Genomic DNA, 56024 nt, shown 5'->3' with positions numbered 1-56024 from the left:
ACGACAGCGACGACCTCGACCAGTGGTGAGAAGGTGATGCCGATCGCGATCAGGAGGATACCGGCGACGATGACGACCGTCGCCGCGGCCGTCGCGCGTCCCGCGATCGTCGCCGGGAACGTTCCATCTGTACCCGTCAGGATTCGACCGGTCAGGCCGACGACGAGCGGCAATGCGAATCCGGCGTAGTGGAAGTGGACGCCCGTCAGGAGGACGATTATCGGTGCGAACCGGAGGCTGATCCCGGCCGCGTGCAGGCAGAGAAACGCGGCGGCGATCGGCACGTACAGCAGTCCGGCGTCGACGGCGAGTTCCGGCAGCGGACCGCCGCCGCGGGCCGCGAGCCGACCGACCCCACACAGCGCGATCGCACCGGTGACGCCGAGCCACGGGAGGACGAGCGCGACCGCGACCGGCGATCCCTGCGGCGCGGCGAGCGCGGCGACGAGCGCCAGCGCGGCCGGGGCCTGTCCGACGGCGGCGGCCCGATAAGCGACCGTCGCAGTCGTCGCGTCTCGAGGCGTCTCGACCGCGCCGAGACCGAGCGGCACGACGACGAGCGCGGCGAGTGCCACGTACAGCGCTACAGGGGCGAGCGGAACTGCCCCGCCGATCGTCCCGGCGGCGAGACCCAGCCAGAGAGTCCCGCCGGTCGCCGCGCTCAGATCGGTGACGCGTCGACCGGCGAATCGGGGGCAGGGGTGTGAAGCCGTCGGCGGACCCGACGCTCGAGCGGCGGTCATCTCGGGATCAGTCACGCATTTTCACCCGGCAGGTCGACGCCGCCGAGGGCCGACGGCGGCGCGGTATCGGTGTCAGCCTCGCGCGGTCGGAACTCGTTCTCGAACGTACCCTCGTACTCGAAGACAGTGCCGAGGAGGGGGTTGATGATCGCGGCCGAGACCCGAAACCGGCCGTCATCGTCGTCGTACCAGTCGCGAAGCCGTCCGTCGACCGAGAGCGGAGAGGGAAACTCGAGGTACCGACCGCCGACCCGGAGCCACTGCGCGCCGATCGAGAGTGCCAGCGCGCCGTCCTCGGCGTCGATATGGACGTCGGCGGCGACGTATCCGTGCCTGCCGAAGAGGTCGGTGAGACAGCCTCGATCGGGGTTCCACCGCAGCGTGTCCACGAACGTCCGCGGCGGCGAGGTCTTGAAGCGCCGGCGGAGGACGAGCGCCTCGTTTCCGTCGTCGTCGACGAACGGCTCCGTGATAATCGTGAACGGAACGTCGGTCCCACGCTCCGGAAAGAGGAAGTCGTCGAGCGTACCGAGCCGGAGCGTCGGCGCTGCGAGGGGGCTCCGATCGAGGGTCTGCATTCGGCCGACGCCGACCGCTTCGCGGTCCTCGGCCGACTCGAGCCCGTACCGGTCGCGGACGCGAGGGTGGAGCGTCTCCCACGCGTCGCCGACCTCGCGCTCGAACGGGCCGGTCACGGCGGACCCTCCGGTCGGTGGGCGAACGCTGCGACTCGCCGGGCTCCGGTACGTATCGGTCTCATGGTTCGATTAGTTCCGTGTGGCTATCCGCGGTCGTCGGCGAGGTACGCCGACAGCGTCCGGAGCGAGTCCGGCGACACCCCGAACGCCGTGACGTCGTTGTCCGCGATCGTATTGTCCAGTCCCAGCACGCGATACTGGTCGCGACCGAACGGAATCCAGGGGAGGGGATCGACGATCATCGCCGCGACCGCGGCGAGCCCCATCGGAATCGGCACGACGACGCCCCCGCCGCGAATCCGCCGGACCGTTTCGGCGAGGGTGAGTCGTTCGGGCCCGCCGATCTCGTAGCACCGGCCGACGTGACGGTCGTCCTCGACGCCGTCCGCGAGCAGCGGCGCGAGATCCTCGACCCAGATCGGCTGGAGCCGCGTTCGGTCGCCGCCCGGCAGCGGCGTGACCAGCGGCAGCGACAGTCGCTCGACGAACGGGAGAAACGCACAGCCGTCGCCGAAGACGACCGATGGGCGGTAGATCACCCACGCCAGCTCGGACTCGCGGACGACGCGTTCGGCCCGCCGCTTCGCCCGGAAGTAGGCCGTTTCGACGCCCGAGTCGACGCCCAGCCCGCTCAGTTGGACGAACCGGTCGACCCCGGCCCGCTCGCTCGCCGCCACGAGGTGACGGGTCCCGTCGAAGTGGACCGCCTCGTGGCTTCGTCCTCGCGGCTGAACGTGCGACGGGAGCGCGACGAGATTGACGACGGCATCGCGGCCGTCGACGACGTCGTCGAGCCCCGGGACGGTCACGTCGACGGCGACCGTGTCGACGGCCGCCGGTACTCCGGCCGCGTCGGGCGTCCGCGAGGCGACCGTCACCGCGTGCCCGCGGTCGAGCAGGACGCGACACAGGGACTGCCCGATGAATCCCGAGCCGCCCGCGATCAAGACGTCCATACCGGATTCTTCTATTACGTAATCTTAACTGTATTGTCCGTTGAACAGAGGCAATGACAAGTACGATAGAATGGAACCGATGGGTCGACGGGCTATTTGAACCTCGAATTCGAACGGGGAATCGATGAGCCGACCCGAACGGACTCAAGCGATCGCGAACCGAGACGCTCGCGGGGACACGCGGGCAGGGCCGGCCGACCGATGAGCGGGAGTCGGCGACGGTTTCTGGCAGCGGCGGGGACGGCAGTGCTCGGCGGCTGTACCGCGCCCGCGGCCGAGCCGACCGCGTTCGAGGACCACGTGCGCCACGAGACGACGATCGGCTTCGCCGGCGACGCCATGCTCGGCCGAAACGTCGACGGCCGCTACGGGCGCGCCGGCGCCGACCCCGCCGCCGTCTGGGGCGACCTCGGGACCCGACTGCAGTCGCTGGACGGCGTCTGCTGTAACCTCGAGTGTTGCCTGTCGACGCGGGGCGAGCGGTTCCCCGACCGGGCGTACTACTTCCGAGCCGATCCCGAGTGGGCCGTCCCCGCTCTCGAGGCCGGAAACATTCGGTTCGCGTCGCTGGCAAACAATCACATGCTGGATTACGGGCCGGCGGCGCTTCGCGATACCGTCGACGCCCTCGCGGACGGGGGCATCGGATATGCGGGTGCCGGCGAGAGCCCGGCGGCGGCCCGCGAACCCGCAACGGTCTCCGTCGGCGACGTCGACGTCGCGGTCGTCTCCTTTGCGGACCACTACGCGGAGTACGGCGCGACCGACGACCGACCCGGGACGGCCTACGTCGAGTTCGATTCGGAGTCGCCCGAGAGCCGCCGGATCGTCGGCGGGGCGATCGATCGCGCGAAAGCGAGCGAGCCCGATCTGCTCGTCGCCTCGGTCCACTGGGGACCGAACTGGGTCGAGTACCCCGACGAGGAGTACGTCGCGTTCGCTCACTGGCTCGTCGATCAGGGGATCGACCTCGTCCACGGCCACAGCGCCCACGTCGTCCAGGGCGTCGAACGCTACGGTGACGGTCTCATTCTCCACGACACCGGCGATATCGTCGACGACTACATCACCAAGGAAGAGCTGCGCAACGACCGGAGCTTCCTCTTCGAAGTCGGACTCGAGGGAGAGAGCCTCGAGGAGCTCCGGCTCGTTCCCGTCGCGATCGACGATCGAGCCGTCTCTCGGGCCGACGAGGACGCGGCGGCCTGGCTCCGGGAGACGATGCGCGACCGCTCGAGCCCGTTCGAGACGCCCTACGAGCGGGACGGCGACGATCTCGTTCTCTCGCTGTGAGCCACCGACACCGCTCGCACGGTCGGCCGGGACGATCCGCGGGTTTATGAGCGAAGCCGCCCCACAATCCCTCCATGGCAGGGCCGGTTCCCGAACTCGAGGATCGCGCGATAGCGTGTGCACAGCGGCTGTGCGAGGCCGATCGCGTACTGCTCGCGTCGCACATCGACGCCGACGGACTCACCAGCGCCGCGATCGCGGCGACTGCGCTCGAGCGGGCGGGAATTCCGTTCGAGACGGTCTTCGAGAAGCAACTCGACGAGGACGCGATAGCGGACATCGCGGCGACCGACTACGAGACCGTCCTCTTTACCGACTTCGGGAGCGGCCAACTCGATCGCATCGGCGACCGCGAGGACGCGGGCGATTTCACGCCGATCATCGCGGACCACCACCAGCCCGCGGACCGAGACACCGAGTACCACCTCAATCCCCTGCTGTTCGGGATCAACGGGGCCTCCGAACTCTCCGGTGCGGGCGCGAGTTACGTCCTCGCTCGGGCGCTGGCGGACGTCTCCGACAGCGACCCGGATCCGTCGGAACCGCGCTCCGACGGTGGTGAGCCGAGTCAAACGAGGCAAACCTCGTCAGAGCTCTGCTCTGATGGTGGCACCGTTACCGCATCGGGAGCCGCGAACGCTCGCGCCGACAACTGCGACCTCGCGGCTCTCGCCGTCGTCGGCGCGGTCGGCGACATGCAGGCCTCCGGCGGCGAACTCCACGGCGCGAACGAGGGCATCGTCGAAGAGGGCGTCGCGGCCGGCGTCCTCGAGACGGGCAAGGACCTCGCGCTGTACGGCAAACAGACCCGACCGCTCCCAAAGCTGCTCGAGTACGCCACGGACGTCCACATCCCCGGCATCTCGAACGACGAGAACGGCGCGCTCCGATTCCTCGACGGGCTCGACCTCGAGTTGAAACGCGACGGCGAGTGGCGGCGCTGGGCCGGCTTGACGAACGAGGAGAAACAGACGGTCGCCAGCGCGCTCGTCCGGCGGGCCGTCTCGAGCGGCGTCCCCGCGAAAAAGATCGACGGGCTCGTGAGCACGGCCTACGTCCTGAGCGATGAGCCCGTCGGAACCGAACTCAGGGACGTGAGCGAGTTCTCGACGCTCCTCAACGCCACTGCGCGCTACGAGCGGTCGGACGTCGGGCTGGGCGTCTGCCTCGGTGACCGGGACGGCGCGCTCGAGCGCGCACGACAGCTCCTACGGGAACACCGTCGAAACCTCTCGGAGGGCATCGATCTCGTCACGAGCGAGGGAGCGACCCAGGAGGACCACGTGCAGTGGTTCCACGCGAGCGACGAGATCCGCGAGACCATCGTCGGCATCGTCGCGGGAATGGCGATGGGGAACCAGGGAATCAGCCGCTCGAAGCCGATCATCGCCTTCGCTGAAAAGAACGAGGACGAAGTCAAGGTCTCTTCGCGGGGCACCCACTCGCTCGTCCGGAACGGACTGGATCTCTCGGTCGTAATGGGCGAGGCCTCCCGCGCTGTCGGCGGCGACGGCGGCGGTCACGACGTCGCGGCGGGGGCGACGGTTCCGAAGGGAGAAGAAGAGTCGTTTATCAAACGCGCAGACGAGATTGTCGGCGAACAGCTGTCCTAGAGTGGATGAGCGAGCGGTCCGAGGCGCGAACAGAGTGAGGGCCTCGGATGCTCATCTCCGTCTTCTCGTCGTCAGGTCGATCTGTCCATCGAGGCCGGCATCGTCGGGAGGAGCGGCGCGCGCGAAGTGAACATGTACGTCGCCTTCCGCACTGCGCCCTTCCCGTACTGGACGGCACTCTTGCGGATCGGCGTGCGCTTACCCCGGATCTGAGTCCGGCCCTCGAGGATGGCCTCGACGAGGTGCTCCCCGTCGATATCGGCCTTCGTCGGGTTCGCCGCGTCGGGCGTCACGACGACCTCAGTGTAGGCCTTGCCGACGTTCGGCAGGTAGTGGGCGTCGCTGGCACCGATCTGTGGATAGTCGCGACGCTCGGCGAACGTCCGGGCGCGGCGATTGCGGTAGCCCGTAAAGACCATCGAGTTGTAGGTCTCGATCGCGTCGGCGTCGTCGATGGTGCCTTTCCGGACGCCGTGACGGCTGCGCTGGAACGGATGGGGAACGATCGCCACGCCGCCGCGTTCGCGGACGGTCTCGACGGTGTCCATGAACGGCTGACCGGGATCGGGCCGCGTCTCGACGCCGATCGCCAGCAGATGGCCGTGTTGCGTCGAGACCTCGACGCCGGGAATGCCGATCAGCCCGTAGTCGGGCGCGAGATCGGCGGCGCGCCGCGATTCCTCGATCTCGTCGTGATCGGTGATGACCACGCCGTCGAGTCCGATATCGGCGGCGTGCTCGAGGATGAGTTCGATCGGTTCGTGCCCGTCGTAGGAGTCGTCGGAGTGGACGTGAAAGTCGATTGCGAACGGAATCTGAGTGGTCATGGGGTCCAAGAGCGGGTACAGCGGGGTCGCTACCACCAATAGCTCGTTATCGCGCATAAACACTGTGCTGCCGCCCGGCAGTGGTAGCTCGATCGACTTTCAATATATCATTATGTGATTTACACCGCGAATTGCCCGCTACGGAGAGTTGACACTCGAGGGCTCGAGCGGCGATCAGCGCGGCCGAAATCGAGCGAAAAGCCGGCCGGTGGGCTCCGACGGTCGAGAACGGTGGGAGCGACGCTCGATACCGACCCGATCGGTGGCCGAAACCGGATCGCGTCTGGACGGCCTCCATACTCGAGGTCGTCGACGAACGCAATTGCGTCGTCCCACGAGATGGCGCTCTCCCCCGTCTTCTCGACGACGAGTTCGCCCTCGGCAGTTCCGCACTCGCTCGTTTCGCTCCGGGTTCGATGACCGCGGGTGCGAGAACGGATCGCTCGAGAACATCGGCCTCGCAACTGAGTTCGAACGCGTCGGTGGCCCTGGGCAGGGACCGAGTTCGTTCGGGGAACTGGTCAGTCTCGATCAGTATCGTGCCCGACTCGACCGAGAGCGCGCTCGCACGCCGACGCGGAGCGGAGGATCGACGTCCCGAACGCTTCGAGGAGACCGGTGGCCGGGTCCGTGAGTACGTCGACGTCGTTGTCTTCGCCCCGTCGAGCGTCGACACGCGGCGTCGTGACCCGCGATGAGTATCGCTCCGTCTCTGAATCGGTCGCGCCGGTGACGGCCGCGAAATCGAGCCGATCGATACCGCCGATTGCTCGCGCTGCGTTGCGAGCTGCCGGTGGCGGCGCGGCCGTGCTCGATGGTTCTGTCGACGTGTAACCCCTGGTGAATGTCTGCTGTGATCCGTCATCCGCTCGCACCGGAGAAAAGAGCGTTCGGACGCGGATTCGGCGGACGTGGGGACTCGCGACCGATCACGGTACCTGATCGCGCGAACGGCAGCGGTTGTTCGAGAGCCGTCACCGTATCGAACGCTCCGCCGGCTCGAGGTGTACAGACGGGAGAGCGGATCGCAACCGACGACCACGTAAATAATAAAGTGCATATAGATATACTAAATCTCGTCGGCCGGCGAATCGGCGGTCGCGCCAGGCCGCAATTAGGCCGGCCTAAAATACGATGGACTTATCACGGTTTAGGTTGGCCTAAATGGTAAGAACGGTCCCCGGTAGTACCGAGGGGGACAGAACGGTGACGAACCTGCCGTAGCGCGGTTCGATCGTCCGCGCGAGCAGTCAGGGACGGCCACGACGCCGAATACGACTGGAGGAACACACATGGTCGGAACGACACTCCGAGAGATTCGCCAACACATCGAACGACTGGCCAGCGACGACGGGGAGTACTACGTCGTCTGTGCGCGCTCCGGCGAACGGCCCGTTCCGGTCGCCGGACAGCGATTCGCGACCCGAGCGGACGCGGCGGACGCCGCACAGGCGACCGAACAGTATCGCGCCGCGCTCAGGCGATACGATCCGCAATTGCCGTTTTACGATCCGGTCGCCTGCCAGGAGCGACCGGTGGACGCGGGCAGGACGGAGTCGGACGAGGATCAGTGTGGTGCCGCGCGAACGATCGCGGACGACGAGGATCGGCCGGCGGCCGACCCCGATCGGAACCCCTGGGACGACAGCCCGCTGATCAGTTTCTGTCACGACGTTTCAGGGGCTGTCTTCGAGTCGCTCTCGGCTCGCGACCACGCGGCCGCCGAGCGGGCGATCATGGAGACGTATCTGGCCGCAGCCGAAGCGACGACCGACCGGAACACGCTCTGTCTGGTGTTGCTCGAGACCATGGCGTCGGAACTCGAAGCCCACCTCGAGGCGGCCGAACGGATGCAGGTACTGCGGGCCGCGGCGGCGAACCTCTCGCCGGTCGAACCGGCGGACGATCCGGTCGAAGCGAGCCTCGCCTTCCTGGACTCGCTGTCGTTAGTCCGGGAGTACGGCGTGACGCGCGATGGAATCGACGAGACTGACGGGACCGGCAGCGACGTCTGGACCGTCTCCCTGCGGGGGTACGCCATCGAGTGTGGCGAGTCCCGATTTCCCACGCTGCCGATCGGAATCGACATTCTGCGCCGGTCGGCAACGTCGAGCGATCCGCTCGGCGTCACCGACGTCACCGCGCTCGGCGACGGCGACTGGCAGTTCGTCCTGCGAAGCGACGCCGCGGCGAGCGGACTCGTCTGTACGCGGGGTGAGAGCCGATGACCGGGACGGCCGTCCATCGGGCGCTCGAGTGTATCGACGAGGAACGAGAGGCCGTCACGAAGCGAGGGGAGGCGTTCGAGACGTTCGCGCAGCGCGTTCGCGACGTCCCAGTAGAGCGTCCCGCGGCGGGACGGACCCGACAAGCGACCGCAGCGACGCCGACGGCGATGGCGACGACGGTTCAGTCCCAGCGATCGGCCCCATCGACGACGGCGGATCGGTGTGTCACCGTTCGAGAAGCGTTCGCCGAAATCGTCCGTCCCCACAGCATCGCCGACCGCGAGGGGGACGAACCGCTCACCGAGACGATGGCGGCGGAGCTGAGCGAGGACATCGCGGTCGCGCTCGCGTCGGAAACCGGCTGGACGCCAGCGCTCAAGCGGGCCGTTCTCGAGGAGATCGAGACCAGACAGCGGGAAGTCGAGGTGGTCAAGGAAACCCTTCGGAACGAACGAGAAACCGTCGAGGACGCGATCGACGAGCTCGACGAGATCCTCGCGTGGCTCCAGCGGACGGCCGACGAGTCACTCCTGCAGTGTGACTTCGAGACGCTGCGGGAGAAACACGACCGACTCGCGACCTATCGGGATCGCCTCGAGACGCTCACGGCGGACCGACAGGCGCAGTTCACCCGCTCGACGAACCGCTACGGACCGGGCGGGACCCGGTATCGAACGCTGGTCGAGTCCGTTTACTCGGACTGTTCGGTCCGATATCCGCTCCTCTCGAGCGCAACGCGACTGTACGGGATCTGCGGTGACTGTCAGCGAACGGTTCGAGCGCACCTGTCGCGGCGCGTGTAGGCGGACCGGACGCCCGGCATCCGAGCGGGTTACTCCGAGGACGCGGGCAGGCCGTCGGGAACGAGATCGGAGAGCGAGACGCTATCGAGGACTTGACCGACCTCGAGCGCGTCGTCGGCCGCCGAGACGGTGTCGTGAATGCGATGCATACACTCGAGCAACCCGTCGACGGCGGCCCGCTGGGTCGAGACGCGGCCGATCGACTCGGTGATCGCCCGGTCGGCGAGGAAGAACCGGTAGCGAAGCTCCCAGCACCGACAGATACCTAGGCCGGGATGCGAGCGATCGGCGATCGTGGTCTCCGCGATCAGTTCGATTGGGGGGCGGCTGTGGCGGTAGATGAACCGATCATCGCGGAGTTCGGCGAGCCCCCATCTCGGGGGAAGCGCCTCCCGAGGGATGGGGTCCTGATCAGCAGCCATGTACATCGATATCACCGAGAACGGGGGTGTCCGTTCCGCTTGCGAGCGCGCGTTCCTATATAGGGAACCCCTACCACGTCACTGGATTGGTGTGTTTCCGGTCGACGTTCGATCATCGTCGGCAGTGTGAGCCGGTCCGGCCGATTCGGGTCGTCGCGGACTCGCGACGCGAGGTCGATCGTCCGACTTTTGTCTCCGCTAGCGCTGGGATAGAGTATGGCCGACTTCGATCCCGAGAAGTTCGAGGACAAGTACGCCAACTACTTCCCCGAACTCCAACAGGCGTACAAGAACGCGTTCAACCGGATGAACGACCGCTACGACTCCGAACTCGTCCACGCGATCGACCAGCAAGTCCTCAACGAGAGCGAGCCCTTCTACGAGGGAGACGGCGAGTTCCGTATCGAACTCCCCGACGATCCGCACGGCCGACTCTCGGGCGTGCTCGTCGAGGAAGAGCGATTCGAGGAAATTCTGGAGACGCACGTCGAGGAGATCGAGACCGAACTGCAGCGAGTCTTCGGATTCAAGTAGCGCGTCCACCCGTCGCCGACGCCGGCAGGCGAACATGGAGGACGGAAGGTTTAGGGGGGCTGATACCCAATGGATTTCTATGAGCACCGAGACCCAGAACGACGGGGACGACCTCGAAGACCGCGTCACGAACTTCCTGCGACGGAACTTCCCGCAGATTCAGATGCACGGCGGCAGCGCAGCGATTCAGGACATCGATCGCGAGAGCGGCGAAGTCAGCATCGCCCTCGGTGGCGCCTGCAGTGGCTGCGGGATCTCGCCGATGACGATCCAGGCGATCAAGAGCCGGATGGTCAAGGAGATTCCCGAGATCGAGAAAGTCAACGCCTCCACCGGCATGGACGGCGGCGAAGAGGAGATGGGCGGCATGAGTCCGTCCTTCCCCGGCGAGACCGTCGACGACGACGAGGGCGGCGAGGTCGACGAAGGCCCGGAAGCACCGTTCTAATCCGTCGGTCGTCCCACGCGGATCCGACTCGATGTTTTTGCTATTTTTGACCGCGTAGCGGCTTCGTTCTCGGTGAAATCAGGTTAGACGGACGAACGGATGAGACCGATCGAAATTGCGGTGGGACGCCCCGGCGCTCACCGCAGTTTCCGGCCGCATTCCCACGTTCTGATCAACGCGGTCAGCGTCCGGTTCGTCGGCACCTCGAGTCCCAATTCGGTCGCCTGATCGACGACGTAGCCGTTGATCGCGTCGATCTCGGTGCGGCGGTCGGCCAGCACGTCCTGGCGCATCGAGGACGTGTTCGCGGCCGTCGCCGAGGCGACGGCTTCCATCGCGGCCAGCGCCTCGCGGTTCGAGAGGGAGACGTCGCAGGCCCGAGCGACGCGAGCGGTCTCCCGAACGGCCGCCCGAGAGCGGTCGGTAGCGGGCTCCTCGAGCACGGCTCCGTTTTCGGTCGCGGTCAGCGCCGTCACCGGATTGATGCCGGCGTTGACCGCGAGTTTCTCCCACAGGCGTCGGGGCATGTCCTCGGCGATGGCGGTCTCGAGTCCGGCCGTCGCGAAGGCCTCGCCGACCCGATCCGCGAGCGGAGAGGGGCCACCGTCTCGAGCCCCAAGGACGACCTCGCCGATGCCGGTGCATTCGACGACGCCCGGCTCCTGCAAGATCGCTCCGTAGGTCGCTGTTCCGGCGAGAACCGGGACATCGAGTCGCGCCGCGAGCGTCGCTTCGTTGCCCATGCCGTTCTGGAGCGAGAGAACGCCGTCGATGGCGCCCGTCGCGAGCCGATCGGCCGCCGACGCGGTATCGAACGACTTGACCGTCACGACGGCCAGCTCGGCCTCGAGTCCGGTTCCGTCGTCCGTCGCCGCCGGAAACACGCGGGCGGGGGAGTCAAATATCGCCCCCTCGAGACGCAGTCCCGACTCGCGGACGGCACGGGCGTGGGCCTCGCGAGCGACGAGCGTGACGTCGTGCTCGCGGGCGAGCAGTCCGCCGATGAGACTACCGAGGCTGCCGGCACCGAAGACGACGATCTCCATGACTCGAGGTGAACCGAGCGGGGTGAAAACGGTTTTCGTCCGCCCGCGCTCACCCCGTCCGTCGGACGGTCGCGTTCAGTCTTCCGTCCAGTAGTACAGGTCTTCTCGGTCGGCACCGCAGGAGGGACAGGCGTCGGGGACGTCGCAATCGAGTCGTCCCAGCTCGCCGCACTCCCAGCAGCGCCACATGAGCTCGGCCTCACCGAACGTCTGGCCCGAGCGGACGTGTTCGACGCTCATCCCCTCGATTCCGTCCCGGAGCGTGATGTAGAGTCCGTTCTCGTCGATCCCCCGAATTCGGCCGATTTCCGTGCCGTCCTCGGTGTAGACCGTGGTTCCGAACCCCAGTCGCGGCTGTTCGCTATACATGTGAACCACTAGCATGATCCTACGCTGCGAACGGAAATAAATCCTAAAGCGCTATACGAAATCTGAACTCGTCGTCCGGTGTCGCCAGCGATCTCCCGGGCAGTATCGTCGTCAGTCCTCGGTCCAGTACATCAGATCCTCCCGTTCGGTGTTGCAGTTCGGACACTCGTCGGGAAGCCCGTCGTCGATTTCGCCCATCTCACCGCACTCCATGCAGCGCCACATGAGCTCGGCCTCGCCGAACTCGTGGCCCGAGCGGGCGTGTTCGACGCTCATCGCCTCGGCACCGTCGCGGGTCGTGACGAAGAACCCGCTCTGTTCGAAGCCCCGAATGCGACCGAGTTGGTTGCCGTCCTCGTCGTAGACCGTCTGCCCGAAATTGAGCTTCTCTACCTCCTCGACGGCCTCTTCCTCCCCTTCTTTCGCCGGTGTCTCGCCAGTTTCGACCATGGACGCGAGTACGCCCGCGATGGCGATAAAGACACAGCGCGCATTGTGCGAGCGGCCGATGGAGGGCGTGATACGCCCGAAACGGAGAGAACAGCGGCGACGGCTGCGGTCCGACTATCCATGCTAAAACATAACACGGTAATAGAAAACGATATACACCCCCAGGATAGAGACACGAGGTATGATAAGTCATCTCATGCTTGCTTCTTTTAACGAGACCTTTTCGGCCGGAACGCGCCCTCTCAAGTCACGCGGAACGGGAAGAGTATCGTTCGGCGTCCCGGGATCGGGAAACGGGTGGACGGTACCGGCGGACGGCGGCCCGTCGTCGCGTCCGATCGGTGCGGCCATCAGACGCAATCCGGTTGCTAATACGGCCTCGTCCCCTCACGTTCGCGATGTGATTCGATCATGAGCGGGACCGGTGTCGCCACGATCGGTGACTGCCGGATCGCCTACCGGCGCGCGGGGACGAGCGGCCCACCGGTCGTCCTCTGTCACGGCGCTGGGATCGACGACGCGACCGTGTCGTGGCGACACGCGATCGATGCCCTCGCGGACGACTACCGCGTCTACGCGCTCGACTGGCCCGAATACGGGAACAGCACGGGCGACGTCGAACACACCGTCGAGACCTACGTCGACGTCCTCGAGGGGTTCCTCGAGACGCTCCCCTTCGAGCGCGTCTCGCTGGCCGGGATCTCGATGGGCGGGGGCGTCGCGCTCGGTTACGCGCTCGAGAATCCCGACCGCGTCGAGCGACTGGCGCTCGTCGACAGCTACGGACTCGGTGACAAACTGCCGAACGCGCTCCAGTGGAAGGTCCTCTCACAGGTTCCCGGCGCGACCGAGTTCGGGAAGATCGCGGCCAGTGCCTCCACCAAGAGCGTCCGCATGGTCCTCGATAGCCTCGTCGCGGACGCCGGCGGATTGCCGGATCGCTTCGTCGACGATGTCAGGCGGAAACTGATGGAGCCGGGCTCGATACGGGCGTTCGAGGCGTTCCAGGACAACGAGCTCTCCTTCAACGGCCGCGTCGAAACGAACTTCGTCGACGACCTCGAGTCCCTGTCCGTCCCAACGCTCCTGATCCACGGGAGGGAAGACCCCCTCGTCCCCGTCGGGTGGTCGAAGCGGGCGGCGGAGCTGATTCCGGACGCCGAACTGGACCTAATCGACGACTGCGGCCACTGGACGCCTCGCGAGCGCCCCGACCGGTTCAACGAGAGCCTCCGGAACTGGCTGCCGGACCCCCGGTATTCGCCGACGCCGCAGTACACCAAGGAAGGGATGCCCGGCGTGACTCGCGTCAGCGGCGATTAATCGAGTCGTACGTGGCCGGGAACGCGCGTTCGCCGCACTCGCGGCGAACCGCGTGACCCGGGGGAGGGCAGGCAGTTCACCGAAATCCGCCGCGAGCGAACCCGAAGGGTGAGCGAGCGGGCCGACGACTGACGTGGAGCGAACGAGAGCACGGCGCTACGCGCCGCGTATAGACGAGCGGCGCAAGCCGCGAGTCGAGTGAGCGGAACGGAAGGAGGAGTGCTTTTGATGGAAACTGAGCGGAGCGAAGCTCCGCAAGGTCGTCGGCGCTTCGCGCCGACTGCAAGCGATTCCTTCGGAATCGCTCAGTCCAAAAGAACGCTACGCGCTCTTTTGAGGATTTTGCCGAGGGCGCGCCGCAGGCGCGCCCGCAGAGCAAAATTTCCTACATGAAGTCTTCGATCCCGCTCTGTTTGTTCTTGTCGTTCTCGAAGATGCTCTCGAGCGAGCGCTCGAGCACCTCTAACCGCTGTTTCGTGTAATTCCGGCAGTCGTACTCCTCGGCGACCTGGATCGCGGTCTGCATGTACTTGTTGACCGAGCCCTTGTGGACGGTGAGGTTGACGCGGCCGCCACACTCCCGACAGTCGCCGGTCAGGGGCATCCGCCGGAACTTCTCGCCGCAGTCGAGACACCGCGTTTCCTGCCGGGAGAACGCCCGCAGGTTCCCGATCAGGTCCGGCAGGAAGTGGTACTCGATGACCCGCTCGGCCACGTCCGTCTCGTCGACGGCCGCGAGTTTGCGCGAGAGCTCGAGCTGGGCGTCCATCTTGTCCATCATCGAGCCCAACGTTTTGTACGCGGAGAGGTCGGGCCCCATCGCGATGTCGGTGGTGTCGTGCGTGTGTTCGAAGCCGGTGTACTCCGTATCGGTGCCCAGCGTGTCCTCGGCGATCTCGACGTCGACCTCGCCGGGGTCGGCCTGCTCGCGGGTCGCGAGGTAGAAGTCGCGGGGGTACTGCGTGACGACGTCCATGTTGTGGGCCTCGTCGTCGATCTCGGAGGGGTCGATGCGGGAGGACATGACGAGGGGGGCGTCCATCTTCCCCCCGCGCTGGTCGGGCAGAAAAGACTTACTGAAGTTGAGGAGTCCGTCGAGAAGAAGCATCACGCAATCTTCGTCCCCGTCACAGTTGCGACGCTTCGCGGCGTGAAAGTACGGATGAGCGTATCCAACCGCCGCGCTCGTGAAACCGATCACTCTCCCGACAGTTGCGGCAGAGGTGTGGGGTGCCATCCCGAAGACGAGTTCGCCGACGAGGTCCTGCCGGTCGTCGAACTCGTAGAACCGCTCGAGGCCGTAGTACTGCTCCAGCAGGTCGTCGATGAAGTCGGCCGTCTGCAGCATGTGCTCGGCCGCGCCGTCCGAGAGGACGATGTCTTGGACCTTGAGCTCGACCAGTTGGTCCTCGTGAGTGAGCGGTTCGCCGTGAATGTCCTCCTCGTAGCCCAGCGCCTGGAGCTGGCCGACGTCGATATCGAGTTCGCTCGCGCGGACCGACGTCACGGGGAGGTCGGTCATGTCGTAGCGGACGGTGCCGTCCTTGAACGAGGAGACGTCGTGTTTCGCCCGGAGGATGCCCTTCTCGATCGGTTCGGGGATCTTGTTCTGCGAGGAGAGTCCCTTGACGCCCTTCAGGATCTCGAAGGCGTTCTCGCGTTCGCCGACGGACTCGAGGGCGTCCCGGAACTCCTCGTTGACGTCGATCTCGCGGGGCTCGACGCAGGTGCCCTCGCGTTCGCAGTGATCGCACTCGACGCGACCGGCCTCGTCTGGCTCGAGGCGTTCGTCGCAGTCGGGACAGCGGTAGTCCGGCGTCGTTCGAGCGTTACAGTCTGGACAGCGGTTCTTGAACGTCTCCGTGCCACAGGACTCACAGCGCTGGCGGCCGACCTGCAGTTCGACGATGCCGGGCGTGTCCGACATCGTCTCGGCGTGTTTGGCGGCGTCGGCGACGTTGCGCTGTGCGCCGCCGGCCTCGCCGATCGGGAACAGCGTGTGAACGGGTGGGCTGAGGTCGCGGCTCTCCGACTTTTCGGGGCGGCCCATTCGGTTGCCGATCCGGGTCGGCGCTCGCTCGCGCACCCGAAACGGCGCGACCTCGTTGACCGCCTCGATGGCGTTATCGCCGTCCTCGTCGCGCCCCCACGTCCGAGCGCGTTCGGAGAGGTCGTCGTCCGTCCACGTTCGCTCGAGTTCGACGGTCGTCGCCCGGTCTCCGTCTTCCATCTCGGGCTCGAGGGCGGCACCGTCGGCGGCGGTGCGCCGGGGCTCGCAGCCGAGCGTCCGGACGAACGGCCGCCAGTCGTCGATCTCGATGCGGTCCGCGTCGGGGCGCTGGCGGTGTTCGATGACGATCGTCTCGAGCGCTTCGCGGACGGTATCGTCGTACGGGAGGACGAGGATGCTATCGTCCCCGTTTCCGTTCACGCTGCCGTCGCCGTCTCGCTCGATTCGACCGTCTGCGACGGTCGCCGCGAGATCGCTGAACGTCTCGACCGAGATGTCGTGCCAGAGGTAGGTGTACTCGGGATGGAGCGGCGCGTCGTACTCCAGCGCCCACTCGAGGGCGTCCTCGGGGTCGGGGAACTCGAGGTCGATACGGGGGTCGTCCTCGAGCGCCTGGGTGTCGACGCCCGCGGCCGCGAGGTCCTGGACCCACCACTCGTAGGTGTAGGAGGCCGGCGCGAGCGGGTGGTTGTTCTCGACGAACTCGCCGTAGTTGACGAGGTACTCACCGAGATCGAGGATGGCCTCGACGCCGTTTCTGATCTCGAGGGCGTCCTCGGGGTCGTCGATCCGGCGGATATCGCCGTTCGCGAGTTTGACGGTCGGCCCCTCGAGGGAGTCGACGGGGACGACGCCGGCGGCCTTCCCGGGGCGTTCGGTCTTGATCTGGGTGCCCGTCGCGAGGAAGTCGTCGACGAGGTGCATCGCGGCGGGGTGGACGCCGGCGGTCGCGAAGCCGTGGTTACGCGCGCGGCCGTAGCGCAGTCGAAAGCCCCCCTTCGCACAGGGGTGAGAGAAGACGGGGCGGCCGGCGATCAGGTCTCGGAGGTACTTCTCGGAGGTCTCGACGCGGGGCGGGCCCGCCTCGTCGTCGGATTCGTCCTCCGTCGCCGCCTCGTCGCCATCGTCCTCGGTCGTCGCTTCGTCGTCGGCCTCGCCGTCGGAGTCGTCATCGTCGGCCGCGTCTCCGTCGTCGTAGTAGTTGCCGTCGATGAGGTCCTGCAGCCACGGCCAGTCGACCTCGTCCAAGTTGCGGGTGTAGCGCTGGATCTTCGGGGCCTTCAGCGCGATCCCCTCACCGAGGACGAGACACATCCCGCCCCGGGCGCTGTTGGTGTCGACCCGCTCGAGGTCTCGGAATCCCGAGACTTCCTCGTCGCCGGTGGCCTCCCCGTCCAACATGATCGGGAGGTGTTTGGCGATGAATTTCGCCTCCTTGGCCTTCGGGGTGTACTGGAGGCCGGTCTCCTTGTCGTAGAGGGCGATCTCCTCGGCGTAGCGTTCGACCTCCTCCTCGCGCGCGCCGTACTGCTCGATGCCGACGAGCGCGCGTGTGTAGTCGGCTACGAGAACCGACAGCGCCTGTGCGGTCCCGCCCGCCGAGCGGATCGGGCCGGCGTAGTAGACGTTGACGAACTCCGTGCCGTCGTCGTTCTCTAAGATTTCGACCTTGTCGATCCCCTCGATGGGGGCGGCGACGACCCCCTCGGTCAGCAGGGCGACCGCGGTGCGGACCGCTCCCTCGACCTTGCCCGCTCTCGTCTCGTAGTCGCCGACGCGCCCCTCGGCGAAGTCTTCGGCGAGTTCGAGTGCGGCCTCCTCCCTGCTCATCCGGCCCTCGAGTTCGCGGACCCGCTCGGCGACGCCGTCGATCCCGAGAATGTTCTCGACACGGTCGGCCATGTCCTTGGCGACCGGAATCTCGACTTCGGGTTTCGGATCGCCGCCCCGTTCTTTAGCCCGCTCGGCGACCGCGAGGGCCTCGTCGAGCTGGTCCTCGAGCCCCTCGAAGTACCGTTCGTCTTCCGGTCGCATGTCAGAGCCAGAGGTCCAGTTCGGTGGTCTCGTCGTACTCGCGCTCGAGGGGGTCCTCGAAGACGCGCATGTGGACCTCGCCGGCCCAGACGGTGGCCTCGTTCAGGTGGCCGGCGTAGGTGGTTCCCTCGTCGTCCGAGAGGACCGCGTGCGTGTGGGCGAACCGTTCGTCATCCAACCAGGAGACGTTCCCGGTACAGCCGGCGACCTCGAGCGGCTCGTCGAATTCGATCGGATAGTACTCGCACTCGTCCTGATCGTAGAACCACAGTTCGGCGTCCTGGACCGCGCCGAGCGCGGTGAACCAGGCGGCGTCGGCCTCGACGTCGTCCGCGAGCGACTCGATCTCGGCCCGCCAGTCGGCACCCGTCTCGAGGCGGGCGACGTACTCACCCGTGGTTTCGACGGCTCGGTAGTTCATACTGATCTACTGTGACGGCCGGCAGAAAAAGCCCACCGGTCGCGCCGCGGTCGGTGACCGGCCTCGAATGTGGGACGTGGACCGTCCCCGCTCGATACCATAGCAGACAATCGGGGATCTAGTGAATTGTAAGCGTTACAACCTGTACACTATAGTGAAATATATGATATACGTTTCGCCCGTAGAAAAAATCAGCAGCGATGTGCAATGAACCGCATCAGTGTACAAGAATTGGAACCATTCGGTCCGGTACTAGTGTATTATCCGTCAGTAACGGCCGGTTTGCATATCTTACCCTGTAGATACCAAAATAGGTGGGTTGATATCACCTACCAAGATGGTGCCGAATCAATCAACGACGCGACGGCGACTCCTCGGTTCGGGGGCCGCCGTCTCGGCGGCAGTTATCGCAGGGTGCATCGGTGGCGGTGGTGGCGGTAACGGGGAGCAGTTTCACTTCACGCAGGAACAGTCGCGCGAGGAGCAGTTCGACCCCGTCGTCTCGAACGACGCGTACAGCTTTCAGGTGATCAACCTCGTCTTCGACGGGCTCTACGAGTTCGGTGAGGGACTCGAGTTGCAGCCCAAACTCGCGACGGGCGAGCCGACCGTCGAGCGCGACGGCACCCGGTACATCTTCGAGATCGAGGAGGCCGCGGAGTTCCACAACGGCGACGACGTGACCGCCGCGGACGTCGCCCACTCGTTTACCGCACCCGTCGAAGAGGAGACGGAGAACGCCTCTGAGTACAACATGATCGAGAGCACTGAGGTCATCGACGACTACCAGTTACAGGTCGATCTCGGTGAGGACCCCTACGGTCCGTTCGAACTCCAGACGATGGGCGTGACGGTGGTCCCCGAGTCGGTTCGGACCGAGGACCGCGAGGCGTTCAACACGGATCCGGTCGGCTCCGGTCCGTTCACGTTCGCCGACCTCCAGGAGAACGAGTACGTCGAGATCGAACGGTGGGACGACTACTGGGACGACCTCGAGCCGAACTTAGAGCAGGTCCGCTTCGTCGCCCACGACGACGAGGCTGGGCGGGTCTCGGACATCCGAGCGGAGAACACGGACGCCATCGCGGGCATTCCGAACGACGACTGGGACGTCCTCGAGAACGAGGACGGCGTGAACCTCCACTCGGCGGAGAGTCCGACGTTCATGTACATGGCCTTCAACTGTAACGAGGGGCCGACGACGAACCCCGAGGTGCGACGGGCCATCGCCCACTCGTTCTCGATGCAGGACTTCATCGAGTCCAACGCGGCGAACGTGACCTCGCCGATGTACAGCCCGATTCCGCCGGTGGTCAACGAGGTCTGGGAGTTTCCCCAGGACGAGTACCAGGAGATGCTGCCGTCGTACGATCCGGATCAGGCCCAGTCGCTGCTCGACGAACACGCGCCGGACGGCTTCACGCCGACGATCATCACGCCGGAGGGGATCCGCGCGCAACTGGCGGAACGGATCGCGACCCGACTCGACGAGATCGGCTACGGAGCCGACGTACAGGTGCTCGACTTCGCGACGCTGGTCGACACCTACACCAGCGGGAACGCCGACGACTACCAGATGTACCTGCTGGGCTGGACCGGCGGCCCCGACCCCGACTTCTACCTCTACCCGCTGTTCCACGAGAGTCAGGCGGGGACGAACCAGGGCCACTACTACGGCGGCAGTGACGGCTTCCACCAGGCGATCGCCGACGGGCGTAACTCGGCGGATCAGCAGGAGCGATACGACCTCTACGAACCCGTCATTCGGGAAATCGTCGAACAGCTGCCCGCGCTGCCCGCGTTCACGCAGGACAACACGATGGCCTCGCGGGACTACGTCCAGGACCTCCAGGCCCACCCGGAGGTCACGAGGAACCCGGACCTCATCGCGGACCACGCGAACGTGTCGATGGAGTGAGTCGGCGGAACCGACGGTATTCGACCGCGATCGGTGGGAACGGAGATCGCCCATCGATCCGGTCGTCGCGACGCCGACGCAGTCCGCGACCGACGAGCGAACGGACCGATTCGCGAACCAATGAAACTGCTCAAATACACCATATACCGGCTCCTACAGGCGGTCCCCGTCCTGATCGGGATCTCCGTCATCACGTTCCTGCTCGCCAACTTGGGCCCGGGCGATCCGGTCAGCCTCATGCTCCAGGGACAGGAGCACAGCGAGGAACTGGTCAGAGCGATCGAACGGCGATACGGTCTCGACAGACCGCTCCACGAGCGATACGTGACCTACATGGCCGGCCTGCTACAGGGGGATCTCGGCCGGAGCATCCACTACCAGCGGCCGGTTGCCGCCCTGATGATGGACCGGATCGGGCCGACCCTCCTGTTGGTCCTGTCGGCGTACGCGTTCGCGCTGGTGACGGCGATTCCGCTCGGTATCGTGGCCGCCGACCGACGCAACGAACCGACCGATCACGCCTCGCGGATCGCGGCGCTCGTCGGCGTCAGCACCCCGTCGTTCTGGATCGGGATCGTCCTGATCCTGATCTTCGCCGTCAAGCTCGGCTGGCTCCCCTCGAGCGGGCTCTACTACCCGTGGCGACCGCCGGAGTCCTATCCGGGGATCGACGGTCACCTCGAGCTCTACTACGAGTCGGCCAGACACCTGCTGTTGCCGATGATCGCGCTCGGAACGTTGCAGATGGCGACGATCATGCGCGTCGAGCGCACGCAGATGATCGAGTCGCTGCAGGGCGAGTACGTCAAACTGGCTCGCGCGTACGGCGTGCCCGAGCGGACGATCCTGCGAAAGCACGCCTTCCAAGTGGCGCAGCTACCGATCATCACGATCGTCGGTCTCAACCTGTCGACGGCGATCGGCGGCGCGGTGCTGGTCGAGACGGTGTTCAACATCAACGGGATGGGACAGCTGTTCGTCGAGGCGATTCAGCAGAACGACTACCAACTGGTCATGGGCGTCACGATGATGCTCGGCGTGTTATTCGTCGTGGGCGTCGTCATTACCGATATCTCGTACGCGTACGTCGACCCGCGAGTCACCTACGGTGAGAGGGAGTAATCATGGCAGTCGGCGAATCACAACTCGAGAGCGGGACGGAATCGGCGGCCGAGGAGGAAGAGGTCGAGGCCCGCGTCGGCTGGCGATACACCGTCGCGCGGATCAAACGCGACACGACGGCCCGCTGGGGGCTGTACGTCGTGACCGTCGTGTTACTCGTCGCGATCTATGCCGTCGTGGACAGCAACCTCTCGACGCTCACGTTCGGCCGCGCGTCGGATTACACGTTCGCGCGGCTGTTGCCCATCTTCGACCATCCGACGCACATCCCCCCGCCGGGCGAGGGCACGCAGCATATGCCGCCGTACTTCCCGCTGGCCGAGCAGTCGTGGAACCCGCTGCCGGCGGGCGGTACCGTCGAACACCCGCTGGGGACCGACCACACCGGGCGGGACTACTTCACGAGGATCGTCTACGGGACGCAGGTGTCGGTGTTCGTCGGGATCGTCTCGACGTTCATCGGACTCGCCGGCGGAACGGTCGTCGGTGCCGTCGCCGGCTACTACGGCGGCCGAGTCGACGACGTCCTGATGCGGATGGTCGAGACGGTGTACGCGATCCCCCCGCTGATCCTCATCATCGTCTTCACCGTCTTCATCGGCGGGGCGAACATCTGGTACGCAGTGCTCGGCGTCGGCATCGCGTTCGTCCCCGTCTTCGCCCGGATCATCCGGAGCCGGGTCCTGAGCGTCCGCGAAATGGACTACATCGAAGCGGCGCGAGCGGCCGGCGTGAAGGATCGGGACATCATCATGCGACACGTCGTGCCCAACAGCTTCGCGCCGGTGCTTGTGTACGCGACGCTCCAGATCGGCGTGACGATCCTCATCGTCGCCGGGCTCTCCTTCCTCGGCTACGGCGCACAGCCGCCGACCCCCGACTGGGGCCAGATGCTCAACATCGCCCACGGCTACATGCACTCGAACGTCTGGCTCTCGATCTGGCCGGGCATCGCGATCATGATCACCATCATGGGCTTCAACCTGTTCGGCGACGGCCTGCAGGACGCCCTCGACCCCCGAATCGACGACTGACAATGAGCTCCGAACCACTACTCCGCGTCGAGAACCTCAAGACCCAGTTCTTCACCGAGGCAGGCACAGTGCGCGCAGTCGACGGCATCTCCTTCGAGGTCCGCGAGGGCGAGATCGTCGGCCTCGTCGGCGAGAGCGGCGCCGGGAAGAGCGTCGCCTCGATGAGTATTATGGGGCTGGTCGAGAGCCCCGGCGAGATCGTCGCCGGCGAGATCACCTACAAGGGCGAGACGATCTTCGGCCTCGAGGAGGGCCCGAACGGCGAGTTGCGAAAGCGCGACGACGCCCTCTCGAACGAGGAGATCCGCACCAGAATCCGGGGCAACGAGATCGCGGTGATCTTCCAGGATCCGATGGAGTCGCTCAACCCCGTCTTCACGGTCGGGGGCCAACTGCGGGAGTTCATCGAACTCAACCGCGGGCTGCCCGAAGACGAGGCCAAAGCGGAAGCGATCGACATGCTTCGGGAGGTCGGCATTCCCGATCCGGAAGAGCGCTACGAGGAGTACCCCCACCAGTTCTCCGGCGGGATGCGCCAGCGCGTGCTGATCGCGATGGCACTGGCCTGCGAGCCGAGCCTCATCATCGCCGACGAGCCGACGACGGCCCTGGACGTCACCGTCGAGGGGCAGATCCTCGACCTCGTCGACGACCTCCAGGCGAAGTACGGGACGAGTTTCATCTGGGTCACCCACGATCTGGGCGTCGTCGCCGAGATCTGCGACCGGGTGAACGTCATGTACCTCGGCGAGATCGTCGAGCAAGCGCCCGTCGACGAGCTGTTCTACGACACTAAGCATCCCTACACGAACGCCCTGCTGAACTCGATTCCCCGCCCCGACCGGACCGTCATGGACCTCGAGGCGATCGAGGGCGTGATGCCCGAAGCGATCGACCCACCGCCGGGCTGTCGGTTCCATCCGCGCTGTCCCGACGCGCGCGAGGTGTGCAAGCGCGTCCATCCCGAAGCGAAAGTCGTCGACGACGCCGGCGGCGAGCCCCACCGGGCGGCCTGCGTGAAACACGACGCGTTCGACGTCGGCTACGACGAGAGCCCGTCGCTCGAGGGAGCGGCGGGCAACGAGAGAGCCGCGGCGACCGAGGAGCCGGAGTCCGAACTCGCGCCGAATCCGACGGGCGACGAGAGCGGAGGTGAGGGCCGTGAGTAGCGGGATTCGATTAGACGAGGACAGCGGCTACGACAGCGACGAAGCGCTGCTCGAACTCGACGGTGTCGCGAAGTACTTCGATCAGGAGTCGGGGCTCTTCGCGGGCCTGCAGTTCGATTCGAGCCGGTTCCCGCCGATCAGGATCGACCGGGAGACCGTCAGAGCCGTCGACGACGTCTCCCTCGAGATTCAGCCCGGCGAGACGCTCGGGCTCGTCGGCGAGTCCGGCTGCGGGAAGAGCACCCTCGGGCGGACGATCCTGCGTCTGCTCGAGCCGACGGAGGGAGACATCTACTTCAAGGGAGAGAACCTGGCCGACCTCGGCGGCGAGGCCCTGCGACGGACGCGCTCGGACATGCAGATGATCTTCCAGGACCCCCAGTCCTCGCTCGATCCGCGGATGAAGGTCGGCCAGATCATCGAGGAGCCGATGCGGGCCCACGACATGTTAGACGACGAAGGGCGGGAAGCGCGGGCGAAGGACCTCCTCGAGCGGGTGGGGCTCGATCCGCGCCACTACAACCGCCATCCCCATGCCTTCTCCGGCGGACAGCGCCAGCGGATCAACCTCGCGCGGGCGCTGTCGGTCGATCCCGACTTTGTGGTCTGTGACGAGCCCGTCTCCGCGCTGGACGTCTCCATTCAGGCGCAGGTGCTGAACACGATGGAACGGCTCCAGGACGAGTTCGGACTCACCTACCTCTTCATCGCTCACGACCTCTCGGTCATTCGGCATATCAGCGACCGCGTAGCGGTGATGTACCTCGGTCACATCGTCGAGGTCGCGGCGAAGGAGGAGCTGTTCGAGAACCCACAGCACCCGTACACGCGCGCCCTGCTCGAGTCGATTCCCGTCCCCGATCCGCGGGAAGGCGGCTCGCGCGGCGTGCTCGAGGGTGAGGTGCCGAGCCCGGTCGATCCGCCCTCGGGCTGTCGGTTCCGGACGCGGTGTCCACGGCTGATCGCTCCCGACGCGTACGACTGGACCGGTGAGGAGTGGGTGCGGACGCGAGCGTTCATGCGAGCGGTCAAGCGGCGGACGTTCGAACCGATGCCGGCCGCCCGGATCGAGACCGAGTTCTTCGACGGAGCCCTGCCGCGGGGCGAGGCGGGATCGATCGTCGAGGAGGCGATCGACCTCGTCGCGACCGACGGCGGAGCCGGCGGGGACAGCGGGGACGACGAATCCGAACGGTGGGAGGCGGCGACCGACCTGTTGCTCGAGTCCTTCGCCGAGCAGAGCGTCTGTGCGCGCGAACGGCCAGCGTACGAACTCGAGTCCGAGTACGGCGACGGCGATCACTTCGCGGCCTGTCACCTGCACCGGTGACGGCCGGGCGCACGCTCGAGTTTTTTCTCCAGACGTTTCTGTCGGCCGTTCAGGGAGCGAGGACCGAGAAGCAACGGGACCGTGAGAGTCATTCGCTAATGGCCCGGTCCAATATTATATAACACGATCGATCATCGTAAAAATGCTTAAGGCGCTGACGCAATTATTAACTCGTGTATGAGTAAGATACTCGCCATCCTGGCAACGCACACGAAAATCGGCGCGAAGGTACAGCGAACGATCGAGCACTCGCCGTCGTTCTCGGGCGTTCAGACGAGCGAAAACGGCCGCCCCGAGACGCAGGTCTCGCCCGGCGGGTTCCTGACCGGGTAAGCGGACCGAGACACACCGCGCATGCACCGCCCGGTCCGGTTCCCCTCGAACGGGGACCCCGACGATACGGCGAGTTGCGGACGACACCTGACTTCTGCGCTCCGAGAGCGGGCCACCGCTGCTCTCGATATTCTCCGCGTTCCGACAGCGGTTGTGCTCGAGTCGAGTACGATCCGGGTGAGCGATCCGCTCCCTGCCGCCCGCATCGGTGATCGACCGGACCGATAGTATCTGATTTTGTATATTTTATCCGTGTCCGCTCTCCTCGAGATTTCGCGTCGGATAACTGGACGAATTTCGGCGCTGAGAGGTTCGAATCCCCTGTTCGAATGAGGCGAAAAGACGCGATCGCCGCTATCGGACCGACATGATCTTTCATCTCGAAAATACTTATACGCGTGCCGTGCGTTGTTACTCGTGTATGAGTAAACTCTTCACCACCGTTACGGCAGGCACGCAGCGAATCGCGAAGGCTCGACGAACGATCGCCCACTCCCCGGCGTTCGGAGACGACCGACCGACGGACGACGACGGTCGCCCCGCGACGCGCATTCCCCCCGGCGGCTTCCTCACCGGGTGAGGCGAACCGATGAACGGACGCCGCGGACGCGGCCCCTTTTCTCCCACCCGTAATCGAGACGCAGTACTTCGGCAGTGAGAGCGCAGTGGCTCAGTGAGAACACAATCCGAAATCAGCACGCGTTCAGCGCCGGAACTGCCGCGTTTTCGAGTTCGAACCGACGGCGCTATCGCTCCGATTCAGCCGAACGCCGACGACGGGTGCTTGACGTAGAAATCTTGTTCGATCACCCGCTGGTAGACGTCGTAGAGCGCCTCTACCGCCGCCTCGTCGGGGTCGAACCGAATGTGGGGCGCGGCGTGATAGCCGCGGCAACTGACGAGGAAGAAGTACAGCGTCCGGTGATGATCGGGCGTCGCGTCGACGACGCCGATCGATCGGTCGCCGAGCCCGTCGGAGAAGTCGTTGAGCATCGCCGCGATATCGTCGTGTAACTGCTCGTCCGGCCGATACTGCGGCAGTCCGAACGTCCGTTGCATGTACGTCGTCGCCGCCCCGAGCACCGAGTTCGAGTCCCACCCGGTCGGATCGACGGCCCGGAACGTCTCGTACAGCTCGAGCAACTGCGAGAGTTCGTCCCGGGTGACCGCGATCGGCGAGACCGGATCGCCCCGCGGGAGCGAGTAGTCGGGGAACGTGTGCGAACCGGGTGCCGGGAGCTGCGCGAACACCTGCTCGAGGGACATGTGTGGTACCACGGGACAGACGACCAAACTGTTACCGGTGACGGATTGGCTCCTCCTACCGAAGGATAATCGTCGTCGAATCGCTCGGGCGGCTACCGGTCTCATCCGTCGCGACGAACGCCCGAATCTCGTACTCGCCGGGTGCCGGGACCACGGATTCGCGACGGGTTCCGGTCCGCACTCGCTCGAGGCGGCCGTGCCACGTCACCGAGACGTGCTTTCGTTCGCCGCCGCGGAAGTCGAACGTGGCGGGCCGCTCTCGGGTGTAGAGCCGTTCGTCGCTGGCCTCGAGGTGGCCGTCGACGGTCCAGCCCCAGCGGCGCTGACCGGGCGTCGGGAGTTCGACGGCAACCGGGAGCCGGTTTTTGAAATCGACGGTGATCTCGACAGGCGTGTCGCGCTCGTAGACGTCCCGGTCGGTCGTGACGGAGACGGAGATCGCGCGCCGGGCGACGGCTCGCGGGACCAGCGCCGAAAGGACGGTGCCGACGGACGGGCGGGAGTCATCGCGTCGGAGCCCGAGCTCGTCGCTCGAGTCCGGTCCCGCATCGCGTCGCGGTCGAGAGCGCCCCATAGAGCCAGCGACCAGCGCAGTGCACTAAACGGTACGGGCGGCCGGTCGCTCGCTGAGAGTCCGCGTCTCGTGCAGTAGCGACTGTCGGCATGCCGCTGTCGGCCGCGACGGGTGTCGCGACCGGACTCGTGACAGAACAATCCCATTCCCACCCCCGGTTATCGCCAGGCCGGAAGCGTCGGTGCGTCGTCTGCCTGCATCGACAGCCAGGCACCGTCCGCGGAGATATCCGCGATGACGTACTCGTCGCTCGCGGCCGTCGAGTCGATCGAACCGACGATCGTATCATCGGACGCCATGGCGTGGGGGTTCGTCGCCATGTGAGTGAGTGACACCCACTCACATATAAACTCATCGAATCAGACTGTCCGGTCGCGATACCGATCGGAAATCGAACCGATACCGGGTGTGAAACACTGGGTTTATACTCATTTTCGCCGTACCCTGGGGATATGAACGTAGCCGACGCGATGACGCCCCGCGAGGACGTGGTCACCGCCGACCTGCCGGGTACTCGCTCGGACGTGCTCGAGTACCTGCAAGAACGGTCGTTCTCGTCCGTGCCGGTCGTCAAACCGACCGACGACGGCCCGGAGTACCGCGGTCTCATTTCGCGAGAGACGCTCATCGAGGAGCCGGACGAGGACCAGCTCGTGATGCTGATGGAAGAAGGCGTCCCGACGACGACCGCCGAGACGAGCCTCGAAGACGTCGCGCGGACGATGGTCGAAGCGGGCGCGCGCCGCGTGCCGGTCGTCGACGGCGAGTTCGAGGGGATCGTCACCGTCACGGACGTCATCCACGCGATCGCGACGGGCGATCAGGAGACCGAGGGCACCGTCGAGTCCTACGCCAGCGAGGACGTGAACACGACCTACGAGGGCGCACCGCTGCCGGTCGCCGAACGGGAACTCTCCTACGCGAACGTCCCCTACACCGTCGCGCTGGACGACGACGGGCGGATGAGCGGCGTCCTGACCGAGGTCGACATTCTCGAGGTCGCCCGGATCGTCGAGGGCGAGGAGGAGACGGGCGACAACTTCGGGGATCAGGACGACGAGTGGTCCTGGGAGGGGATCAAGGCGGTCGGTAGCCGCTATCTCCCCACGCGGGACATCGAGATTCCGGCGGGACCGATCCGGGAGTTCATGAGCGACGACGTCGTGACGGTCTCGGGCCAGACGTCGATTCAGGAGGCCGCACAGCGGATGATCACGAACGACATCGAACAGATCCCGCTGGTCACGGGCGAGGAACTCGTCGGCATCGTCTGCGACGTCGACCTGCTGGAGGTACTCTATGAGTGAGCACGAACACGCGGACGCGACCGAGAGCGAGCCGGCGGCGACGAGCGAGAAACTGGTCGAACTGGCCAAGCGGCGAGGCTACTTCTTCCAGTCTTCCGGGGCCTACGGCGGCGTCGGCGGCTTCTACACCTTCGGCCCGCAGGGCGCGGCGCTGAAGGGCAACGTCGAGGACGCCTGGCGCGATCGCTTCGCGGTCGCGGAGGGCAACATGGAGATCGACGCGCCGACGATCATGCCCGAGCCCGTCTTCGAGGCGTCGGGCCACCTGGACGGCTTCGACGACATGCTCGTCGAGTGTCCGGAGTGCGGCGAGAGCCACCGCGCGGACCACGTCGTCGAGGACAACACCGAGTACGAGGACGCCGAGAGCCTCCCCATTCCCGAGGTCGAGGAGGTCATCGCCGAGTACGAACTCGTCTGCCCGACCTGCGGGGCCGGACTCGCGGGACAGGCCGTCGACTCGTTCAACCTCATGTTCGCGACGAACATCGGCCCCGGCGACTCCGATCCCGGCTACCTGCGCCCCGAGACGGCACAGGGCATCTTCGTCGAGTTCCCGCGACTCAAGGAGTACGCGCGCAATCAGCTCCCCTTCGGCGTGACCCAGATCGGCCGGGCCTATCGCAACGAGATCAGCCCCCGCCGCTCGATCATCCGCACGCGCGAGTTCACCCAGGCCGAACTCGAGTACTTCATCGATCCGGAGGCCGACGAGCCGGACCTCTCCGGCGTCGAAGACGTCGATGTCACGCTGTACCCGGCCAGCGAACAGAACGCCGAGGACGGCGAGGCCGTCGAGACGACGATCGGCGAGGCGGTCGAGGAGGGCATCATCACGGACCCGTGGGTGGCCTACTTCCTCGGCGTCGCGAAACCGTGGTACGAATCGGTCGGCGTCGACATGGATCGATTCCGCTACCGCCAGCACCTCTCGGGCGAGCGGGCCCACTACGCCAGCGACTGCTGGGACGCCGAAAGCGAGATCGACGGCAACTGGATCGAGATGGCTGGCTTCGCCCACCGCGGAAACTACGACCTCTCGAAGCACGCCGAACACTCCGGCGATCGGTTCACGGTCTTCAAGCAGTACGACGAACCGAAGACCGTCGAGCGCGCCACCGTCGACCCCGACATGAGCTATCTGGGGCCGGAGTTCGGCGGCGACGCACAGGCAGTGGTCGGGAAGCTCGAGGACCTCGCGGCCCGCGATCGCTCCGCGTTCGACGGCGACGCGGTCGAGATCGAGCTCGAGGGCGAGACCCACGAGATCCCCGTCGAAAAGACCGGTTTCGCGGTCGAGGAGCAGACGGAGTCCGGCGAGCACGTCACGCCCCACGTCGTCGAACCCTCCTTCGGCGTGGACCGGACGGTCTACACCGTGCTCCACCACGCATACCGCGAGGACGAGGTCGCCGGCGAGGAGCGGACCTTCCTCGACCTCGAGCCCGAGGTCGCGCCGACCTTCGTCGGCGTCTTCCCGCTGCAGAACGACGACGAACTCGAGGCGCAGGCGAACGAGATCGTCGACGACCTGCGCGCGGCCGGCCTCTCCGTGACCTACGACGATTCAGGCAACATCGGTCGGCGCTACCGCCGTCAGGACGAGGTCGGCACGCCGTTCTGCGTGACCGTCGACTACGAGACCATCGAGAACGAGGAGACGACCGCCACGGTCCGCGAGCGGGACACGACCGACCAGAAGCGGCTGCCGGTCGACGACCTCGCCGAGACGCTGGCGGCGATTCGCGCCGGCGACCTCGCGTTCGACGAACTCGAGGAGTAAGCGACACCGGGCGGGTGACGGCACTGCGCACTATCGGTTGCTGTCGTTCGGGCGCGGGAGCCATTTATATAGTATATAGTACTGGGGAGAACTAACCGACGGACTGAAGGTCACCTCTCTCGAGGCAGGATATGATGGCCGACGAACTGAAGCGGCGACTCGTCCACGCCAGCGGCTCGGGGCTAGTCGCCCTCTATCTGCTCGCCAACTATCTCGAACTCGGGCTTACCTGGACCCGATTTCAGGTCCTCATGGTCGTCCTCGCGGCCGGCGCGCTCGTCCTCGAGTTCCTGCGGCTCCAGATCGGGCTCGACTGGCGGCTCTACGACGTGCTCACCCGCGAGTACGAGCAGGACAATCCCGCCGCCTACGCACTGTACCTGCTCAGCATGGCCGCCGTCGTGGTGGTCTTCGAGCCGGATATCGCCCTGCCCGCGATGTTGATGCTCGCACTCGGAGATCCGATCAGCGGGATGGTATCGGACAACACCCTCCAGCGGGTCAAGCCGCCGAAAGTGCTCGGGACGATGTTTCTCGTCTCGACGATCATCGCGATTCCGTTTCTGCCGATCACGGCGGCGCTGGTCGCCGCGATCGGAGCGACGCTCGCCGACGGCGTGACCCTCGAGATCCGCACCTACATCATCGACGACAACCTGACGATCCCGATCTACGCCGCCTGTCTGGCCTTCCTCGTCCTCGAGTTCACGCCGGTATCGCTGTAGGAACGGGCGGACGGCCCGCGACTGGTCGCCCGGCCGGCCGGTGACGCGTCGAGACGTCGCCGGGTTCCGATATCGGCAAGGCCGTACCGTTCTGGACCGCTCAAGACCGTCGCCGGCGAAGTGGGAATCCATCCGTGTCCCTGTTCGGAACGAGGCGTCGACTGTCGACCGTGCGGGCCTTCCTGACGGACGGCCGCGGCGAAATCCTGCTCGCGGTCGCCGCCGGCTGGTTTCTCTCGATCGGCGTCCGACTCGCCTATCCCGTCTTACTGCCGTACCTCCGACGGGCCTACGGCCTCGATCTGACGACGGCCGGCTTCCTGTTGACCGCCCTCTGGCTCTGCTACGCGCTGGGACAGCTCCCGGGCGGACTGCTCGCCGACCGATTCGGCGAGGGGAACGTCCTCGTCGCGAGCACGGTTATCTCCGCGGTGACGCTCGGGCTCGTCGCCGTCGCCGGCTCCGCGCCGGTGGTTTACCTCGCCACGGCCGCGTTCGGCTTCGGGACGGCGCTGTACGGCGTCGCCCGATTTACGACGCTGTCCGACATCTATCCCGACAACGACGGTACCGCGATCGGCGTGACGATGGCCGCCGGTCAGGCCGGCAACACCCTCCTGCCGCTCGCGGCCGGCGGAATCGCGTCTGCGTTCGCCTGGCAGTACGGCTTCGGCCTCGCGGTCCCCGCGTTCGCCCTCGTCGCGATCGGGCTCCGGCTCGTCGTCCCCGCGCGCACCTCGAGCGCGGAGAGCGCCGTCGACAGCGTCTCCCTCGAGACGGCTCGCTACGTCCTGTCGGAACTGCGCCGGCCCGAAATCGTCACCGTGGCGGCGATCCAGATCCTGACCTACTGCGTCTGGCAGGCGTTTACGGGCTTCTATCCGACCTATCTGATCCAGATCAAGGGGTTCTCCGAGGGGGTCGCGACCGGTCTCTTCAGCGCGTTCTTCGCGGCCGGAATCGTCGTCCAACCGCTGACGGGACGGCTGTACGACCGGTTCGGTATCCGGAAATCGCTGCCGCCCGTCCTCGGCATCGTCGTCCTCTCGTTAGTCGCGCTCCCCTTCCTCGAGGGGTTCTGGCCCGTCGTCGTCGGGACCGTCTTCCTCTCGAGCATCCTCGGCTACGGCACGATCACGCTGCCGTACATGACCGCGGCGTTCCCGGCGGACATGCAGGGAACCGGCCTGGGCTTCCTGCGGACCGTTTACATGACCATCGGCGCGTTGAGTCCGGTCCTGTTCGGCGCGCTCGCCGACCGGGGCTACTTCGACGAGGCGTATCTGCTACTTGCCGGGTTCGTCGCCGTCGCGGTGGCGATAACGTGGTGGCTGCCGCCGCTGTCGGAGCAGTGAGCCGCGTTTCACTTTCACCGCGGTACGGGAACCCTTATTCGCGGCGGCGATGAACGGCAGGTAATGGCTACGACGGACGAGGAAATCGCTTCTATCGAGCATCCGCTCCTCGAGCCCGACTTCTTAGAACGGCGACTCTACCAGCTGAAGCTCGCGGGGACGGCCGCGAACCACCACACGCTCGTCTGCCTCCCGACCGGGCTGGGGAAGACGACGGTGAGTCTGCTCGTCACAGCGCGTCGCCTCGACGAGGTCGGCGGGAAGTCGCTGATGCTCGCACCGACGAAACCCCTCGTCCAGCAGCACGCGGATTTCTACCGCGAAGCGCTCCGGATTCCCGACGAGGAGATCGTCGTCTTCACGGGCGACGTGAGTCCCGAGGACCGCGCCGAGATGTGGGAGTCGGCGACGGTCGTGATGGCGACCCCGCAGGTGATCGAGAACGACCTCGTCGGGAGCCGGATCTCGCTTTCCGACGTGACACACATCACCTTCGACGAGTGTCACCGTGCGACCGGCGACTACGCCTACAACTACATCGCCGAGCGCTACCACGCCGACGCCGAACGGCCGCTCGTCACCGGGATGTCGGCCTCGCCCGGCGGCGACGAGGAGGCCATCCTCGAGGTCTGTGAAAACCTCGGGCTGGACGAGGTCGAGGTGATGACCGAAGAGGACGCCGACGTCGACGAGTTCACCCACGACACCGACGTCGAGTGGGAGCGCATCGACCTCCCCGACGAGGTCCTCGAGATCCGGGACGCGCTGAACGAGGTCATCAAAGAGCGCCTCGAGAAGCTCAAAGAACTCGGCGTCGCGAGTTCGACCCAGCCCGACCAGTCCCAGAAGGATCTGAATCGGATGCGGGCCGAACTCCAGGAGCTGATCAACAACGACCAGTCCGAGGGGTTCGAGGGGATGTCCATTCATGCGGAAGTGATGAAGCTCCGGCAGGCCGTCACGCTGGTCGAGACCCAGAGCGTCGAGGCGCTGCGTCGCTACTTCGAGCGCCAGCGCAATCAGGCCCGCTCGTCGGGGGCGTCGAAGGCGAGCCAGCGGATGGTCTCCGATCCGCGGGTGCGCGAGGCCATGCGGAAAGCCGAGAGTTTCGACGAGATCCACCCCAAGTACAGCAAGGCTCGGATGCTGCTCGCCGAGACGCTGGGCCTCGAGGGCGGCGAACGAGTGATCGTCTTCACCGAGTCCCGCGACACGGCGGAGGCGCTGACTGACTTCCTCTCGGAGAGCTTCGACGCGAAGCGATTCGTCGGACAGGGCGACCGCGAGGGGTCCGACGGGATGACCCAGAACCAACAGCAGGAGGTGTTAGACGAGTTCCGTGCCGGCGAGTTCGAGGTGCTCGTCTCGACGTCGGTCGCCGAGGAGGGGCTGGACGTCCCGGAGGTCGACCTCGTGCTCTTCTACGAGCCCGTGCCGACGGCGATCCGGTCGATCCAGCGGAAGGGCCGAACCGGTCGCCAGTCCGAGGGCCGCGTCGTCGTCCTCATGGCCGAGGACACCCGCGACGAGGCCTACTTCTGGATCTCGCAGCGCCGGGAGAAGGAGATGGAAAACGAACTGCGTGAGCTGAAAGGACTGGCCCCCGAAATCGCCGAGGAACTCGACGATTCACAGCAGTCGCTGACCGATTTCGGAGGGGCAGGCGAGAGTGGAGTGAAAGTAGACGAGGACGGCAGTGAAGCCGACGCTGTCGGCGATTCTTCCAGCGGAAGCGAAGGGGTCACAGCGAGCCCGGGACTGCAGGAATTCGACGAAAAGAACTCGGAAACGGGTAGTGACGAGCGAGAGGGGACGGACGAGATCGACGAGGACGTCGAAACCCACGAGCCCCACGCCGAGGGCGACGCCGTCGCGGTCGTCGCCGACCAGCGGGAGATGGACGCGAACATCGCCCGCGAACTCTCGCGACGGGAGGCCTACGAGGTCTCCCTCGAGACGCTCGACGTCGGCGACTACGTCCTGTCGGACCGGGTCGTCGTCGAACGGAAGTCCGTCGCGGACTTCGTCGACTCGCTGGTCGGCGGCGACCGCTCGGTCTTCGAGCAGGTCGGCGCGATGGCCCGCCACTACTCGCGGCCGATCGTAATCGTCGAGGGCGAGGGGCTGTACGAACAGCGGGACGTCCACCCGAACGCGGTCCGGGGCGCGCTCTCGAGTCTCGCCGTCGACTTCGGTGCGAGCGTCCTGCGGACCGACGGCGAGGACGATACGACGGACCTGCTCGCGGTAATCGCCGGTCGGGAACAGGAGACCGCCGACCGGGAGGTGTCGGTCCACGGCGAAAAAGGGGCCAAGACCCTGAGCGAACAACAGGAGTACGTGGTCTCCTCGATCGCCGAAATCGGCCCCGTCACGGCCCGGTCGCTGCTCGAGGAGTTCGGCACCGTCGAGGCGGTGATGATCGCGACGGAAGACGAGTTACAGGAAGCGGACGGCGTCGGGAAGGTGACCGCCGAGCGGATTCGGGAGGTCGTCGGGAGCGACTACGCGGGCTGATCCGTCGGGCGATCGAACGGACGAGTCGCTCAGTCGTTCGTCTCCGACGCGATGCCCGTCTCGCGGTCGTCCGAAACCGAAACGCGATCGGTCTCACCCTCTGCGCGAGCGACGAGTCGCTCGGCGGTGAGGACACACCAGACCCCGAGTGCGACGCCCGCGACGACGTCGATCAACCAGTGAATGCCGAGATACATCGTCGAGAAGACGACGAGGGTAGCGACGACCGACGCAATCGAGAACCATCTGGGGTACTCTCGGCGCGACCGCCAGGCGAACAACGCGACGATGACCGCCAGCGACGTGTGGAGCGACGGAAAGACGTTCGTGTTCGCCGAAACCTCTGCCGTGAGTTCCTGGGTCTGGGGATAGAACTCGTACATCAGCCCGCTGACGGTCGACAGGTGATTGCGCGGTCCGTAGGCGATAAACAGCGTATAGAACAACGATCCGACCAGCGTGTTGAGCGCGTACGCGACGAGCAGTTCGTTGAAGCGGCGCTGGGTCGGCGAGAGGAAGTAGAGGGCGAGGGCAGTCACCAGCAGGTACGGAAACCCGAACATGTACATCGCGGAGAAGAATCCGATCAGCGCGTCGGGGACGATATTCTGGAGGACGGCGACGAACGACCCTTCGACGGCGTAGATCTCCGCGGTGATGTCCCAGTCGAGCGCGTACGAGAGTTCCAGTCTGCGGTGATGTGTCCATCGTTTCGCCAGCAAAATCAGCATCGTGGCGCCGAGATAGGGCGCGATACTCCGGCCTCGACGCTCGAGTTCGGCGACCGTTCGCGGGAGCGTCGAAGAGCGGACACAGAACGCACAGGTGGCTGTAACACCGATGCAGACGACTGCGATCGTGATGAGCGTGACGTATCCTAACGACATCGGTAGCTCTCCTCCGTGGTCGGGGATGGCAAGCGATCGCGGGCCGCGGGCCGACGAGCATCCGGCACGAGGGAGGGCGGTGAATCGTGCCGGACGGTCGGACTGGCTTCGGTCTGAGCGTCACCGAACGTGCCCGATCACCGGAAACGCGTTCCGTGACGACCCAGCGCAGCGAATTCCTATCCGTAGGTAAAATCCCATTTAATTTATATCTACTGATATGCAATGCGATCAGGGTCGGAGAACACCGCGGGAAGAGACGACGGCAACGGACAACGCTACCGTTCCGTGCGCGAGCGTCGAACCTCGTCAGCGCAGCGTCGCCAACGCCTCGCTGGCCTCGCGAGCCGCCTCGAGGCAGTCCTTCGCGTAGCGGGGATCGTCCGTGGCAGCGGCCGCTTCGGCGAATTTCTCGAGGGTTCGGGCGAGCGCGTCGCGGGCGGCCTCGAGGTCGCCGTCGGCCGCGGCCGACCCCGTCGCGGGGAGCGGTCGACTGCGGTCGGATCCGGACGGACGGTCGTCGGCGCGCGAACTCGAGGGGGTGCGATCGGCGGACGGTGACTCGGAGCGGGACGGCAACGAGTGGTCGTCTCGGGATGACGATGTCGACGACTGCGGTCGCCGGTCCGCGGTCGACGCGTTCGGCTCCCGGCCGCGTTCGGTGCCGCGCTGGTCGGTCGCCGGCGTCGCATCGGTATCGGGAGCCGCTTCGGGCGATGTGGTGGCGTCGTCACCGGTGTCGGGCGTGGACGCGTCAGCGGCGTCAGTTCGGTCGGCGTTCCCGCTGGTGGCGTCACCGTCGGCCGGGTCCGCCGCGGCCGACTGGGCCTCGAGATCGGTTCCCTGAACGGCGTCGGGGTTGCCGTGGCAGCTGGGACAGAAGGTCGTCCCGTTCTCTTGAAAGAGGGGGTCGCCGCAGGTCCCGCAGTGGGCGTTGGTCATCGTCGCGCCCTTGAGCAGCAGGTCGCTCATCCGCTGGGTCGCCTCGCGCTCTTCTTTGTCCTGTTCGTACTTCTCTCGAAGCTTCTCGCGCTCGGCTTCCTTGTCGAAGTCGCTCATATTCGTCTAGAGGCGGCGGACCGTCGAAAAAGCTGCGAAGGAACGGACGCCCGAACGGACGACGCCGGCCGGGCGGAGCCGCTCTCGAGTTACGAGGTGCGCTCGAGCGCGGCTTCGACGGCGTCGACGGCCTCAGCGGGGGTGTCGACGGTCTCGAGATCGATCCCCAGACCGGAGACGTCGTGGGTTTCGAGGCCGACGACGGGCCGGTCGTAGATCCCGGCAAAGCCGATTTCGGAGAGGGTCCCGACGCTGCCGGCCAGCGCGATGACCGCGTCGCCGTTCAGCGGGACGAGCGCGTTTCTGGCGTGGCCGAGACCGGTCGCGATGGGGATATCGACGGAGTCGTTCGCGGCCTCGCGGCGCTCGCCGGGGAGGATGCCGATCGTGGTTCCGCCCTCGGATTTCGCGCCACGACAGACCGCTTCCATCGTCCCGCCGCGACCGCCGCAGACGACCACGTGGCCGCGTGCGGCGAGTTCGCGTCCCACCGCTTTCGCGCGGGCCGCCTGTTCGTCCGTAATCGTTCCGCCACCGATGACGCTGACGCGCATACACGGGTAGGTGTGAGCGCCGGTCATGATCGGTTCGGTCTCGAGTCGCGGCGGGTCGAGAGGAAGCCGTCAACCGCTCTCGAGGATCGACGGGCTCGAGTCGAACCGAGCGGTCGAGTCAGCGCTTCGGTCCGCCGAGAGCGGTACCCGATACGACAGTCGTCGAAATATTTCACGCCGAACTGGTTCGAACTCAGAGGTTTCGACGGATTTAACGTGTGTGATGGGGAAGCATTACGTGGTATGACGAAAGTGAGCGTGGTCGGCGCGGCCGGGACCGTCGGGGCCGCCGCAGGCTACAACATCGCGCTTCGGGACATCGCAGACGAACTCGTCTTCGTCGATATTCCGGACAAGGAAGACGACACGATCGGACAGGCCGCCGACACCAACCACGGGGTAGCCTACGACTCGAACACGACGATCCGGCAGGGCGGCTACGAGGACACCGCGGGATCGGACGTCATCGTGATCACGGCGGGCATCCCGCGCCAGCCGGGTCAGACCCGGATCGATCTGGCGGGCGACAACGCACCGATCATGGAGGACATCGGCTCCTCGCTGGCCGAGCACAACGACGACTTCATCACCGTCACCACGTCGAACCCCGTCGATCTGCTGAACCGCCACCTCTACGAGACGGGCGACCGCGCCCGGGAGAAGGTGATCGGCTTCGGCGGGCGGCTCGACTCCGCTCGGTTCCGGTACGTCATCTCCCAGCGGTTCGATGCGCCCGTACAGAACGTCGAGGCGACCATCCTCGGCGAGCACGGCGACGCACAGGTCCCCGTCTTCTCCAAGGTGCGAGTCGACGGACGGGACCCCGAGTTCGACGAGGACGAGAAGGAAGACCTCTTAGAGGAGCTCCAGACCTCGGCGATGAACGTCATCGAGAAGAAGGGGGCGACCGAGTGGGGGCCGGCGACCGGCGTCGGTCACACGGTCGAAGCCATCCTCCGGGATACCGGGGAGGTGCTGCCCTGCAGCGTCGCGCTCGAGGGCGAGTTCGGCCACGAGGACACTGCCTTCGGTGTGCCGGCGAAGCTCGGCTCCGACGGCGTCGAGGAGGTCGTCGAGTGGGATCTGACCGAGTACGAGCGCAACCAGCTCGGCGAGGCCGCCGAGAAGCTCTCCGAGCAGTACGACGAGATCTCGTAGGCGGCGCTCGCCCGTCCGGTTTTTTTCGCGATCAAACGCAGAACGGTAGGTTTGGCGCTCGAGGACGTCTTCAGAGTCCGGCCGACCGTTTTCGGACGCGGACGTCGACGTCCCCGGGATCAAGCGTGATTTCGACGGACGGCTCGAGGCGTTCGGTTACCCGTTCGAATTCGACGCCCCGAGCGATAGTCGCGAGTGCGAGTTTGAGTTCCATCATCGCAAATCGCATCCCGAGACAGTGACGCGGACCGCCGCCGAACGGGAAGTAGGCGTACTCGGGTCGGTCGGTATCGGACGCGATCGTCCGGCCGCCGTCCTCGTTCCCGTTCTCGCTCTCGTCCGCGAGCCAGCGCTCGGGTCGGAACGCCCCCGGGTCGGCCCACCACCGGTCGTCGCGATGGATTCCGTAGGTCGAGAGCTGTAGCGTCGTCCCAGCGGGGACGCGATAGCCGCCCAGCATCGTCGCCTCGAGCGGCTCGCGGTAGAGTGCGACCACCGGCGGGTAGAGGCGCATCGCCTCCCTGACGACGGCCTCGGTGTACGCGAGGTCGGGGAGGTCGGCGAACTGCGGATCCCGGTCCCCGAGGACGGTCGCGAGTTCGCGCTCGAGATCGTTCCGAACGTCGGGTTCGCCGGCGAGCAGCCAGCAGGTGACCGTTAGCGCCGTCGCGGTCGTCTCGTGGCCGGCGAACAGGAACGTGACGAGCTGGTCCCGGACTTCCTCGGAGGAGAGCCGGGACCCGTCCGAATACTCCGCGCGAGCCAGTACGGATAGGAGATCGTCACCCGCCGCGTCCGCCGCCCCCGCTCCCCCGCGGCGGGCCGCGACCAGTTCGGTGACGAGGGACTCGAGGTCGGCCATCGCGGCCTCGTACTCGCGTTCGGTGGGCGTCGAGAGCCACGAGGGCAGTACGGACTGGACGGCGAACTGCTGGGGAGCGGCGTACGTTGACAGCGCCCGGGTCGCTCGCCTGACGGTCGCGGCGCGGCCCTCGTCGAGTTCAAGATCGAACAGCGTCCGCGTGAGCACACGGAGCGTGTAGCGCGACAGGTCGTCTCCGAGGGCGACCGTCTCGCCGTCGTCCCACTGATCGGCGAGCGCCGACGCCTCCGCAGCCATGTCGTCGGCGTACGATCGGATGCGGTCTGGCGTGAACGACGACTGCAGCAACTGTCGCTGGCGACGCCAGCGCTCGCCCTCGGTGAACGCCACGCCGTCGGGGGCGATGAGTTCGCCGAAGCCGGTCTCGAACTCCCCCTTTCGAAACTCGTCGGCGCTCGAGACGAGGATCGTCTCGACGATCGCGGGATCGAAGACGGCCGCGAACTCGGTACCGAAGGCCTCGTAGGCGACGACATCGCCGTACTCCCGGGCCGACTCGACGAACCCGAGCGGATCGCGGGCGACGGACAGCGTGCTTCCGAGAAACGGAAGACCCCGCGGTCCCGGGGGCTGGTCATTGCTCAAGTGTTCGGTCTCCGACGCAGCCCCATCGGACCGTCGCGAATGGGTCTCGGACATATGCGATCGTAGTGCGAGAACGAAAATCGGCGTTCGCCCGAAGCTGTGAACTTCTTTATACCAGCCTGCGATGGCTCCGGTATGCAGTCGACCGATCTGACGCTCTGCCTGCCCGAGTGGATGGAACTCCCGGTTCCCCGATCCCGGGACGGCCTCGAGATACACCGCGAGGAGGTGCTCTCGTGGCACGTCGATCCCGAGACGGAGCGCGTGCGATTCCTCTCGGTGATCGCCGGCGACCGCGAGGCCGCTCGAGCGGTCGCGACGGAGCTGGACGCGGTCCACCGGTTCGATATCACGCCGATCGACGAGGACGCGTTCTACGCCTACGCCGTGATGGACGTCCGCGCCGCCGACGCGAGCCTGATGGGAGCGTTCGACGAGCCGGGGCTGGTGATCGTCCCGCCGATCGTCTACACCAGTTCGGAAACGGTCCACGTGACCGTCCTCGGCGAGCCCGACGCGCTGGCGGGCCTGCTCGAGGCGTTCCCCGACGGCGTCGAGATCGACGTGGAACGAGTCAGCGACCACCGACACAGGGCCGAGACGCTGGCCGGCAGACTGACCGCCCGCCAGTTCGAGGCCATGGAAACGGCGCGCGAACTGGGCTACTACGACGTGCCGCGGACGGGGTCGCTGGCCGAGGTCGCGGCGGCGCTCGAGTGCTCGGAGAGCGCAGCGTCGACGCTGCTCCGAACGGTGGAATCGGCGTTAGTCGACGCGGCGCTGGGCCGGGGCCGCTGAGAGAGAGAGGGGAGGGGAGCGGATACGGAGGGTAGAAGAGGAGGTAAGAGAGGCCGACGGAGAACGGAGCGACAGGGACGTTCAGGGAATCAACTGCTCGCCGTCGTCGTCGTAAATCACGATCGCGTCGACAGGACAGGTTCGAGCAGCGAACTTCGCGTCGAGTTCCGCGTCCTCTGGAATCTCGCGGACGAAGATGCCATCCTCAACCTCTTCGCTGTCCTTGAGGATTGCCTTCCCTTTCGATTTGTCTTTCTCGAACGCGTCCCACTCCGCGACGCACTGGAACATCCCGATACAGGTGTCCTCGTCGAATTCGACCTTCATGGACGACGGTTCGCTTGGCCGGCGTAAAGCACTGACGACGTCGATTGCGGCCGGCGTCGGCATCGATGTACGCGAACGTCGGTCGCTGCTTGTGATGTGTTACACTATAACAAATTTCGGATTGGTTTTATTATCCGGCGACTCGTCGTCTCGAGCATGGGACGTGCCGACTCGGGAGCAGCCGAACCGCGACCGGCGGACCCGTTGGGACGCGCGATGCTCACTCACCACCGCGACACCGCGGGTCGTCTGACCTATCGCGACGGCGCGGACGTGCAGGACGGGAACGTTTCCGAGTTCTACTTCTCGAGCCCCGAGTCGTGGGCGTCGGAAACGATCGAGGCGCTCGATCGACTGTGCGATCACGAACCGATCCTCGACGTCGGCTGCGGAGCGGGGAAACACCTCCTGTGGTGGGCCGAGCGCGGGGTCGACGCCGTCGGCGTCGACGTGAGTCCGAACGCCGTCCTGACGGCCCGCGAGCGGTGCGAGGTCCGCAGGACCTCGAGACGGAGTTGCGTGGAGCAACGCTCCACGTACCGTTCGAGCGGGCTACGAGGCGGCGATGCCGCCTCGAACGGGACGGGCGCGGAGCGAAGCTCCGCGAGCAGTCGAACGGGCAAAGCCCGTGAGACGACGGCTTCGCCGTCCCCCAGCTCGCGAGAAGACGGCGAAGCCGCGGAGCGCGGCCTCGAGGGCGTCCTCGTCGGCGACATGTTCGACCTGCCGATCGAAACGGGGTCGGTCGGAGCCGTCCACGCCGTCGGGACGCAGATCGGGCTCGGCCGCTCGCTGGCCGGGATCCGCGCGTTGCTCGCCGAATTCGCTCGCGTCACCGCCGACGGGGGCGTCACCGTCGTCGACAACAACGACCCGACGCGGCTGGACGGGGACCTCTTCGGTTACCGACCCGATCCGCGCGAGGGGATCGCCCACCGGTGTTTCCACCTCGAGTTCGAACGCGAGACGGACGAGGGCGAGCGATACCGCGAGGTCGGGCGAACGCTACAGTTCCTGCTGTGTTCGCCCGCACGGCTCCGCGAGGCGACGAACTCGACGCCGTGGTCCGTCTGCGACGTCCGCCGAACCGACGGGACGGCCCATTACAGGGCGGTCCTGGAAAAGCGGGAGAGCGAAGGCGACAGCGCTACGGTCGGGTAGCGCGGGGCCCCGCTCTCCGGACCGTCCGCCGAGCCAACGCTTTTCCACGGGGTCGTGGAACGACGGCGTACGAGACGGAATGGTCGCACTCTCCTTCGGGATCCTCGTCGGAGCCGCCATCCTGACCTGTCTGTTCATGGCGTGGGTGCTCGGGGCGAACAGCAACTCGCCGCCCTTTGCCCCCGCGATCGGCGCGAACGCCATCTCGACGATGCAGGCGGCGTTCGTCATCGGGCTGCTCGCGGCCCTGGGAGCGCTCATGCAGGGCGGCAGCATCTCCGAGACCGTCGGTGCGGATCTGATCAACGGGGTCACGATCACGCCGCTTGCGGCCACCGCGGGCCTGCTAACGGCGGCGGGGTTCATGGCGATCGGCATCTACACGCGGTATCCGATCCCCGCGGCGTTCGCGACGACGGGCGCGATGGTCGGCGTCGGCCTCTCGCTGGGCGGCGATCCGGCGATAGCCACCTACCGACGGCTCGGGATCTTCTGGCTACTGGTCCCGATCATGTCCGGCGGGCTGGCGTACGCGACGGCCACGGTTCTGCGACGCGACGACGTCCCCGAGACGGTCGGCGTTCCGCTGCTGGCCGGCGTCGTCGGCGCGATCGTCGCCAACGTCCGCCTCGGCGTGATCCCCGATCCGACCGCCGAGCAGGGCACCCTGGCCGGCTTCGGGTCCCGGCTGATCGGCGGCGGTCCGACGCTGGCCGCCGGCGTCGATCTCGGAACCGTTCTCGTGACCGTCGCGGCCGGCGTCCTCGCGTTCCACTGGGTCCGCGAGCGCGTTCGCGTCTCCGTCGAGAAGGGGATCCGCTCGTTCCTGCTCGTCCTCGGCGGCATCGTCGCCTTCTCCTCGGGCGGCTCGCAGGTCGGCCTCGCGACCGGCCCGCTCGAGAACCTCTTTCGCGTCGAACTCGGCCTGCCGGGAATCCTCCTGCTCGCGATCGGTGCGACCGGCATCCTCGCTGGCGCCTGGATGGGCGCGCCGCGGCTGTTGCAGGCGACCTCCCGGGAGTACGCCCAGCTCGGCGTCCGGCGGTCGATCGCGGCGCTGGTCCCGGGCTTCATCATCGCCCAGCTGGCCATCGCGCTCGGAATCCCGATCTCGCTGAACAACATCATCCTCTCGGGGGTCATCGGCGGCGGGCTGGCCGGCGGTTCGGCGGGCGTCTCCCGGCGCAAGATCGGCGTCACGATCACCTTCTGGCTGGTGACGCTCTCGAGTTCGGTCGTCGTCAGCTACGGCCTGTACCGACTGTTCGCGACGGTCATCGGCGGATGAACTCGTCGAGGGAGCGCGGCGCTCGCGCGGCCTCAGTCGAGCACCGTCACCGGCTCGGCGGTGCGTTCGACCACCGTGGCGGCGATGCCGCGACCGAGAAAGCGTCTGAAGAAACCCGTCGATCCCGTTCGAGATCCGTACATGACGACGTGATCCGTCCCCTCGTCGGCGGCGTATTTGGGGACGACGTTTCCGGGTCGTCCCTCGACCGTCTCGATCCTGACGCGGTCCACCACCGTCGAACCGGCGACCGATTCGAGCAACTCGGTCGCGCTGGTCCGCGCCTGTTCCGTCCGTTCCTCGTCTCGCTCCAGGATCCCGCCCTCGCTGAGCGGGGCATCCAGCGGCGTCACGACCGCGAGCAGGGTGATTTCGGCGTCTGGAAACGTCTCGAGGGCATAGGAGAGGGCCTCGTCCTCCCGCGGACGGCCGAGCGTCGGGACGAGGACGCGGTCGGGATCGACCATACGCGGGGGTTCGGTCGCCACGGCCATCGGTCTATCGCCGGCAGCCGGTCGCTCCTCTCCGACGTAGACGACGTTACGTCCGCTCAGCCGATCCGCGATCGGCGGTCGGTCACCGCCTCGAGTGACTCGCCGTCGGTCGAATCGGCTCGGCGAATTCGAGAAGAAGGACGCCGAGACGGGGCGAAAACGCCGCCTTAGAGGACGGACTTCGCCAGTCCGAGGAAGATGAAGAAGCCGAGGACGTCGGTCATCGTGGTGATGAAGATCGTCGCCGACGTCGCCGGATCCTTCCCGATCTTGTCCAGCAGCAGCGGGATGATCGTCCCGAAGAAGCCAGCGATGACGAGGTTCAACACCATCGACACGCCGAGCACGAGCCCCAGCATCGGGCTCTGGTTGAACACGGACGCGATGAGCGCGACGAGGACGCCCGTGATGAGCCCGTTCGCGGCGCCCGCGATGATCTCGTTGACGACGGCGCGACCGCCGGTCGACAGCGATATCTGGTCGAGTGCGATGCCGCGGACGGTGACGGCCATCGACTGCGTACCCGCGTTGCCGCCCATCCCGGCGACGACCGGCATGTACACTGCCAGGAGCGTGAACGCCGCGATGGTGTCCTCGAAGAAGCCGACCGCGCCGGCCGCCAGGAACGCCGTCCCGAGATTGATGATCAGCCACTTGTACCGGTATCGCACCTTCGAGAGCGGGCCGTCGAGAATGCTCTCCTCCTCCTGGACGCCCGTGAACTCGTAGAGCGTCTCGGTCGCTTCCTCCTCGATGACGCGGAGGAGGTCCTCGGCGTAGATGACCCCCATAACGGAGCCGTCGTCGTCGAGGACGGCCACCGAACTCTCGGGGTTCTGCCGGAACACGTCGATGACGTCCTCGTCGGGCGCGTCGTACGCGACCGCGGGCGTCTCGTGGACGTGCTCGCGGAGCTCCACCGGGCCGTCGTCGCTCATCGCCAGCACCTGTCCGGGGAGTTCGCCGAGGAGTTCCCCGTTCTCGGTGACGAAGATGGTCGGAATCCGGCCGGTCCGGGCCTCGTGGCGCTGGACGCGGTCCGCGATGGCCTCGAGGCCCCGATCGACGTCGACGGTGACGTAGTCGAGGTGCATCAGCCCGGCGGCGCTCTCGGCACTGAACTCGAGCAGGTATTCGACCTTCTCTCGGCGGTCCTCGTCGAGTCGGCGGAGCACGTCCGTCCGCGTCTCTTCGTCCGCGAATCCGAGGATATCCGCGACTTCGTCGGGATCCAGCCGGCGGACGAACTCCCGCAACTGCTCGCGGTCCATGTCCGCGACGAGCGACTCCCGGATCGTCTCCGGAAGGAGGAAGAACACCTCCCGCTGCCGGCTCCGCGACAGCCGTTCGAACTCCGCTGCCGGAGCCGACGACGTCGCGATCGCCTGCTGAATATCCGATAGCTGTTCGGCCATACACCGTACGGTCGTGCGTGCATCTAAACGATTATGGTACCGAGCGCCGAGTCGCGCAGGAGCGACGGCCTCACCGTTTCGCGTCGACTCCCGCGGGGACGGGGTTCGAGACGACAGTTTAAACCACGGGACGCGCCAAGGACGGGTAATGAATATCGAGGAGTTGTCGGGGCTCCCGCCCGGTGCCATCGACCACTTCCGGGGCGAGGGCATCGAGGAGCTCTACCCGCCCCAGGCCGAGGCGGTCGAGGCCGGCGCGACCGACGGGGAGAACCTCGTCGCCGCCGTCCCGACAGCCAGCGGGAAGACGATGATCGCCGCCCTCTCGATGCTGTCGGCGATCCAGCGCGGCGGGAAGGCGCTCTACATCGTCCCCCTGCGAGCCCTCGCCAGCGAGAAAAAGGAAGAGTTCGAGGCCTACGAACGGTTTGGCGTCACGGTCGGTGTGACGACCGGCAACTACGAGAGCACCAGCGACTGGCTCGCGACGAAGGACATCGTCGTCGCCACCAGCGAAAAGGTCGACTCGCTCGTCCGCAACGGGGCCGACTGGCTTTCCGATCTGACCTGCGTCGTCTCGGACGAGGTCCACCTGATCGACGACCGGAACCGGGGCCCGACGCTCGAGGTCACCCTCGCGAAACTCCGGAAGCTCAACCCGCGCATGCAGGTGGTCGCGCTCTCGGCGACGGTCGGCAACGCCGACGAGATCGCCGACTGGCTCGACGCCGCGCTCGTCGATACCGACTGGCGACCGATCGACCTGCAGATGGGGGTCCACTACGGGAACGCCCTGAACTTCGACGACGGCTCGACGCGAGAGGTGCCCGTCGAAGGCAGCGAGAAGCAGGAGGCCGCGCTCGTCCGCGATATATTGCAGGAGGGCGGATCCTCCCTCGTGTTCGTCAACTCCCGCCGGAACGCCGAGGCCGCCGCGAGACGGTTGGGCAGCGTCTCGAAAAACGAACTGACGGCCGAGGAGCGAACCGACCTGGCCGACCTGGCCGACGAGATTCGAGACGACAGCGACACCGAGACGAGCAGAGACCTCGCGGACGCCGTCGAACACGGCTCGGCCTTCCACCACGCGGGCCTCTCGAGCACCCAGCGATCCATCGTCGAGGACGCCTTCCGCGATCGGCTCCTGAAGGTGATTTCGGCGACGCCGACGCTCGCGGCGGGGGTCAACACCCCGGCTCGGCGGGTGATCGTCCGCGACTGGCGGCGCTTCGATCCGAGCGCCGGCGGCATGGCGCCCTTGGATGTGCTCGAGGTCCACCAGATGATGGGGCGGGCCGGCCGCCCGGGCCTCGATCCCTACGGCGAGGCCGTCCTGCTCGCCAAGAGCCACGACGAGAGCGAGGAGCTGTTCGACCGCTATATCTGGGCCGATCCCGAGCCGGTGCGCTCGAAGCTGGCGGCCGAACCCGCCCTCCGGACCCACGTGCTCGCGACCATCGCCTCCGGCTTCGCTCGCACGCGAGAGGGACTGCTCGAGTTCCTCGAGGCCACCCTCTACGCCAGCCAGTCGAGCGAACCGGGCCGACTCGAGACGGTGACCGACACGGTACTCGAGTACCTCGAGTCGAACGACTTTATCGAACGAGACAGTGGCAATACGGACGACGGAAACGATGCAGATGCCGCGGGTGCGTTTACCTCCGCAGCCGACCTCGCCGAGGAGAGCGGTCGAGACGAGACTCTCGAGGCGACCAGCCTCGGTCACACCGTCTCGCGGCTCTATCTGGATCCGATGAGCGCCGCCGAGATCGTCCACGGGCTCGAGGACGCCGACGAGCGCCCGACCGCGCTCGGCCTCTACCAGCTCGTCTCGCGGACGCCCGACATGTACGAACTCTACCTTCGATCGGGCGAGGACGAGAAGTTCGGCGAACTCTTCTACGAGCGCGAGGCCGAGTTGCTGGGGAACGCTCCCAGCGAGTTCGAGGAGGAGCGCTTCGAGGACTGGCTCTCGGCGCTCAAGACGGGCAAGCTGCTCGAGGACTGGGCGACGGAGACCGACGAGGAGCAGTTGACCGACCGATACAAGATCGGGCCGGGCGACCTCCGCGGAAAGGTCGACACCGCGGAGTGGCTGCTCGGCGCGGCCGAGTCGCTGGCCGCCGAAATCGACAGCGAGTGGACCGTCGCCGTCCGGGAGGCCCGCGCTCGTGTCGAACACGGCGTCGGCGAGGAACTCCTCGAACTCGTCTCCGTCGGCGGCGTGGGCCGCAAGCGCGCCCGCCGGCTCTACGACGCCGGGATCGAGGAGCCCGCCGACCTGCGGACCGCGGACAAGAGAGTCGTTCTCGACGTGCTCAAAGGGACGAAGACGGCGGAAAACATCCTCGAGAACGCGGGCCGCGAGGATTCCTCGATGGACGGCGTCGAGCCGAAATCTGCGGGATCGAGCGACGGGAGCGGAACCGCGGCGAACGCGAGCGACGACGCGGACGGTGACGGGCCGGCGACGGACGCGACGGAGACGGGGGACGCAGACGACAGTCAGGCGAGCCTGGGTGACTTCTGATGGAGTTACTGAACTGCCGCCTCGAGATCGACGATCTGGACGCGTTCGTGGCCGATCTCGGTGAGATCGGCGACCGTCACGACGTGACGATTCAGGCGTTCGATTCGCGGTACGTCGCCGACCGTCGCCACCTCGAGCGGGCCGTCGAGTTCGCCGACCGAGCGATCGACCGCGGCGAGAACGTCGCCCGGGATCGCGCCGTCGAGATCCTGCTGTATGCCGCCGGTCGCCGGCAGATCGACCGCGCCCTCGAGATGGGCGTCGGCGAGGGCGAGACCCGAGCGGTGGTGCTCGTCGACGGCGAGAGCGACGGGGACGAAGCGGCCGCGCTCGAGGAACTCGAGGCGCTGAACGCATTCGCCGAACGGGAGCCGACGCTCGAAACGCGGGACACCGAGACGCTCCGTGAATTTTTCGAGATCACCGACACCGAGTTGGGGGCTACCGACGCGCCGCTATCGGCGCTGGTTCGCGAGCGGGTCGCGCTGCTCGAGGTCGAGAAGTAGCGGATTTCGCGGTCGTATTCGGGTCGCGCCGTTCGAGCCATTGCTCTAGCGGCCCGCCCGACGATGCGACTTTTGAAACAACAGTGGGACACTCGAGCCCACCGAACCCGAGCGGTGGGCGGGCGACGCGGACACGAACGCGAACGTGTCCGACGACGATCCGCTTCGGGCGCTCGCCGGCTGAGCGGCACGGAGCAGACGAGAAGACCGCCGCGGATCTATTCGCGCCGTCAGTCGTCCGCAGCCTCCTCGAGCCGTCCTTCCCTCACTTCTCGAAGGCCGTCACAGATGCCGCCCTGGCTCGACATATTGACCTGTGCGAGGCGGCCTCGTTGATGGACGAGGTCGAACGATTCGACGTCGATCGGCTCGCCCTCCGGCGTTCGAAACAGGGTATCGTCCGGATTCGAGACGAGGTCGATCTCGCGGGCCTTCTCGAGGTATCGTTCGATCGGTGCCGCCGGAACGCTGACTGCGAAGGACCGGTCGCGGACGTAGACGGCGATCGTCTCGGCCGGCTCGTCGTCAGATTCGGAATCGTCGGTCTCGAGATCTCGTCGTCGGAGTTCGACGATCGCCTCGGCGTCGAGACCCGCGTTTAGCAGCGTTTCGACCGCATCGTACTGTCGGGCGACGCGGGCCTTGTCGTCGAGTTCCGCGCGGACCGCGTCGACGTCGCCGTCGGCGTCCGGAAACGCCTCGGCGAAGGAGAGTCGCTCGTTGACGCCGCGATTAATCTCCGCCTCGTGCATGTGCTCGCGGAGCGTGATGTGAGCGTTCTCGACGGCGGGCAGGGATTCGACCTCGTCGCGGGCGTCGACGGCCATCATCCAGGCGAACGCCGGCGAGCACCACGCCGTCGGGAGCGTGAGGTCGACGCCGACGCGGCCGCCGTCGATCTCGATCCGATCGACGTAGTCGAGTTCGACGATCGAGCGATCGAGTTCCGGATCGGTGACCCGATCCAGTCGGTCGCGGACGGCTGCTCGGGTGGGAGCGGGGCCATCGGGCATCTGTCCGCTCATCAGTCGTCCGCCGGCGCGGGTTCCTCGCCAGCGTAGTGATCCTCGAGGTCGAACTGTTGGCTGATCTCGTCGTCCCGGAAGGCCCGTCTCTTCGCCTCGATATCGATGTCGTAGAGTTCGGCGATGTTCTCGCCCATCACCTTCTTCTTGGTCTCGAGGTCCCACTCGACGCCGTACTCCATGCGGTGTTCCTGGGTGAGTTCGGCCTCGATGACTTCCTCGACGAGCCAGTCAGGGTTCCACAGCGCGTAGTCCGAGCCGAAGATGACTCGGTCCTCGCCGAGCCACCAGAGGAGTTCGGACATGATCTCCGAGAACTTGCCGGGCCGGTTCTGGGCGAACGGCGCGGCGACCGCCAGCCCGCCGTAGACGTTGTTCTCCTGGGCGGCGATCCAGCAGAAGTCGTCGAGGCGGGGTAGTCCGACGTGTTCGACGACGAAGTTGAGGTCCGGGAACGACGAGGCCGCGTCGTCGACGTCCGCGACGTCGAACGCGTCCCGATTGAGCGGCCGGATCGTCGGCCCCTTGTGCGCGTGGATGTTCTCGATGCCGAGTTCGGAACACTTCTCGAGGAACTCGAAGGCGTCCTCGTCGTCGAGTCGCCACCCCTTCGAGTCGCCGCGCCACTCGGCGGTGTAGAGTTTGACCCCGGGGATGTCGTATCGCTCGTGGAGTTCCTCGAGGTACTCGAGGCCCTCCTCGCCGTCGCGGGGGTCGAAGGTGCCGTTGAGGACGAACCGTTCGGGATGTTTCTCCGCGAGTTCGGCGTTCTGTTCGGCCGTGTTGAAGCCGTCCTCGTAGAAATCCGTGAGGTACGTCGGCTGGAAGACGGCCATGTCCGCGGCGGCGTTACCGAACAGGTCCTCGACCATCCGGTCGGCGCCGTACTCGCGGTACTCGTCCATATCCCACTGCCGGTCCTCCGGGGTGAACGTCGTGTGATAGTCGTAGAAACATTGGATGAACTCCTCACCCCCCTCGTGTTTGATGTTCTCCTCCGTCGCGTCCCAGAGGTGCACGTGACCGTCGATGACGAAGATTTCCTCTCCGTTGTGCTGATACATCGCACAGTGCACATCGATACCACACCACATTACTCTTTTTCAGACACGTTTGACTATCCCAACGGCGTGACTCTCTCCGCTCAAAATTAGCGTTTCAGCGTATTAGTATCAATATTCAAATATTCGCGCAGGGCGATACTCGAGGGGAACGTTATCACGGATGCCGGTGAACTGTGACGCAGTCCCATGCAAGCGGCCAGACTCCACGAGTACACCGAGGAGATGAGCGACGCGCTGCGAATCGAGGACGTCGACCGACCCGCCCTCGAGCGGTCCGATCAGGTACTGGTCGAAGTCGAGGGAGCGGGATGGTGTCAGACCGACAATCACATCATCGAGGGGATGTGGGCGGAGTACGCGCCACAGGACCTGCCGATGACGCTGGGCCACGAGAACGCGGGCATCGTTGCCGAGACCGGCGAGGAGGTGACGCTGGTCGAGGAGGGCGATCCGGTGATCTGCCATCCCGTCCAGACCTGCGGCATCTGTCGGCCCTGCCGGCTCGGCGAGGACATGTACTGCGAGAACAGCGCGTTCAACGGGCTCACCACCGACGGCGGCTTCGCCGAGTACCTCCAGACGAACGAGCGGGCAGTGATTCCGCTGCCCGACGGTGTCGATCCGACCGAGATCGCACCCCATGCCGACGCGGGGATCACGGCCTACCACGCCGTCAAGAAGGCGGTCGACGAACTCAATCCCGGCGACACTACCGTCGTCATCGGCGTCGGCGGGCTCGGCCACATCGGACTGCAGTGCCTCGAGGCGATGAGCGCCGCAGACATCGTCGCCGTCGACATCAAGGACGAGGCGCTCGAGTTGGCCGAGGATCTCGGCGCTCGCCACACCGTCAACTCCACCGAAGAGGACCTCCCCGACGTGATCGGGGACCTGACCGACGGCGAGGGAGCCCAGCAGGTCGTCGACTTCGTCGGGGCCGACGAGACGACCGGACTGGCACCCGAGATCGTCGCCGCCGGCGGCGACCACCACGTCGTCGGCTACGGCGGCCACGTCCACGAACCCAGCCAGGCACTGGTCAACGGCGAGTTCTCGTTCCGGGGGACTCTGGTCGGCAAGTACGCCGAACTCCAGGAACTCGTCGCGCTCGTCGACCGCGGCGAGGTCGAACTGCGCACCGAACGCCACGACTTAGACGAGATCAACACGGTCGCCGAACGGCTCGAGCACAACGAGATCGAGGGGCGGGCGGTCGTCCTGCCGCCCTGACGCGACCGCTCGCAGTGGTTCTTCGGTCCCCTCCGGATCGGCCATCGCGGTGGCGCGTGCCGAACGGCAGTGAGCGGACAGCGAACTGCCGTTTCAATTCGCGCGAGGGATGAGTGAGCGACTCCCGGAGCGAGCGAATCGGTTGGGGTGGGTGTGGATCCCAGTTGCCAGCGGTAGCACAATGGTGTCGTGGTCCGATCGTCTGCAGTACCTGTGGCAGGTCCGGTCGGGTCCGCACCAGCACTACGCTCTTGTGGAGTCACACGATAGTCCCTGCATGGTCACCCTCGAGGACCCCATCGATATCGGCGGCGTCACGATCCCGAACCGGCTCTACCGCGCACCGCTGCTCGAGTGTGCAGGCAACGGCCCCAACGCGGTCGACGCGCTGATCGACGATCTCGAGCCCGCAGCCGCGTCGGGTGTCGGACTCCTCTGTCAGGGCGCGACGATCGTCCGCGGCGAGGGGGGCTGTGCCGCCCCGGGGATGACACGGGTCCACGACCCCGACTTCGTGTCTCGACTCTCCCGGCTGACCGACCGGATCCACGATCACGGGAGCCGGATCGTCGTCCAACTCGAGCACGGCGGGCTCCGGAGCATGGAGACCTGGCACGCCGAGTACCGCGAGTCGAACCCGGCCCTCGAGCAACTCGCCGTCTCGGAGCCACCCTGGCAGTTGCGACTGCTCGATCGACTGGGTTTCCTCGAGTACGACCCGCACGTCCTCACCACGGCGGAGGTGTACGACCTCGCTGCGGATTTCGGCCGCGCGGCGGCCCGAGCCACCGAGGCGGGCTACGACGGAATCCACCTCGCCGGCGCGAACATGGGGATCGTCCAGCAGTTCCTCTCGCCCTTCTACAACCGCCGGGACGACGAGTTCGGCGGCTCGCCCGAGGCCCGCCTGCACTTTCTCGCGGTCGTCCGCGACGAGATCCGCGAGCGGGTCGGCGACGTGCCCCTCATGACCAAGGTACCGGCCGAGACGCCAGCGCCACCGTCGCCCGTCGTTCGCCGAAAACTCTCGCTCAGTGACGGGGTCGAGATCGCCCGCCGGCTCGAGCGAATCGGGTACGACGCGGTCGTCCCCGTCCAGACGTCGGTCGTCTGGGACATGAGCATCGTCCGCGGGGAGTACCCCGAGCGGGCGTGGAGCAACGAGGCCCTGCGCGATGAGTACGACGCGGCGTTCGGCGGCGCGACGCGCAGGCAGTTCGTCGCTGCAGCGAACCGACTCCAGTCGCTGCAGTACGACTTCGAACCCGCGTGGAACGCGGACTTCTGCCGCCGCGTACGCGAACAGGTATCGATCCCCGTCCTCGGGGAGGGCGGAATCCGCGGGCGAGACGAGATGGACCGACTGCTCGGCGACTCGAGCGGGGAGCGCGACGGTCCGAGCGCCGCCGAGCCAGCCTGCGACATGGTCGGCATGGCCCGGCCATTCTACGCCGAACCGCGGTTGGGAGCGCGGCTGCTCGAGACCAAGTCCGGAGACGAAAACCCGCAGGTCCTCTGCGAGAGTTGCAACAACTGTACGGTACCGCAGGTGACGGGTGCGCCGGGGATCTGCCGGACGCCGGACGTACTTCGAAAGCGGGGCGAACTCGATCGGAGGGGTGCCTACGAACGACCCGAGAGCGAGTGATTCAGGCCGTGAGAGTGTCGCTCGTCAGTTCCTCGAGCGTTCCCTCGACCGTGTAATCAGGAGCTTCGACTCTGAACCGAGAGTCGATCGAGCCCGCGTAGTGGAGCTGCAACGTGTACGAGCCGTCGTTGGCAATCGGTGCGGCTTCGGCGCGGTCTGCATCGAGTTGCTCGAGCATGACCATTTGATTGGCGTAGTCCGGACTGCTCGTACCCTGGATCTCGTAGTGACGGAAGTCGGCATTGACGCTCGAGTTCGCGTCCGACTCGTTGCTGGCGTTCCCGTCGCTCCCGTCGGATTGGGACTCAACTGCCGAGCCCGCCAGCGGATAGCCGCGGGAAGCCCAGCCGCCGAGCCCCTCGTCGATTGCGTACGTATGTTCGTACCCCGCGTCGATCAGCGCCGCGGCACGCATCGAAGACAGGTGATGCGGACATCGACAGTAGGTGACGATCTGCGTATCCGTCGACAACTCCTCGATGGGATCGTTCTCGGTCCCGTCCGGCGCAGGCGAAAAGACGGCACCTGCAATTCGAAGTTGGTCGTACTGATCCTGTTTGCGTGCGTCGGCAAAGTGCGCCTCGTCGTTCTCGTACCACCCGAAGACATCGTCGACTGGGGCGAGCGGAACCTCAGTCCCGTCGGTCGTCGTCGTCTCGTACCCGTACTCGTTCGCTGGCGTCCCGCTATTGCCACCGAGACACCCGGCGACCCCACCGAGTGCCGCCGTTCCCCCAACAGCGAGGAATCTCCGTCGGTTCATACGAATAGCTAACGAGGACAGAGAGATATGGCTTCTGGTGATGTGACCGTCGCCCCAAGACCCCTTCGTTTCAACTGGAAACCGAGAGACGGGGTTAGGGAAATACTCGAGTCGAAACGGAAGAGAAGTAGTCCATCCTGGATTCGAACCAGGGTCGAAGCCCCCAGAAGGCTTCAGGATTGGCCGCTACCCCAATGGACTGACATGTTTCGTCGGTCCCGCTTCCGACGGTGTACTACACCATAGTTGGGTTCCGTATTAGAGTGTTACGAACTCGGTCGCGATTCGAAACCGGTAGACGAATTCGAGTAGCGGATCCGGATACATCCGTAATTAGGGTGATAGTGGGTCATAGTGTTCCTTCCGATGGCAGTTTGCACAGAGAACGATACACTTCTCGATCTCGTTTCGAATCCGGTCCTTCGCATATCCGAAGGCGATCATCTTCCCGACAGCCATCTCTTTTTCGTCTTCGTTGACATGGTGGAAGTCGAGGCAGACAGGATTCATCTCGCTACAGCGATCACAGCCGCCACGCGCTCGCTGAAGTTCGTTCGCCCAGGCTCTGTGTGATTCCCGTCGTTCGAGCGAGCGCTCGGTATTCCAATCAGCATTTTTATAGTGCCACCGCTGGTCGACGGAAAGCTCCCCCCAGGATGTCCCCTCGGGCAGTTCGACATCATCCGGTTTCGGCCCGACTCGAGACCCCCTCGAGTACGATATCTCGAGTCCCGCCTTCTCCTTCGCGTCGTTCCACCCGCCACACGTCCGAATGATCGTCGCAGAGGCGGGCGTCAGCCCCAACTCCTCGTACTGTGCCTTCGTCGGCGACTCGCCGAGTCGCTCGGCGGCCGCTCGCAGCGCCTCGAGACAATCGTCCTCCGTAGCCACACCGCCGTTCGCCGCGCGATCCGATATAAACGCTCGGGCGATGGCGGCGAATACCGCCGCTCGAGCGCGAACCGATACCCCTTTTCCGTTCTCTCGCACACCCCTGAGTATGTACGTCGGACGATTCGTCGTCGTCGGCCCCGAAGTCGGAGCGTACCGCGTCTCCTCGCGATCGTTCCCGAACCGAGAGATCACCGCTCGAGACGAGGCGCTCACGGTGGGTCCCACCGAGGACGCCCCGGAAACGGACAACCCCTACGTCTCCTACAACTGCCTGCGGGTCGTCGAGACGCCGACGGGCGAGACGGCCGCCTTCGGCAACGGCTCGCACGTCGATCCGATCGCGGAGAAACTCGAGCTCGGCTATCCGGCCCGCGACGCGCTGGCGGAGAGTCTGCTGGCGCTGGACTACGAGAAAGACGACTACGACACGCCGCGGATCGCGGCGACGATCGGCGGGGACGGCGAGGCCCTGATCGGGACGGTGCGCAAGGACGCCCTGCTCGTCGAGACCGTCGACGAGCCGACGCTGGTCGCGACCTACGAGAAGGACTCGCCCGAAGCGATCGATCTCGCGGCCGACAGCGCCGAAGCGGCCGCGGGGGAGGTCTACGACCTCGAGTTCGAACACGCGGTCTGTGCGGCCGGCGTGGCGCGGACCGACGACGGGTTCGAGACGGCGATCGAAAACGGAGACTGAGGACGGCAGCCGAGGGGGTCACCGGACGATGCCGTCTGAATCTTCCCCGATCGATGCGATGACGCGTCGGACGACGCGAATATTTATTCACTCGGCCGACAGTGTTCGACCATGGCCGCGGACACGTCCTCGCGCTGGTCGCCCGAGGGCTCGCCGGACCGATGGCATCTCGCACTCTCGATAGTAGTCGCGACGTGGGCGATCTGGAACCTCGCCACCATCGAGACAGCCACGTGGGGCGCGACGGCCGCCGGCTTCGTCGCCTTCGCGATCGCCTCGGGGCCGATCGCCGCCTCGTCGGTCGGGACTCGAGTCGGCGCGCGGTTCCGAGAGGTCGGATACACCGGTCGAGCGCTCGTCATCGCCGGCTTCGCGGTCGGGATCTGGGGCGCCGTCCCGCTGCTGG

General features: G+C 66.1%; 53 protein-coding genes and 1 tRNA gene (2 of these 54 running past the window's edge). 29 read left to right on the top strand and 25 right to left on the bottom strand.

What is annotated here, in order from left to right; translation table 11 throughout:
* The 3 genes from LDH66_RS17020 to LDH66_RS17010 all read right to left on the bottom strand — a co-directional run.
* Positions 1–758, bottom strand: the 5' portion of a protein-coding gene (locus LDH66_RS17020; RefSeq protein ID WP_226482279.1) for a YndJ family transporter. 268 nt of this gene lie to the left of the window's left edge; 758 of the gene's 1026 nt are visible here — the first part of the coding sequence; it begins with the start codon at positions 756–758; its stop codon lies off the left edge, out of view.
* On the bottom strand, positions 755–1438 hold the full coding sequence (locus LDH66_RS17015; RefSeq protein WP_226482278.1) for a DUF4166 domain-containing protein: 684 nt from the start codon (positions 1436–1438) through the stop codon (positions 755–757). Before LDH66_RS17015 ends, LDH66_RS17020 begins: the two co-directional genes overlap by 4 nt.
* An 86-nt stretch (positions 1439–1524) precedes the next feature.
* On the bottom strand, positions 1525–2397 hold the full coding sequence (locus LDH66_RS17010; RefSeq protein ID WP_226482277.1) for an NAD(P)H-binding protein: 873 nt from the start codon (positions 2395–2397) through the stop codon (positions 1525–1527).
* Between the two features lie 201 nt (positions 2398–2598).
* Here LDH66_RS17010 and LDH66_RS17005 point away from each other — a divergent pair, with 201 nt between their 5' ends.
* Complete coding sequence (locus LDH66_RS17005; RefSeq protein ID WP_226482276.1) at positions 2599–3690, top strand: CapA family protein; 1092 nt, start codon at positions 2599–2601, stop codon at positions 3688–3690.
* Positions 3691–3764: 74 nt separating this feature from the next.
* The gene (recJ, locus tag LDH66_RS17000; protein WP_226482275.1) at positions 3765–5303 is read left to right on the top strand and encodes a RecJ family nuclease; all 1539 of its coding nucleotides are present in this window, start codon (positions 3765–3767) and stop codon (positions 5301–5303) included.
* 71 nt (positions 5304–5374) lie between these two features.
* Here the strand turns inward: recJ and LDH66_RS16995 are convergent, their stop codons facing one another.
* On the bottom strand, positions 5375–6130 hold the full coding sequence (locus LDH66_RS16995; RefSeq protein ID WP_226482625.1) for a CehA/McbA family metallohydrolase: 756 nt from the start codon (positions 6128–6130) through the stop codon (positions 5375–5377).
* 1292 nt (positions 6131–7422) lie between these two features.
* Between LDH66_RS16995 and LDH66_RS16990 the strand changes: the two genes are divergently transcribed.
* Positions 7423–8358 carry a DUF7551 domain-containing protein gene (locus tag LDH66_RS16990; RefSeq protein WP_226482274.1) on the top strand — a complete coding sequence of 312 codons (936 nt, stop codon included), beginning with the start codon at positions 7423–7425 and terminating at the stop codon, positions 8356–8358.
* Positions 8355–9161 carry a DUF7260 family protein gene (locus LDH66_RS16985; protein ID WP_226482273.1) on the top strand — a complete coding sequence of 269 codons (807 nt, stop codon included), beginning with the start codon at positions 8355–8357 and terminating at the stop codon, positions 9159–9161. Before LDH66_RS16990 ends, LDH66_RS16985 begins: the two co-directional genes overlap by 4 nt.
* 29 nt (positions 9162–9190) lie before the next feature.
* On the opposite strand, the gene LDH66_RS16980 is transcribed toward LDH66_RS16985, so the two are convergent.
* Complete coding sequence (locus LDH66_RS16980) at positions 9191–9583, bottom strand: hypothetical protein (RefSeq protein WP_226482272.1); 393 nt, start codon at positions 9581–9583, stop codon at positions 9191–9193.
* A gap of 216 nt (positions 9584–9799) precedes the next feature.
* Here LDH66_RS16980 and LDH66_RS16975 point away from each other — a divergent pair, with 216 nt between their 5' ends.
* Both LDH66_RS16975 and LDH66_RS16970 read left to right on the top strand, forming a co-directional pair.
* Positions 9800–10117: a DUF5783 family protein gene (locus LDH66_RS16975; protein ID WP_226482271.1), complete on the top strand. Its 318-nt coding sequence runs from the start codon at positions 9800–9802 to the stop codon at positions 10115–10117.
* A 79-nt stretch (positions 10118–10196) separates the two neighbouring features.
* Positions 10197–10565: a NifU family protein gene (locus tag LDH66_RS16970; RefSeq protein WP_226482270.1), complete on the top strand. Its 369-nt coding sequence runs from the start codon at positions 10197–10199 to the stop codon at positions 10563–10565.
* Positions 10566–10702: 137 nt separating this feature from the next.
* Here LDH66_RS16970 and LDH66_RS16965 read toward each other — a convergent pair whose 3' ends face one another.
* The 3 genes from LDH66_RS16965 to LDH66_RS16955 all read right to left on the bottom strand — a co-directional run bounded on the left by LDH66_RS16965 (position 10703) and on the right by LDH66_RS16955 (position 12430).
* Positions 10703–11611, bottom strand: coding sequence for a ketopantoate reductase family protein (locus LDH66_RS16965; RefSeq protein ID WP_226482269.1), 909 nt, complete (start codon positions 11609–11611; stop codon positions 10703–10705).
* 75 nt (positions 11612–11686) lie between these two features.
* The gene (locus LDH66_RS16960) at positions 11687–11980 is read right to left on the bottom strand and encodes a DUF7130 family rubredoxin-like protein (RefSeq protein ID WP_226482268.1); all 294 of its coding nucleotides are present in this window, start codon (positions 11978–11980) and stop codon (positions 11687–11689) included.
* A 111-nt stretch (positions 11981–12091) separates the two neighbouring features.
* Positions 12092–12430: a TFIIB-type zinc ribbon-containing protein gene (locus LDH66_RS16955; RefSeq protein ID WP_226482267.1), complete on the bottom strand. Its 339-nt coding sequence runs from the start codon at positions 12428–12430 to the stop codon at positions 12092–12094.
* Between the two features lie 411 nt (positions 12431–12841).
* Here LDH66_RS16955 and LDH66_RS16950 point away from each other — a divergent pair, with 411 nt between their 5' ends.
* Positions 12842–13753 (top strand): alpha/beta fold hydrolase, encoded by a 912-nt coding sequence (locus tag LDH66_RS16950; RefSeq protein ID WP_226482266.1) that lies wholly within the window; start codon positions 12842–12844, stop codon positions 13751–13753.
* Between the two features lie 385 nt (positions 13754–14138).
* Here LDH66_RS16950 and LDH66_RS16945 read toward each other — a convergent pair whose 3' ends face one another.
* Both LDH66_RS16945 and LDH66_RS16940 read right to left on the bottom strand, forming a co-directional pair.
* A complete protein-coding gene (locus LDH66_RS16945) occupies positions 14139–17798 on the bottom strand; it encodes a DNA polymerase II large subunit (RefSeq protein ID WP_226482265.1) in 3660 nt (1219 codons plus the stop codon).
* A gap of 1 nt (position 17799) precedes the next feature.
* Positions 17800–18219: a PPC domain-containing DNA-binding protein gene (locus LDH66_RS16940; RefSeq protein ID WP_226482264.1), complete on the bottom strand. Its 420-nt coding sequence runs from the start codon at positions 18217–18219 to the stop codon at positions 17800–17802.
* A 337-nt stretch (positions 18220–18556) separates the two neighbouring features.
* Between LDH66_RS16940 and LDH66_RS16935 the strand changes: the two genes are divergently transcribed.
* The 7 genes from LDH66_RS16935 (at position 18557) to LDH66_RS16905 (ending at position 25705) form a co-directional block, all read left to right on the top strand.
* Positions 18557–20137, top strand: a complete 1581-nt coding sequence (locus LDH66_RS16935) for an ABC transporter substrate-binding protein (protein ID WP_226482263.1) — start codon at positions 18557–18559, stop codon at positions 20135–20137.
* Between the two features lie 120 nt (positions 20138–20257).
* A complete protein-coding gene (locus LDH66_RS16930) occupies positions 20258–21259 on the top strand; it encodes an ABC transporter permease (RefSeq protein WP_226482262.1) in 1002 nt (333 codons plus the stop codon).
* A gap of 2 nt (positions 21260–21261) precedes the next feature.
* Positions 21262–22293, top strand: coding sequence for an ABC transporter permease (locus LDH66_RS16925; protein WP_226482261.1), 1032 nt, complete (start codon positions 21262–21264; stop codon positions 22291–22293).
* 2 nt (positions 22294–22295) lie between these two features.
* Positions 22296–23462 carry an ABC transporter ATP-binding protein gene (locus LDH66_RS16920; RefSeq protein ID WP_226482260.1) on the top strand — a complete coding sequence of 389 codons (1167 nt, stop codon included), beginning with the start codon at positions 22296–22298 and terminating at the stop codon, positions 23460–23462.
* Positions 23455–24792, top strand: a complete 1338-nt coding sequence (locus LDH66_RS16915) for an ABC transporter ATP-binding protein (RefSeq protein WP_226482259.1) — start codon at positions 23455–23457, stop codon at positions 24790–24792. The genes LDH66_RS16920 and LDH66_RS16915 overlap by 8 nt, the downstream gene beginning before the upstream one ends.
* Positions 24793–24969: 177 nt before the next feature.
* Positions 24970–25125, top strand: a complete 156-nt coding sequence (locus tag LDH66_RS16910; RefSeq protein WP_226482258.1) for a hypothetical protein — start codon at positions 24970–24972, stop codon at positions 25123–25125.
* Between the two features lie 421 nt (positions 25126–25546).
* A complete protein-coding gene (locus LDH66_RS16905; protein WP_226482257.1) occupies positions 25547–25705 on the top strand; it encodes a hypothetical protein in 159 nt (52 codons plus the stop codon).
* Between the two features lie 179 nt (positions 25706–25884).
* Here the strand turns inward: LDH66_RS16905 and LDH66_RS16900 are convergent, their stop codons facing one another.
* The 3 genes from LDH66_RS16900 to LDH66_RS16890 all read right to left on the bottom strand — a co-directional run bounded on the left by LDH66_RS16900 (position 25885) and on the right by LDH66_RS16890 (position 27285).
* Positions 25885–26391 carry a hypothetical protein gene (locus tag LDH66_RS16900; protein WP_226482256.1) on the bottom strand — a complete coding sequence of 169 codons (507 nt, stop codon included), beginning with the start codon at positions 26389–26391 and terminating at the stop codon, positions 25885–25887.
* Positions 26392–26446: 55 nt separating this feature from the next.
* On the bottom strand, positions 26447–26965 hold the full coding sequence (locus LDH66_RS16895) for a DUF7974 family protein (RefSeq protein ID WP_226482255.1): 519 nt from the start codon (positions 26963–26965) through the stop codon (positions 26447–26449).
* A gap of 158 nt (positions 26966–27123) precedes the next feature.
* Positions 27124–27285, bottom strand: a complete 162-nt coding sequence (locus tag LDH66_RS16890; RefSeq protein ID WP_222915384.1) for a DUF7556 family protein — start codon at positions 27283–27285, stop codon at positions 27124–27126.
* A 132-nt stretch (positions 27286–27417) separates the two neighbouring features.
* Between LDH66_RS16890 and LDH66_RS16885 the strand changes: the two genes are divergently transcribed.
* The 5 genes from LDH66_RS16885 (at position 27418) to LDH66_RS16865 (ending at position 34652) form a co-directional block, all read left to right on the top strand.
* On the top strand, positions 27418–28272 hold the full coding sequence (locus LDH66_RS16885; RefSeq protein ID WP_226482254.1) for a CBS domain-containing protein: 855 nt from the start codon (positions 27418–27420) through the stop codon (positions 28270–28272).
* The gene (glyS, locus tag LDH66_RS16880) at positions 28265–30055 is read left to right on the top strand and encodes a glycine--tRNA ligase (RefSeq protein ID WP_226482253.1); all 1791 of its coding nucleotides are present in this window, start codon (positions 28265–28267) and stop codon (positions 30053–30055) included. The genes LDH66_RS16885 and glyS overlap by 8 nt, the downstream gene beginning before the upstream one ends.
* A 134-nt stretch (positions 30056–30189) precedes the next feature.
* Positions 30190–30780 carry a diacylglycerol/polyprenol kinase family protein gene (locus LDH66_RS16875; RefSeq protein WP_226482624.1) on the top strand — a complete coding sequence of 197 codons (591 nt, stop codon included), beginning with the start codon at positions 30190–30192 and terminating at the stop codon, positions 30778–30780.
* A gap of 170 nt (positions 30781–30950) precedes the next feature.
* On the top strand, positions 30951–32135 hold the full coding sequence (locus LDH66_RS16870) for an MFS transporter (protein WP_425492957.1): 1185 nt from the start codon (positions 30951–30953) through the stop codon (positions 32133–32135).
* Between the two features lie 63 nt (positions 32136–32198).
* Positions 32199–34652 carry a DEAD/DEAH box helicase gene (locus LDH66_RS16865; RefSeq protein ID WP_226482251.1) on the top strand — a complete coding sequence of 818 codons (2454 nt, stop codon included), beginning with the start codon at positions 32199–32201 and terminating at the stop codon, positions 34650–34652.
* Between the two features lie 29 nt (positions 34653–34681).
* On the opposite strand, the gene LDH66_RS16860 is transcribed toward LDH66_RS16865, so the two are convergent.
* From LDH66_RS16860 to LDH66_RS16850, 3 genes are all read right to left on the bottom strand, one after another.
* The gene (locus tag LDH66_RS16860) at positions 34682–35539 is read right to left on the bottom strand and encodes a phosphatase PAP2 family protein (RefSeq protein ID WP_226482250.1); all 858 of its coding nucleotides are present in this window, start codon (positions 35537–35539) and stop codon (positions 34682–34684) included.
* A gap of 309 nt (positions 35540–35848) precedes the next feature.
* Positions 35849–36598 (bottom strand): Sjogren's syndrome/scleroderma autoantigen 1 family protein, encoded by a 750-nt coding sequence (locus tag LDH66_RS16855; RefSeq protein WP_226482249.1) that lies wholly within the window; start codon positions 36596–36598, stop codon positions 35849–35851.
* Between the two features lie 89 nt (positions 36599–36687).
* The gene (locus tag LDH66_RS16850) at positions 36688–37152 is read right to left on the bottom strand and encodes a TIGR00725 family protein (protein WP_226482248.1); all 465 of its coding nucleotides are present in this window, start codon (positions 37150–37152) and stop codon (positions 36688–36690) included.
* A 243-nt stretch (positions 37153–37395) separates the two neighbouring features.
* On the opposite strand from LDH66_RS16850, the gene mdh reads away from it, so the two are divergent.
* Positions 37396–38310, top strand: coding sequence for a malate dehydrogenase (gene mdh, locus LDH66_RS16845; protein WP_226482247.1), 915 nt, complete (start codon positions 37396–37398; stop codon positions 38308–38310).
* A 70-nt stretch (positions 38311–38380) separates the two neighbouring features.
* Here the strand turns inward: mdh and LDH66_RS16840 are convergent, their stop codons facing one another.
* Positions 38381–39832, bottom strand: coding sequence for a cytochrome P450 (locus tag LDH66_RS16840; protein WP_226482246.1), 1452 nt, complete (start codon positions 39830–39832; stop codon positions 38381–38383).
* 81 nt (positions 39833–39913) lie between these two features.
* Here LDH66_RS16840 and LDH66_RS16835 point away from each other — a divergent pair, with 81 nt between their 5' ends.
* Complete coding sequence (locus LDH66_RS16835; RefSeq protein WP_226482245.1) at positions 39914–40576, top strand: helix-turn-helix domain-containing protein; 663 nt, start codon at positions 39914–39916, stop codon at positions 40574–40576.
* Positions 40577–40657: 81 nt separating this feature from the next.
* On the opposite strand, the gene LDH66_RS16830 is transcribed toward LDH66_RS16835, so the two are convergent.
* Positions 40658–40903 carry a ferredoxin gene (locus LDH66_RS16830; RefSeq protein ID WP_226482244.1) on the bottom strand — a complete coding sequence of 82 codons (246 nt, stop codon included), beginning with the start codon at positions 40901–40903 and terminating at the stop codon, positions 40658–40660.
* A 156-nt stretch (positions 40904–41059) separates the two neighbouring features.
* Between LDH66_RS16830 and LDH66_RS16825 the strand changes: the two genes are divergently transcribed.
* Together LDH66_RS16825 and LDH66_RS16820 are read left to right on the top strand one after the other, a co-directional pair.
* The gene (locus tag LDH66_RS16825; RefSeq protein ID WP_226482243.1) at positions 41060–42064 is read left to right on the top strand and encodes a class I SAM-dependent methyltransferase; all 1005 of its coding nucleotides are present in this window, start codon (positions 41060–41062) and stop codon (positions 42062–42064) included.
* Between the two features lie 79 nt (positions 42065–42143).
* On the top strand, positions 42144–43352 hold the full coding sequence (locus tag LDH66_RS16820; RefSeq protein WP_226482242.1) for an inorganic phosphate transporter: 1209 nt from the start codon (positions 42144–42146) through the stop codon (positions 43350–43352).
* A gap of 32 nt (positions 43353–43384) precedes the next feature.
* Here the strand turns inward: LDH66_RS16820 and LDH66_RS16815 are convergent, their stop codons facing one another.
* The gene (locus LDH66_RS16815; protein WP_226482241.1) at positions 43385–43819 is read right to left on the bottom strand and encodes a universal stress protein; all 435 of its coding nucleotides are present in this window, start codon (positions 43817–43819) and stop codon (positions 43385–43387) included.
* A 194-nt stretch (positions 43820–44013) separates the two neighbouring features.
* Positions 44014–45261 carry a magnesium transporter gene (locus LDH66_RS16810; protein WP_226482240.1) on the bottom strand — a complete coding sequence of 416 codons (1248 nt, stop codon included), beginning with the start codon at positions 45259–45261 and terminating at the stop codon, positions 44014–44016.
* Between the two features lie 148 nt (positions 45262–45409).
* Here LDH66_RS16810 and LDH66_RS16805 point away from each other — a divergent pair, with 148 nt between their 5' ends.
* Positions 45410–47791, top strand: a complete 2382-nt coding sequence (locus LDH66_RS16805; RefSeq protein ID WP_226482239.1) for an ATP-dependent DNA helicase — start codon at positions 45410–45412, stop codon at positions 47789–47791.
* Positions 47791–48297, top strand: a complete 507-nt coding sequence (cgi121, locus tag LDH66_RS16800; RefSeq protein ID WP_226482238.1) for a KEOPS complex subunit Cgi121 — start codon at positions 47791–47793, stop codon at positions 48295–48297. Before LDH66_RS16805 ends, cgi121 begins: the two co-directional genes overlap by 1 nt.
* A gap of 230 nt (positions 48298–48527) precedes the next feature.
* Here the strand turns inward: cgi121 and LDH66_RS16795 are convergent, their stop codons facing one another.
* Complete coding sequence (locus LDH66_RS16795; protein ID WP_226482237.1) at positions 48528–49322, bottom strand: iron-sulfur cluster assembly protein; 795 nt, start codon at positions 49320–49322, stop codon at positions 48528–48530.
* Entirely contained in the window at positions 49322–50386 is a 1065-nt protein-coding gene (locus tag LDH66_RS16790) for an amidohydrolase family protein (RefSeq protein WP_226482236.1), read from the bottom strand. Before LDH66_RS16790 ends, LDH66_RS16795 begins: the two co-directional genes overlap by 1 nt.
* 186 nt (positions 50387–50572) lie before the next feature.
* Between LDH66_RS16790 and LDH66_RS16785 the strand changes: the two genes are divergently transcribed.
* Both LDH66_RS16785 and LDH66_RS16780 read left to right on the top strand, forming a co-directional pair.
* A complete protein-coding gene (locus LDH66_RS16785; RefSeq protein WP_226482235.1) occupies positions 50573–51616 on the top strand; it encodes an NAD(P)-dependent alcohol dehydrogenase in 1044 nt (347 codons plus the stop codon).
* 277 nt (positions 51617–51893) lie between these two features.
* On the top strand, positions 51894–53264 hold the full coding sequence (locus LDH66_RS16780; protein ID WP_226482234.1) for an oxidoreductase: 1371 nt from the start codon (positions 51894–51896) through the stop codon (positions 53262–53264).
* Between the two features lies 1 nt (position 53265).
* On the opposite strand, the gene LDH66_RS16775 is transcribed toward LDH66_RS16780, so the two are convergent.
* The 3 genes from LDH66_RS16775 to LDH66_RS16765 all read right to left on the bottom strand — a co-directional run bounded on the left by LDH66_RS16775 (position 53266) and on the right by LDH66_RS16765 (position 54918).
* Entirely contained in the window at positions 53266–54027 is a 762-nt protein-coding gene (locus LDH66_RS16775) for a rhodanese-like domain-containing protein (protein ID WP_226482233.1), read from the bottom strand.
* A gap of 128 nt (positions 54028–54155) precedes the next feature.
* Positions 54156–54228: transfer RNA gene (locus tag LDH66_RS16770), tRNA-Gln, on the bottom strand.
* Between the two features lie 132 nt (positions 54229–54360).
* Positions 54361–54918, bottom strand: a complete 558-nt coding sequence (locus LDH66_RS16765; protein WP_226482232.1) for a homing endonuclease associated repeat-containing protein — start codon at positions 54916–54918, stop codon at positions 54361–54363.
* A 109-nt stretch (positions 54919–55027) separates the two neighbouring features.
* Between LDH66_RS16765 and LDH66_RS16760 the strand changes: the two genes are divergently transcribed.
* Entirely contained in the window at positions 55028–55618 is a 591-nt protein-coding gene (locus LDH66_RS16760) for an IMP cyclohydrolase (RefSeq protein WP_226482231.1), read from the top strand.
* Between the two features lie 111 nt (positions 55619–55729).
* Positions 55730–56024, top strand: the 5' portion of a protein-coding gene (locus LDH66_RS16755) for a hypothetical protein (protein WP_226482230.1). Its footprint extends 107 nt past the window's final position; 295 of the gene's 402 nt are visible here — the first part of the coding sequence; it begins with the start codon at positions 55730–55732; the stop codon falls past the right edge of the window.

Source organism: Natrinema amylolyticum (assembly GCF_020515625.1).
In the GTDB taxonomy this organism is placed as follows: Archaea; Halobacteriota; Halobacteria; order Halobacteriales; family Natrialbaceae; genus Natrinema; species Natrinema amylolyticum.
This window is presented reverse-complemented; position numbering and strand designations above follow the sequence as displayed.

What these genes read in the sequence shown, in the direction of transcription:
- LDH66_RS17010 (WP_226482277.1), bottom strand. Translation starts at nt 2,397, where the DNA reads ATGGACGTCTTGATCGCGGGCGGCTCGGGATTCATCGGGCAGTCCCTG.
- LDH66_RS17005 (WP_226482276.1), top strand. Translation starts at nt 2,599, where the DNA reads ATGAGCGGGAGTCGGCGACGGTTTCTGGCAGCGGCGGGGACGGCAGTG.
- recJ (WP_226482275.1), top strand. Translation starts at nt 3,765, where the DNA reads ATGGCAGGGCCGGTTCCCGAACTCGAGGATCGCGCGATAGCGTGTGCA.
- LDH66_RS16995 (WP_226482625.1), bottom strand. Translation starts at nt 6,130, where the DNA reads ATGACCACTCAGATTCCGTTCGCAATCGACTTTCACGTCCACTCCGAC.
- LDH66_RS16990 (WP_226482274.1), top strand. Translation starts at nt 7,423, where the DNA reads ATGGTCGGAACGACACTCCGAGAGATTCGCCAACACATCGAACGACTG.
- LDH66_RS16985 (WP_226482273.1), top strand. Translation starts at nt 8,355, where the DNA reads ATGACCGGGACGGCCGTCCATCGGGCGCTCGAGTGTATCGACGAGGAA.
- LDH66_RS16980 (WP_226482272.1), bottom strand. Translation starts at nt 9,583, where the DNA reads ATGGCTGCTGATCAGGACCCCATCCCTCGGGAGGCGCTTCCCCCGAGA.
- LDH66_RS16975 (WP_226482271.1), top strand. Translation starts at nt 9,800, where the DNA reads ATGGCCGACTTCGATCCCGAGAAGTTCGAGGACAAGTACGCCAACTAC.
- LDH66_RS16970 (WP_226482270.1), top strand. Translation starts at nt 10,197, where the DNA reads ATGAGCACCGAGACCCAGAACGACGGGGACGACCTCGAAGACCGCGTC.
- LDH66_RS16965 (WP_226482269.1), bottom strand. Translation starts at nt 11,611, where the DNA reads ATGGAGATCGTCGTCTTCGGTGCCGGCAGCCTCGGTAGTCTCATCGGC.
- LDH66_RS16960 (WP_226482268.1), bottom strand. Translation starts at nt 11,980, where the DNA reads ATGTATAGCGAACAGCCGCGACTGGGGTTCGGAACCACGGTCTACACC.
- LDH66_RS16955 (WP_226482267.1), bottom strand. Translation starts at nt 12,430, where the DNA reads ATGGTCGAAACTGGCGAGACACCGGCGAAAGAAGGGGAGGAAGAGGCC.
- LDH66_RS16950 (WP_226482266.1), top strand. Translation starts at nt 12,842, where the DNA reads ATGAGCGGGACCGGTGTCGCCACGATCGGTGACTGCCGGATCGCCTAC.
- LDH66_RS16945 (WP_226482265.1), bottom strand. Translation starts at nt 17,798, where the DNA reads ATGCGACCGGAAGACGAACGGTACTTCGAGGGGCTCGAGGACCAGCTC.
- LDH66_RS16940 (WP_226482264.1), bottom strand. Translation starts at nt 18,219, where the DNA reads ATGAACTACCGAGCCGTCGAAACCACGGGTGAGTACGTCGCCCGCCTC.
- LDH66_RS16935 (WP_226482263.1), top strand. Translation starts at nt 18,557, where the DNA reads ATGGTGCCGAATCAATCAACGACGCGACGGCGACTCCTCGGTTCGGGG.
- LDH66_RS16930 (WP_226482262.1), top strand. Translation starts at nt 20,258, where the DNA reads ATGAAACTGCTCAAATACACCATATACCGGCTCCTACAGGCGGTCCCC.
- LDH66_RS16925 (WP_226482261.1), top strand. Translation starts at nt 21,262, where the DNA reads ATGGCAGTCGGCGAATCACAACTCGAGAGCGGGACGGAATCGGCGGCC.
- LDH66_RS16920 (WP_226482260.1), top strand. Translation starts at nt 22,296, where the DNA reads ATGAGCTCCGAACCACTACTCCGCGTCGAGAACCTCAAGACCCAGTTC.
- LDH66_RS16910 (WP_226482258.1), top strand. Translation starts at nt 24,970, where the DNA reads ATGAGTAAGATACTCGCCATCCTGGCAACGCACACGAAAATCGGCGCG.
- LDH66_RS16905 (WP_226482257.1), top strand. Translation starts at nt 25,547, where the DNA reads ATGAGTAAACTCTTCACCACCGTTACGGCAGGCACGCAGCGAATCGCG.
- LDH66_RS16900 (WP_226482256.1), bottom strand. Translation starts at nt 26,391, where the DNA reads ATGTCCCTCGAGCAGGTGTTCGCGCAGCTCCCGGCACCCGGTTCGCAC.
- LDH66_RS16895 (WP_226482255.1), bottom strand. Translation starts at nt 26,965, where the DNA reads ATGGGGCGCTCTCGACCGCGACGCGATGCGGGACCGGACTCGAGCGAC.
- LDH66_RS16890 (WP_222915384.1), bottom strand. Translation starts at nt 27,285, where the DNA reads ATGGCGACGAACCCCCACGCCATGGCGTCCGATGATACGATCGTCGGT.
- LDH66_RS16885 (WP_226482254.1), top strand. Translation starts at nt 27,418, where the DNA reads ATGAACGTAGCCGACGCGATGACGCCCCGCGAGGACGTGGTCACCGCC.
- glyS (WP_226482253.1), top strand. Translation starts at nt 28,265, where the DNA reads ATGAGTGAGCACGAACACGCGGACGCGACCGAGAGCGAGCCGGCGGCG.
- LDH66_RS16875 (WP_226482624.1), top strand. Translation starts at nt 30,190, where the DNA reads ATGGCCGACGAACTGAAGCGGCGACTCGTCCACGCCAGCGGCTCGGGG.
- LDH66_RS16865 (WP_226482251.1), top strand. Translation starts at nt 32,199, where the DNA reads ATGGCTACGACGGACGAGGAAATCGCTTCTATCGAGCATCCGCTCCTC.
- LDH66_RS16860 (WP_226482250.1), bottom strand. Translation starts at nt 35,539, where the DNA reads ATGTCGTTAGGATACGTCACGCTCATCACGATCGCAGTCGTCTGCATC.
- LDH66_RS16855 (WP_226482249.1), bottom strand. Translation starts at nt 36,598, where the DNA reads ATGAGCGACTTCGACAAGGAAGCCGAGCGCGAGAAGCTTCGAGAGAAG.
- LDH66_RS16850 (WP_226482248.1), bottom strand. Translation starts at nt 37,152, where the DNA reads ATGCGCGTCAGCGTCATCGGTGGCGGAACGATTACGGACGAACAGGCG.
- mdh (WP_226482247.1), top strand. Translation starts at nt 37,396, where the DNA reads ATGACGAAAGTGAGCGTGGTCGGCGCGGCCGGGACCGTCGGGGCCGCC.
- LDH66_RS16840 (WP_226482246.1), bottom strand. Translation starts at nt 39,832, where the DNA reads ATGTCCGAGACCCATTCGCGACGGTCCGATGGGGCTGCGTCGGAGACC.
- LDH66_RS16835 (WP_226482245.1), top strand. Translation starts at nt 39,914, where the DNA reads ATGCAGTCGACCGATCTGACGCTCTGCCTGCCCGAGTGGATGGAACTC.
- LDH66_RS16830 (WP_226482244.1), bottom strand. Translation starts at nt 40,903, where the DNA reads ATGAAGGTCGAATTCGACGAGGACACCTGTATCGGGATGTTCCAGTGC.
- LDH66_RS16825 (WP_226482243.1), top strand. Translation starts at nt 41,060, where the DNA reads ATGGGACGTGCCGACTCGGGAGCAGCCGAACCGCGACCGGCGGACCCG.
- LDH66_RS16820 (WP_226482242.1), top strand. Translation starts at nt 42,144, where the DNA reads ATGGTCGCACTCTCCTTCGGGATCCTCGTCGGAGCCGCCATCCTGACC.
- LDH66_RS16815 (WP_226482241.1), bottom strand. Translation starts at nt 43,819, where the DNA reads ATGGTCGATCCCGACCGCGTCCTCGTCCCGACGCTCGGCCGTCCGCGG.
- LDH66_RS16810 (WP_226482240.1), bottom strand. Translation starts at nt 45,261, where the DNA reads ATGGCCGAACAGCTATCGGATATTCAGCAGGCGATCGCGACGTCGTCG.
- LDH66_RS16805 (WP_226482239.1), top strand. Translation starts at nt 45,410, where the DNA reads ATGAATATCGAGGAGTTGTCGGGGCTCCCGCCCGGTGCCATCGACCAC.
- cgi121 (WP_226482238.1), top strand. Translation starts at nt 47,791, where the DNA reads ATGGAGTTACTGAACTGCCGCCTCGAGATCGACGATCTGGACGCGTTC.
- LDH66_RS16795 (WP_226482237.1), bottom strand. Translation starts at nt 49,322, where the DNA reads ATGAGCGGACAGATGCCCGATGGCCCCGCTCCCACCCGAGCAGCCGTC.
- LDH66_RS16790 (WP_226482236.1), bottom strand. Translation starts at nt 50,386, where the DNA reads ATGTATCAGCACAACGGAGAGGAAATCTTCGTCATCGACGGTCACGTG.
- LDH66_RS16785 (WP_226482235.1), top strand. Translation starts at nt 50,573, where the DNA reads ATGCAAGCGGCCAGACTCCACGAGTACACCGAGGAGATGAGCGACGCG.
- LDH66_RS16780 (WP_226482234.1), top strand. Translation starts at nt 51,894, where the DNA reads ATGGTCACCCTCGAGGACCCCATCGATATCGGCGGCGTCACGATCCCG.
- LDH66_RS16775 (WP_226482233.1), bottom strand. Translation starts at nt 54,027, where the DNA reads ATGAACCGACGGAGATTCCTCGCTGTTGGGGGAACGGCGGCACTCGGT.
- LDH66_RS16760 (WP_226482231.1), top strand. Translation starts at nt 55,028, where the DNA reads ATGTACGTCGGACGATTCGTCGTCGTCGGCCCCGAAGTCGGAGCGTAC.